The 42,306-nt window shown below is 37.4% G+C and carries 57 protein-coding genes, 1 tRNA gene and 2 pseudogenes; 54 read left to right on the top strand and 6 right to left on the bottom strand.

Annotated features, from left to right (window positions below; translation table 11 throughout):
- Positions 1-161: 161 nt before the first annotated feature.
- The 10 genes from rarD (at position 162) to GHI45_RS10220 (ending at position 9,415) form a co-directional block, all read left to right on the top strand.
- On the top strand, positions 162-1,055 hold the full coding sequence (rarD, locus tag GHI45_RS10265) for an EamA family transporter RarD (RefSeq protein ID WP_147780697.1): 894 nt from the start codon (positions 162-164) through the stop codon (positions 1,053-1,055).
- Between the two features lie 94 nt (positions 1,056-1,149).
- The gene (locus tag GHI45_RS10260; protein WP_147780696.1) at positions 1,150-2,496 is read left to right on the top strand and encodes a DEAD/DEAH box helicase; all 1,347 of its coding nucleotides are present in this window, start codon (positions 1,150-1,152) and stop codon (positions 2,494-2,496) included.
- Positions 2,497-2,499: 3 nt separating this feature from the next.
- On the top strand, positions 2,500-3,129 hold the full coding sequence (locus GHI45_RS10255; RefSeq protein ID WP_147780695.1) for a YdcF family protein: 630 nt from the start codon (positions 2,500-2,502) through the stop codon (positions 3,127-3,129).
- A gap of 46 nt (positions 3,130-3,175) precedes the next feature.
- Entirely contained in the window at positions 3,176-3,943 is a 768-nt protein-coding gene (locus tag GHI45_RS10250; RefSeq protein ID WP_147780694.1) for a MurR/RpiR family transcriptional regulator, read from the top strand.
- A 274-nt stretch (positions 3,944-4,217) separates the two neighbouring features.
- Positions 4,218-4,547: a PTS sugar transporter subunit IIB gene (locus GHI45_RS10245; protein WP_147780693.1), complete on the top strand. Its 330-nt coding sequence runs from the start codon at positions 4,218-4,220 to the stop codon at positions 4,545-4,547.
- Between the two features lie 102 nt (positions 4,548-4,649).
- A complete protein-coding gene (locus tag GHI45_RS10240) occupies positions 4,650-4,976 on the top strand; it encodes a PTS lactose/cellobiose transporter subunit IIA (RefSeq protein WP_147780692.1) in 327 nt (108 codons plus the stop codon).
- 234 nt (positions 4,977-5,210) lie between these two features.
- The gene (locus GHI45_RS10235; protein ID WP_147780691.1) at positions 5,211-5,951 is read left to right on the top strand and encodes a MurR/RpiR family transcriptional regulator; all 741 of its coding nucleotides are present in this window, start codon (positions 5,211-5,213) and stop codon (positions 5,949-5,951) included.
- A 269-nt stretch (positions 5,952-6,220) separates the two neighbouring features.
- Positions 6,221-7,540, top strand: coding sequence for a PTS sugar transporter subunit IIC (locus GHI45_RS10230; RefSeq protein ID WP_147780690.1), 1,320 nt, complete (start codon positions 6,221-6,223; stop codon positions 7,538-7,540).
- 58 nt (positions 7,541-7,598) lie between these two features.
- Positions 7,599-7,862 carry a SemiSWEET transporter gene (locus GHI45_RS10225; protein WP_147780689.1) on the top strand — a complete coding sequence of 88 codons (264 nt, stop codon included), beginning with the start codon at positions 7,599-7,601 and terminating at the stop codon, positions 7,860-7,862.
- A 65-nt stretch (positions 7,863-7,927) separates the two neighbouring features.
- Positions 7,928-9,415 carry a 6-phospho-beta-glucosidase gene (locus GHI45_RS10220; RefSeq protein WP_147780688.1) on the top strand — a complete coding sequence of 496 codons (1,488 nt, stop codon included), beginning with the start codon at positions 7,928-7,930 and terminating at the stop codon, positions 9,413-9,415.
- Positions 9,416-9,682: 267 nt separating this feature from the next.
- Here the strand turns inward: GHI45_RS10220 and GHI45_RS10215 are convergent, their stop codons facing one another.
- From GHI45_RS10215 to GHI45_RS10200, 4 genes are all read right to left on the bottom strand, one after another.
- A complete protein-coding gene (locus GHI45_RS10215) occupies positions 9,683-10,750 on the bottom strand; it encodes a tyrosine-type recombinase/integrase (protein ID WP_147780687.1) in 1,068 nt (355 codons plus the stop codon).
- Positions 10,751-10,871: 121 nt separating this feature from the next.
- The gene (locus GHI45_RS10210) at positions 10,872-11,714 is read right to left on the bottom strand and encodes a hypothetical protein (protein WP_147780686.1); all 843 of its coding nucleotides are present in this window, start codon (positions 11,712-11,714) and stop codon (positions 10,872-10,874) included.
- Positions 11,715-11,764: 50 nt separating this feature from the next.
- Positions 11,765-12,199, bottom strand: a complete 435-nt coding sequence (locus GHI45_RS10205) for a hypothetical protein (RefSeq protein WP_147780685.1) — start codon at positions 12,197-12,199, stop codon at positions 11,765-11,767.
- 22 nt (positions 12,200-12,221) lie between these two features.
- Positions 12,222-12,548 (bottom strand): helix-turn-helix domain-containing protein, encoded by a 327-nt coding sequence (locus GHI45_RS10200; protein WP_147780684.1) that lies wholly within the window; start codon positions 12,546-12,548, stop codon positions 12,222-12,224.
- Positions 12,549-12,966: 418 nt separating this feature from the next.
- Between GHI45_RS10200 and GHI45_RS10195 the strand changes: the two genes are divergently transcribed.
- From GHI45_RS10195 to GHI45_RS10185, 3 genes are all read left to right on the top strand, one after another.
- On the top strand, positions 12,967-13,224 hold the full coding sequence (locus tag GHI45_RS10195) for a hypothetical protein (RefSeq protein WP_147780683.1): 258 nt from the start codon (positions 12,967-12,969) through the stop codon (positions 13,222-13,224).
- 206 nt (positions 13,225-13,430) lie between these two features.
- Positions 13,431-14,219 carry a phage antirepressor gene (locus GHI45_RS10190; protein WP_147780682.1) on the top strand — a complete coding sequence of 263 codons (789 nt, stop codon included), beginning with the start codon at positions 13,431-13,433 and terminating at the stop codon, positions 14,217-14,219.
- 29 nt (positions 14,220-14,248) lie between these two features.
- Positions 14,249-14,557, top strand: coding sequence for a hypothetical protein (locus GHI45_RS10185; RefSeq protein ID WP_147780681.1), 309 nt, complete (start codon positions 14,249-14,251; stop codon positions 14,555-14,557).
- Here GHI45_RS10185 and GHI45_RS10180 read toward each other — a convergent pair.
- Positions 14,554-14,781, bottom strand: coding sequence for a DUF2188 domain-containing protein (locus GHI45_RS10180; RefSeq protein WP_147780680.1), 228 nt, complete (start codon positions 14,779-14,781; stop codon positions 14,554-14,556). The genes GHI45_RS10185 and GHI45_RS10180 overlap by 4 nt on opposite strands.
- Positions 14,782-14,947: 166 nt before the next feature.
- Between GHI45_RS10180 and GHI45_RS10175 the strand changes: the two genes are divergently transcribed.
- The 12 genes from GHI45_RS10175 to GHI45_RS10120 all read left to right on the top strand — a co-directional run bounded on the left by GHI45_RS10175 (position 14,948) and on the right by GHI45_RS10120 (position 23,221).
- Positions 14,948-15,136: a helix-turn-helix transcriptional regulator gene (locus GHI45_RS10175; RefSeq protein WP_147780679.1), complete on the top strand. Its 189-nt coding sequence runs from the start codon at positions 14,948-14,950 to the stop codon at positions 15,134-15,136.
- A gap of 500 nt (positions 15,137-15,636) precedes the next feature.
- Positions 15,637-15,855, top strand: coding sequence for a helix-turn-helix transcriptional regulator (locus tag GHI45_RS10170; RefSeq protein ID WP_147780678.1), 219 nt, complete (start codon positions 15,637-15,639; stop codon positions 15,853-15,855).
- Positions 15,856-16,005: 150 nt separating this feature from the next.
- On the top strand, positions 16,006-16,371 hold the full coding sequence (locus GHI45_RS10165; protein ID WP_147780677.1) for a hypothetical protein: 366 nt from the start codon (positions 16,006-16,008) through the stop codon (positions 16,369-16,371).
- Positions 16,372-16,546: 175 nt separating this feature from the next.
- Positions 16,547-16,915: a VRR-NUC domain-containing protein gene (locus tag GHI45_RS10160; RefSeq protein WP_153497447.1), complete on the top strand. Its 369-nt coding sequence runs from the start codon at positions 16,547-16,549 to the stop codon at positions 16,913-16,915.
- Complete coding sequence (locus GHI45_RS10155) at positions 16,878-18,065, top strand: SNF2-related protein (protein WP_370450766.1); 1,188 nt, start codon at positions 16,878-16,880, stop codon at positions 18,063-18,065. The genes GHI45_RS10160 and GHI45_RS10155 overlap by 38 nt, the downstream gene beginning before the upstream one ends.
- A complete protein-coding gene (locus tag GHI45_RS10150; protein WP_228386065.1) occupies positions 18,062-18,874 on the top strand; it encodes an AAA family ATPase in 813 nt (270 codons plus the stop codon). Before GHI45_RS10155 ends, GHI45_RS10150 begins: the two co-directional genes overlap by 4 nt.
- A gap of 13 nt (positions 18,875-18,887) precedes the next feature.
- A complete protein-coding gene (locus tag GHI45_RS10145) occupies positions 18,888-19,406 on the top strand; it encodes a DUF669 domain-containing protein (RefSeq protein WP_147780675.1) in 519 nt (172 codons plus the stop codon).
- Between the two features lie 20 nt (positions 19,407-19,426).
- A complete protein-coding gene (locus GHI45_RS10140) occupies positions 19,427-20,218 on the top strand; it encodes a bifunctional DNA primase/polymerase (protein ID WP_222705839.1) in 792 nt (263 codons plus the stop codon).
- 42 nt (positions 20,219-20,260) lie between these two features.
- Positions 20,261-21,541, top strand: a complete 1,281-nt coding sequence (locus GHI45_RS10135; protein ID WP_228386064.1) for a virulence-associated E family protein — start codon at positions 20,261-20,263, stop codon at positions 21,539-21,541.
- Positions 21,542-21,890: 349 nt separating this feature from the next.
- Positions 21,891-22,544, top strand: a complete 654-nt coding sequence (locus GHI45_RS10130; protein ID WP_147780672.1) for a DUF1642 domain-containing protein — start codon at positions 21,891-21,893, stop codon at positions 22,542-22,544.
- A gap of 189 nt (positions 22,545-22,733) precedes the next feature.
- Complete coding sequence (locus GHI45_RS10125; RefSeq protein ID WP_147780671.1) at positions 22,734-23,039, top strand: hypothetical protein; 306 nt, start codon at positions 22,734-22,736, stop codon at positions 23,037-23,039.
- A complete protein-coding gene (locus GHI45_RS10120) occupies positions 23,036-23,221 on the top strand; it encodes a hypothetical protein (RefSeq protein ID WP_147780670.1) in 186 nt (61 codons plus the stop codon). The genes GHI45_RS10125 and GHI45_RS10120 overlap by 4 nt, the downstream gene beginning before the upstream one ends.
- An 8-nt stretch (positions 23,222-23,229) precedes the next feature.
- Here GHI45_RS10120 and GHI45_RS10115 read toward each other — a convergent pair whose 3' ends face one another.
- Positions 23,230-23,433, bottom strand: coding sequence for a hypothetical protein (locus tag GHI45_RS10115; RefSeq protein ID WP_147780669.1), 204 nt, complete (start codon positions 23,431-23,433; stop codon positions 23,230-23,232).
- A gap of 213 nt (positions 23,434-23,646) precedes the next feature.
- Here GHI45_RS10115 and GHI45_RS10110 point away from each other — a divergent pair, with 213 nt between their 5' ends.
- The 29 genes and pseudogenes from GHI45_RS10110 (at position 23,647) to GHI45_RS09975 (ending at position 42,210) form a co-directional block, all read left to right on the top strand.
- The gene (locus GHI45_RS10110) at positions 23,647-23,814 is read left to right on the top strand and encodes a DUF1497 domain-containing protein (RefSeq protein ID WP_147780668.1); all 168 of its coding nucleotides are present in this window, start codon (positions 23,647-23,649) and stop codon (positions 23,812-23,814) included.
- Positions 23,811-24,263 carry a hypothetical protein gene (locus GHI45_RS10105; RefSeq protein WP_147780667.1) on the top strand — a complete coding sequence of 151 codons (453 nt, stop codon included), beginning with the start codon at positions 23,811-23,813 and terminating at the stop codon, positions 24,261-24,263. Before GHI45_RS10110 ends, GHI45_RS10105 begins: the two co-directional genes overlap by 4 nt.
- Before the next feature lie 274 nt (positions 24,264-24,537).
- On the top strand, positions 24,538-24,693 hold the full coding sequence (locus tag GHI45_RS10100) for a hypothetical protein (RefSeq protein WP_153497446.1): 156 nt from the start codon (positions 24,538-24,540) through the stop codon (positions 24,691-24,693).
- A 172-nt stretch (positions 24,694-24,865) separates the two neighbouring features.
- Positions 24,866-25,291, top strand: coding sequence for a RinA family protein (locus GHI45_RS10095; protein ID WP_147780666.1), 426 nt, complete (start codon positions 24,866-24,868; stop codon positions 25,289-25,291).
- 128 nt (positions 25,292-25,419) lie between these two features.
- A complete protein-coding gene (locus GHI45_RS10090; protein WP_147780665.1) occupies positions 25,420-25,818 on the top strand; it encodes an HNH endonuclease signature motif containing protein in 399 nt (132 codons plus the stop codon).
- Between the two features lie 146 nt (positions 25,819-25,964).
- Positions 25,965-26,171: pseudogene (locus tag GHI45_RS11440) on the top strand (helix-turn-helix domain-containing protein); the annotation flags it as partial.
- Positions 26,172-26,258: 87 nt separating this feature from the next.
- A pseudogene (locus GHI45_RS11435) lies at positions 26,259-26,396 on the top strand (helix-turn-helix transcriptional regulator); the annotation flags it as partial.
- Positions 26,397-26,526: 130 nt separating this feature from the next.
- Positions 26,527-27,762, top strand: a complete 1,236-nt coding sequence (locus tag GHI45_RS10080) for a hypothetical protein (RefSeq protein WP_187230120.1) — start codon at positions 26,527-26,529, stop codon at positions 27,760-27,762.
- Positions 27,755-29,014, top strand: a complete 1,260-nt coding sequence (locus GHI45_RS11315; protein WP_187230119.1) for a hypothetical protein — start codon at positions 27,755-27,757, stop codon at positions 29,012-29,014. The genes GHI45_RS10080 and GHI45_RS11315 overlap by 8 nt, the downstream gene beginning before the upstream one ends.
- Positions 29,011-29,241, top strand: a complete 231-nt coding sequence (locus tag GHI45_RS10070) for a hypothetical protein (protein ID WP_147780663.1) — start codon at positions 29,011-29,013, stop codon at positions 29,239-29,241. Before GHI45_RS11315 ends, GHI45_RS10070 begins: the two co-directional genes overlap by 4 nt.
- 82 nt (positions 29,242-29,323) lie before the next feature.
- On the top strand, positions 29,324-30,733 hold the full coding sequence (locus GHI45_RS10065; RefSeq protein ID WP_147780662.1) for a DEAD/DEAH box helicase family protein: 1,410 nt from the start codon (positions 29,324-29,326) through the stop codon (positions 30,731-30,733).
- A gap of 75 nt (positions 30,734-30,808) precedes the next feature.
- Positions 30,809-31,291, top strand: coding sequence for a DUF4355 domain-containing protein (locus GHI45_RS10060; protein WP_147780661.1), 483 nt, complete (start codon positions 30,809-30,811; stop codon positions 31,289-31,291).
- Between the two features lie 3 nt (positions 31,292-31,294).
- A complete protein-coding gene (locus tag GHI45_RS10055; protein ID WP_147780660.1) occupies positions 31,295-32,191 on the top strand; it encodes a phage major capsid protein in 897 nt (298 codons plus the stop codon).
- Positions 32,191-32,487 (top strand): hypothetical protein, encoded by a 297-nt coding sequence (locus tag GHI45_RS10050; protein WP_147780659.1) that lies wholly within the window; start codon positions 32,191-32,193, stop codon positions 32,485-32,487. The genes GHI45_RS10055 and GHI45_RS10050 overlap by 1 nt, the downstream gene beginning before the upstream one ends.
- Position 32,488: 1 nt before the next feature.
- On the top strand, positions 32,489-32,887 hold the full coding sequence (locus GHI45_RS10045) for a phage Gp19/Gp15/Gp42 family protein (protein WP_147780658.1): 399 nt from the start codon (positions 32,489-32,491) through the stop codon (positions 32,885-32,887).
- Positions 32,874-33,212 (top strand): hypothetical protein, encoded by a 339-nt coding sequence (locus tag GHI45_RS10040; RefSeq protein ID WP_147780657.1) that lies wholly within the window; start codon positions 32,874-32,876, stop codon positions 33,210-33,212. Before GHI45_RS10045 ends, GHI45_RS10040 begins: the two co-directional genes overlap by 14 nt.
- Complete coding sequence (locus tag GHI45_RS10035; RefSeq protein ID WP_147780656.1) at positions 33,205-33,441, top strand: hypothetical protein; 237 nt, start codon at positions 33,205-33,207, stop codon at positions 33,439-33,441. The genes GHI45_RS10040 and GHI45_RS10035 overlap by 8 nt, the downstream gene beginning before the upstream one ends.
- Positions 33,441-33,776 carry a hypothetical protein gene (locus GHI45_RS10030; RefSeq protein ID WP_147780655.1) on the top strand — a complete coding sequence of 112 codons (336 nt, stop codon included), beginning with the start codon at positions 33,441-33,443 and terminating at the stop codon, positions 33,774-33,776. Before GHI45_RS10035 ends, GHI45_RS10030 begins: the two co-directional genes overlap by 1 nt.
- A gap of 14 nt (positions 33,777-33,790) precedes the next feature.
- The gene (locus GHI45_RS10025) at positions 33,791-34,360 is read left to right on the top strand and encodes a phage tail protein (RefSeq protein ID WP_147780654.1); all 570 of its coding nucleotides are present in this window, start codon (positions 33,791-33,793) and stop codon (positions 34,358-34,360) included.
- Positions 34,360-34,623 (top strand): hypothetical protein, encoded by a 264-nt coding sequence (locus GHI45_RS10020; RefSeq protein ID WP_147780653.1) that lies wholly within the window; start codon positions 34,360-34,362, stop codon positions 34,621-34,623. The genes GHI45_RS10025 and GHI45_RS10020 overlap by 1 nt, the downstream gene beginning before the upstream one ends.
- A gap of 11 nt (positions 34,624-34,634) precedes the next feature.
- Complete coding sequence (locus GHI45_RS10015; RefSeq protein ID WP_147780652.1) at positions 34,635-35,003, top strand: DUF5361 domain-containing protein; 369 nt, start codon at positions 34,635-34,637, stop codon at positions 35,001-35,003.
- A 2-nt stretch (positions 35,004-35,005) separates the two neighbouring features.
- Entirely contained in the window at positions 35,006-37,330 is a 2,325-nt protein-coding gene (locus tag GHI45_RS10010; protein WP_147780651.1) for a phage tail protein, read from the top strand.
- A 14-nt stretch (positions 37,331-37,344) separates the two neighbouring features.
- Positions 37,345-38,244 carry a phage tail domain-containing protein gene (locus tag GHI45_RS10005; RefSeq protein WP_147780650.1) on the top strand — a complete coding sequence of 300 codons (900 nt, stop codon included), beginning with the start codon at positions 37,345-37,347 and terminating at the stop codon, positions 38,242-38,244.
- 2 nt (positions 38,245-38,246) lie between these two features.
- Positions 38,247-39,383 (top strand): siphovirus ReqiPepy6 Gp37-like family protein, encoded by a 1,137-nt coding sequence (locus GHI45_RS10000; protein ID WP_147780649.1) that lies wholly within the window; start codon positions 38,247-38,249, stop codon positions 39,381-39,383.
- 7 nt (positions 39,384-39,390) lie between these two features.
- Complete coding sequence (locus tag GHI45_RS09995; protein WP_147780648.1) at positions 39,391-40,419, top strand: hypothetical protein; 1,029 nt, start codon at positions 39,391-39,393, stop codon at positions 40,417-40,419.
- A 19-nt stretch (positions 40,420-40,438) separates the two neighbouring features.
- Positions 40,439-40,855, top strand: coding sequence for a hypothetical protein (locus GHI45_RS09990; RefSeq protein ID WP_147780647.1), 417 nt, complete (start codon positions 40,439-40,441; stop codon positions 40,853-40,855).
- Positions 40,852-41,094, top strand: a complete 243-nt coding sequence (locus GHI45_RS09985; protein ID WP_147780646.1) for a holin — start codon at positions 40,852-40,854, stop codon at positions 41,092-41,094. The genes GHI45_RS09990 and GHI45_RS09985 overlap by 4 nt, the downstream gene beginning before the upstream one ends.
- Complete coding sequence (locus tag GHI45_RS09980) at positions 41,075-41,791, top strand: peptidoglycan amidohydrolase family protein (RefSeq protein WP_147780645.1); 717 nt, start codon at positions 41,075-41,077, stop codon at positions 41,789-41,791. Before GHI45_RS09985 ends, GHI45_RS09980 begins: the two co-directional genes overlap by 20 nt.
- A 345-nt stretch (positions 41,792-42,136) precedes the next feature.
- A tRNA-Ile gene (locus tag GHI45_RS09975) sits at positions 42,137-42,210 on the top strand.
- Positions 42,211-42,306 lie beyond the last annotated feature (96 nt).

Raw genomic sequence — 42,306 nt, 5'->3', positions numbered from 1 at the left:
CAAAAACTTTGGGAAGTGTGCTATAATCGTTCATATCAGTCATGCCCTTTCTAAACTTAGTTGGTTAAGAATAGAATAGCATGGCTGGTTTTATTTTGCATTAAAATCAACTAGCAATTCGGGTAATAGATTTGAAATTTTTAGAGGCGAGATGAAAAAAGTTGGCTAATCAACGGAATATTGGAATTTTATTAGGTGTTTTTTGTTATGTATTATGGGGTGGACTTGTCTATTATTGGCATTTATTGTCGAACGTCAACTCCATTGAGGTTTTTTCATATCGGATTGTGTTCACAATCTTGAGCATGTTGCTTTATTTTGTCATTACGGGAAAAACGCATAAACTCAACACTGAAATTAAAAGTTTGGTCAAAAATAAAAAAGCCTTGTCTTATGCAGTGGCTGCCAGTCTGTTTCTTGGCGTCAACTGGGTCGTTTTTATCTATGCCGTAACCATCAATCAAGCCACACAAGCCTCGATTGCTGGCTATATTATGCCATTAGTTTCTGTTTTCTTGGCAATTTTCTTTTTGCATGAACGTATCGATCGCTTTATGGTTGTGTCCATGCTTTTGGCCTTTATTGGTGTTGTTGTCATGGTTTCAGGAAGTGGTTCATTTCCTTTGTTGACAATTGTCATGTCGGTTTGTTTTCCCATTTATAGTTTATTGAAAAAATATTATCGCTTGTCGAGCGATGTAGCAATGGTTTTTGAAAGCATGGTGCTGTTGCCATTCATCTTGGTTTTCTTGCTCTTTTTTGCAAAACACGGCCTTTTTTCATATCCGCCAATGACCATTTTTTATCTGATTTTATCAGGGCCAGTAACGGCAATTCCATTGTTACTCTTTGCAGAAAGTATCAAACGTGCCCCTTTGAGCTTGATTGGCTTTATTCAATATCTTAATCCAACCATTTCGCTTGCGATTTCAGTCAGCTTACTTGGCGAAAGTTTAACAAAAGCCGACGCACACAGTTTGATTTTTATTTGTTTGAGCATTATTATCTTTGCAATCGGACAATTTTTACTCTTTAGAAAAAAGCAGATGACTTAATCGGCTTTTTTTTGATATAATAGAGGAAAGTCCCTTCCATGGGAAAACGACTACGAATCTAGAACAGAAAAGTTCAAAAATCAGAAAGAAATTCATGAAATTCACAGACTTTAACTTTAAAACTTACATCAATGAAACATTGGACGCAATCGGCTTTACAGAGCCAACAGAAGTTCAAGAAAAACTCATTCCTATTGTTCTCTCAGGACGTGATTTGGTTGGGGAATCTAAAACAGGTTCAGGAAAAACGCATACTTTCCTCTTGCCTATTTTCGAAAAATTGGACCTTACTAAAGATGAGGTGCAAGCAGTAATCACAGCGCCATCTCGTGAACTTGCCACTCAGATTTATCACGCTGCCCAAGAATTTACAAAATTTAACGCCGACATTCGTGTTTCCAATTTTGTTGGAGGAACGGATAAGGCACGTCAAATCAAAAAATTGGAACAAAACCAACCGCACATCGTTATTGGAACACCAGGACGTATTCATGATTTGATTGGTTCGGGTCACTTGATGGTGCATACTGCCTCAACTTTTGTTGTTGATGAAGCGGACATGACACTTGATATGGGATTCTTGGCTGATGTTGACCGGATTGCGTCAAGTTTTGGGAAACGCGTGCAAATGCTCGTCTTTTCAGCAACAATTCCTCAAAAATTGCAACCTTTCTTGAAGAAATACATGCATAATCCATTGATGGAAAAAATTGCCAACCACGCTGTCATTGCTGACACAATCGAAAACTGGCTCATCTCAACAAAAGGAGTCTCAAGAAATGACTTGCTTTTACGTTTGACAAAAATTATCAATCCTTACATGTGTATGATTTTTGCCAATACAAAAGGGCGTGTTGACGAAATTCATTCATTCTTGACAAGTAATGGACTCAAAGTAGCTAAAATTCATGGAGATGTGCCACCACGTGAACGTAAACGTGTGATGAACAGCATCAAAAATTTGGATTATCAATATGTCGTTGCGACAGATATTGCGGCGCGCGGTATTGATATTGAAGGTGTTAGCCACATCATCAATGACGAAATTCCAAAAGACTTGACTTTCTTTGTTCACCGTGTGGGACGTTCAGGCCGTAACGGATTGATTGGTACAGCCATTACTTTGTATGCGCCTAGCGATGATGCAGCCATTCGTGAAATCGAAAAGATGAATGTCAAATTTGAACCAAAAGCCATCAAAAATGGTGAAATCGTTGACTCTTATGACCGTGACCGTCGTGAAAATCGCTCTAAGAAACAAGATACATTGTCAACAACAACACTTGGTGCACTTGCGAAAGCTAAAAAACGCAAGCACGTTAAACCTGGCTACAAGCGTGCAATTAGATGGCAAGTTGAAGAAGAAAACAAAAAGAAACGTCGTGCTGAAAATACGAAGAATGCGCGTAAACAACGTGAAAACCGTAAACAAAAATTCTAATCAATGACAAAAGCACCTTCAAAATTGTCAGGGCTGACAAAAAAGAGAATATGGAAAGCCGTGATTGGCTTTCTTATCTTTATCTGCCTTTATTTAGCCGTTTGTTTTGGCTTGGTTTTGAGCAAAATTAACGACAGACCAACGAAACTTACGGGCTATCAGACGATTTTAGTTTTGGGCAGTCAAATCGACGGCAAAAATTTGGCCACGTCCTATCCTGCAGAAGTTACAAAAAATCGTCTGGATGCTGCGCTGATGCTGGCAAAGCATAATCCTCAAGCAAAAATAATTGTCAGTGGTTACAAAGGCCCAAACGAGAATGTTACTGAAGCAGCAGGGATGGCAAAATATTTAGAAGAAAATGGGCTTGCTCATAATAGAATTATTAAGGAAGCAAAAGCCAGAAATACAGCGGAAAATATTGCTAACTCAAAGGTTTATTTTCATGGAAAGACAATGCTTGTGACCAGTGATTTTCATTTGGCGCGTGGTTTGATTTTGGCGGACAAACAGCACTTGTCAGAGCTGACAGGATATGCTGCACCAACGACAGATCATTCGCTTGGCCGACTTACAGTCTATTATGTGCATGAGACTTTAGGAATCGCCAGAGCCTTGATTTTAGGACGATGAATTGTTATAATTGATATAGACCAATTCAGGATTGTTTGAAAGGAAAATGATGTTTCAACCCGAACAAATAAGTAAACTCAATGATTTAGAATCTTTAGTTTTTGACTTTATCATCAAAAGCCCAGAGAAGGTTCAACAAATGACCATTCGTGACTTGGCAAGTCAAGTTCATGTTTCGACTTCCACGATTGTTCGCTTGTGTACCAAGCTCGGTTTTGAAGGTTGGGCCGATTTGAAGTTTTATCTCAAAAGTCAATTTCGTGAAAAAACACCAGAAGAGCAGCATTACGATAACATGCTGGAGTTTGACATGTTCTTGCGACGTATGAACACTGATACCTATCAGAAACGGCTAAATGCAGCAGCCAAGTTGATTGCAGAAGCTGACTACACCGTTTTTCTGGGCATTGGAACCTCAGGTTCTTTGAGTGATTATGCCACAAAATATTTTGTCAACACGGGCTTGAGAAGCTTTGTCATCTCTGACCCTTTCCAAGCGGTGCAAGTCAAAGGCATGGGCCATATCGTAGCAATCATCTTGTCAGTTTCTGGCGAAACCAGTCAAGTCATCAATAAAGAACTTGAATTTAAGGCTGACGGAGCAAAAATAATCTCGATTACTAATAACGAAGATTCGACCGTGGCTAAATTAGCTGATTTACAGCTCTCTTATAATTTAGTCAATGAGTGGTCAAAACAATATCCTTTAGGAAATTTGACGACGCAACTCCCAGTTTTAGCGATTTTGGAAATTTTAGCGCATAAGGCGATTGATTTAACACTTGATGACCAAGATGAAAAAATTGCAGAATAAGAAAACGATTCGTTTGAATCGTTTTTTTGTTTTTTATTTGCGAAACAAGTTTCAATATTACGAAAAAAATTACAAAAATAAAAACTTTAAATAATGCAAAAGTATAGGAATATCAAGCATTCAAGAGATAATATAATAAATTAAAGCCATAAATTGTTACAAAAAATGTTACAATTCAGTCTTGTTTACGCTTGCAATTAGAAAATGAAAGCGATATAATAGATTTATAAAAAGGATACAGAAAGTTTCCAAAAACGAAAGAGGAATTATTTATATGGCTGAAAAAGTTATCGCACTTGCATGTGCTGCTGGTATGTCAACTTCATTATTGGTTTCAAAAATGCAGAAAGCTGCTGCTGAAAAAGGAAAAGATTACGAAATCTTTGCAAAATCTACTGCTGATATCGACAATATGCTCGCAGGCGTAGGTTCAGCTAAACCAGACGTTTTGCTTTTAGGCCCACAAGTTGCTTTCATGAAAGGTGAAGTTTCTAAGAAAGCTGCAGCTGCTGGCGTTCCTATGGACGTTATCAAAATGCAAGACTACGGCATGATGCGTGGAGACAAAGTCCTCGTTACTGCTGAAGCATTGATGGGTGAATAATTTAAAATATCGATAAAATGATAGAGGAGCGTAAAAGCTCCTTTGTTATATAAAAAAATATAAAATTTGTTTCAAGATTTGTAACAAATTTAGGAGGAAAAAATGAACGAAGAATATATGATGGTTGTCATGGGGATTATTATGCACGGCGGAAATGCTAAAGGACTTGCTTTCCAAGCAATTCAACAAGCAAAAGCTGGAGATTTTGAAGAAGCAGAAAAATCTTTGCAAGAAGCAAACATGGAACTCAAAGAAGCACATGATACTCAAACAGACATGTTGACTCGTGTTGCACAAGGAGAACAAATCGACATCAACTTGTACATGGTTCATGCGCAAGACCACTTGATGAACGCCATCACATTTAAAGATTTAGCCGTTGAAGTTGTTGGACAAGAAAAACGTATCCAAGCTTTGGAAAATAAATAAGAAGTGAAACTTTAAAAATTAAAAATGCTTGACCTCTAATCAAAAAATGAGGCAGCATTTTTTTCTTGTATCAGAATAAAAATGTCAATTTAATGAACATTAAATAATACTAAATGATATAATAAGGCTAGATAGAAAATAGAAGCAAAAGTAGCCCTACTTTTCTTTGTTATGTCCATAACAAAGACAGCTAATGGCTTTTTTCTCTAAATATCAAAGAAATGGTGAAGGAACATGAGTTATTTTGGCAATGTAGATTTTCAGAGTTTGACTTATACGGAAAAAGGGATTTATAACTATCTCAAAGATAATACCGATAAAATTCCATTTATGCACGTGCGTGATATTGCAACAGAGGCTCATGCGGGATCATCAAGTGTCATGCGATTGATTCACAAAATGGGCTTTGAGTCATTTAAAGATTTTAAAACTTATGTCAAAAAGCAGTCTGCATCTAAAGCCAATGCGCACAATTATTTCCAAGCCCTATCAGAAAACGATTTTCCTGACAGTTTAGAAGACACCATTGATGAAATCGCAAAGCAAATTCTCTTATCAGACAATCTTATTTTTACTGGTGTTGGTGCAAGTGGTTTAATTTGCGATTATGCCTCAAGACGTTTTGCAGGCATCGGCATTAACAGTTTTTCATTTTCAGATGTTACTTATCCCATTGCTTCAAAATTACGTAATACAGCTTATACTTTTGTTGTGGCCTTATCCATATCTGGTGAGACCAATGAAATCATAGAAGTTTTGAGTAGTTTACGTGCCAATAAGGACATTACTATTGCCTCGATTACCCCAAACAGGAAATCAACCATTGCTGACTTGAGTGATTATGTTTTGCCGTACTCTGTCGAAGAAAGACGCGTAGGCTTTCATTTTGACCTGACGAGTCAACTTCCAGCTGTTTTTCTGATCGAGAGCCTGACGGAAGCAGTTTTTCAACAATCAAAAGAAGAGGAAGCTTAATTCCTCTTTTTTATTACTTCTTTTTAATAATTGGTACAAATTGTGCCAAAAAAGGCACAGTACCAAAAAGAGCAAAATGCAATCGTTTTCTCATACTTCTCTTGAAATAGAGAAAATAATAAGATAGAATTAAGAATGTAAAGGTTTACAAAAGCTATGACTTCTTTTCCTGATCAGCTAAGAATTTTCAAATGACGTACGTTTCCTTATGGAATAAAGTTTGATGGCGTAGCGATTTTATTTTTTATTATTTTAAAGGAGCAGTAATAATGAACGATTTCATTCAAAACAAGATTATGCCTCCAATGATGAAATTCTTGGGTACAAGGCCAATGGTCGCTATCAAGAACGGAATGCTTTATCCCATTCCATTTATCATTATTGGTTCGGTTTTCCTCATTTTAGGTCAACTTCCTTGGCAAGCTGGTCAGGATTTCATGAATAAAATTCAACTTGGACCATTGTTCTTGCAAATTAACAATGCCTCATTTGGAATTATGGCTTTACTTGCTGTTTTCGGAATTGCTTATTCTTGGGTTGCTGATGCAGGATACGAAGGTGTGCCAGCTGGTTTAACAGCTATCATTGTTCACATTCTTCTTCAACCAGATACCATCAAACAAGTTACTTCAATCGCAGATCCAACTAAAATTTCAACAGCATATCAAGTTTCTGGTGTTATTGATCGGACTTGGCTTGGTGGTAAAGGAATGGTCCTTTCTATCATCGTTGGTCTTTTAGTCGGTTGGATTTATACGGCATTTATGCGTCGCAACATCACTATCAAAATGCCAGAACAAGTACCCGCTAACGTAGCTGCTTCATTTACAGCACTTGTTCCTGCAGCTGCAATCATCTCTCTTGCTGGTGTGGTTCACGGATTCTTCACAATCGGACTTCACGAAACATTCATCGAATGGGTGTATAAAGTGATTCAATCACCACTGCAACATGCAGTTGACGGCCCTGGCGGTGTTTTCCTTCTTGCATTCTTACCTGTATTTATTTGGTTCTTTGGTGCACATGGTGCAACAATCATCGGCGGAATCATGGGTCCATTGCTTCAAGCCAATGCGGCTGACAATGCTGCTTTGAATAAAGCACATGAATTAACTTTGAGTCATGGTGCCCATATCGTTACACAATCTTTCATGGACCAATTTATTACAGTTACAGGTTCAGGATTGACGATTGGTTTGGTTGTCTTCTTGCTCGTTGGTGCTAAATCAGTACAGATGAAGACTTTGGGTAAAATGGAAATTGGACCTGCCATCTTCAATATCAATGAACCCGTGCTCTTTGGCTTGCCAATCGTATTGAACCCAATCCTTGGTATTCCGTTCTTCCTTGCACCATTGTTCTCTGGTTTTGCAACTTACTATGCCATCTACTTTGGAATTATTCCACCATTCAATGGTGCCGTTATTCCTTGGACAACACCTGCATTGATTTCAGGCTTCCTCGTTGGAGGCTGGCAAGCCATGCTTTGGCAAGCACTCATGCTCGTTTGTACGATTTTCATTTACTGGCCATTCGCTAAGAAATACGACAATGTCTTGCTCGCAGAAGAAGCAGAAGCAGAAGCTTAATTTGAATTGAAAGGATAAGCTCAAGACAACTCTTGAGCTTATTTTATGAGATGATTACATGATTGATACTATCGGGATTATTGCGGCAGTGCTGACGACGAGTGCTTTTCTACCACAAGCAATCAGGACAATCAAAACCAGAGAAACGGAAAGTTTATCACTGACCATGTATTTACTGATGAGCGTTGGCAATCTGCTTTGGCTTGTTTATGGCATTTTGAGTGACAGTATTCCTGTTATTCTAGCCAATGCAATTACGGTTTGTTTTGTCGTCATCATTTTGATTTTTAAAATTATTGATATGGTCAATGAGAAAAAATAAGACTTGATTTAGCTTAATTTAATATAATAAAACAAGTTTTCATAAAAAAAAATAAGGAGAATAAAATGACGTTAAGAAAAGATTTTTTGTGGGGCGGTGCGGTTGCAGCACATCAACTTGAAGGTGGCTGGAACGCTGGCGGGAAAGGCACTTCTGTAGCTGACGTAATGACAGCGGGTGCCAACGGCGTTGAACGTCAAATCACTGACGGTGTCATTGAAGGCTTGAATTATCCAAATCATGAAGCCATTGATTTTTATCACCGTTATAAAGAAGATGTCAAATTATTTGAAGAATTGGGTGTCAACTGCTTCAGAACATCGATTGCTTGGACCCGTATTTTCCCAAATGGAGATGATGAACAGCCTAATGGAGCTGGACTTCAATTTTATGATGACTTGTTTGACGAATGTCTTGCACGCGGGATTGAGCCGGTTATTACCTTGTCGCATTTTGAAATGCCTTATCATCTGGTAACCGAATATGGCGGCTTTAGCAATCGTAAAGTCATTGATTTCTTCGTGAGATTTGCCGAAGTGGTGATGAACCGTTATAAAGATAAAGTTAAATATTGGATGACCTTTAACGAAATCAACAATCAAGCCAACTTCAATCGTGATTTTGCGCCATTTACCAATTCAGGATTGACTTTTACTGAAAATGACAATCGTGAAAAAGTAATGTATCAAGCAGCACATTATGAGTTGGTTGCGTCTGCGAAAGTTGTTGCCTTGGGACATCAAATCAATCCTGATTTTGAAATTGGTTGTATGATTGCCATGTGTCCAATTTATCCTGCGACTTGCAAGCCTGAGGATATGATGGCAGCAACGGTTGCCATGCAACGACGCTACTGGTTTGCAGATGTTCACGTTCGCGGTCATTATCCTGCATATTTGAAAGCTTATTTTGCTCGCCAGCAATTTGATTTGGATATTACAGATGAAGATTTGGAAGTATTAGGCAAAGGTTGCGTGGATTATATCGGCTTTTCATATTACATGAGTTTTGCCATCAAGGATCAAGCAGAGCAAACTGAAAAAGCACAGTTGCATGGTCTTGCTGACGACCATGGTTATGTGCGTGAATTGGGCGCTCCTGCCTTTGATTATCTGGAAGATAATGATTTGGTCAAAAATGACTATGTCAAAGCAAGCGAATGGGGCTGGCAGATTGATCCAATGGGCTTGCGTTGGTCACTTTCTTGGTTCTATGAACGTTATGAAAAACCATTGTTCATCGTTGAAAATGGCTTTGGTGCAGTCGATGAGATTGAAGATGGAAAAATTCATGACCAATATCGCATTGACTATTTAAAAGCACATATTGAGGCGATGAAAGACGCAGTCACTTACGAAGGCGTTGATTTGATGGGCTACACTCCATGGGGCTTCATTGACCTTGTTTCTGCTGGAACAGGCGAGATGAAAAAACGCTATGGCTTCATTTACGTTGACAAAGATAATGAAGGAAATGGAAGCTTGGAACGTAGCAAAAAAGACAGCTTTGACTGGTATCACCAAGTGATTAAGAGTAATGGCGAAATCTTGTAAGCTGTCAGTACTGACAAAAGTTAATTTTCGGATAAGGTTGGATTTAGGAGCAATTAAGTATCGATTGATATACTAAAGTCAATCCAAAATTTTTCATAAATACTTCCTAAAAAATAACGTTCATCATGAGCGTTATTTTTTTGTGATTAAAATAAAAAAACCGCTCAAGAGCGATTTTTACTGTTAAAATGAAGGCGACAGTCGGATTTTTTGATGTACTGTTATCAAGCTTTTAGCGGTATTTTGACCAAAAATTGACCAAAAACATTAAAAATCATTGAATATTTTTTGAACAACTTCATGATTTTTTGTTTCTAGAGCTTCGAGTTGGTGCGCATAAACAGCAAGTGTAATATTCAAATTTTCGTGCCCTAACAAATGAGAAATGGAAATTAAATCTACATCTTTGGAAATTAGGAAAGAAGCATAGGTGTGACGTAAGGAGTGTAAATGAATATTTCGTCCAACTAATTTTTTTAGTGTTTTATTGCATGCTGCGTGAGAGACTCCAAATATAATTCTGTCAAAATCATTATCAACCCAATATTTATCTTTATACTCCATTATAATATCCATTGTTTTTTTAGAAATTGGAACTTTTCTTTTTGATGCCTCACTCTTTGTTTCAGCCCAATCATTGGTTATGGAATAATTCCATGTCTTATTTATATTCAGCAGTCCATTATCCCAATCTACATCGCTCCATGTTAGCCCGAGGGCCTCTGCAAATCTCAAGCCTGTAACTGCTATTAGGTAACATGCGAAGTAACTTTTGTATTTTATATTTTCTTCAGTAATTTTTATCAGTTCTAAATACTCATCTTCTTCAAGAAATTTTTCATCCATAGGACGAGGTGCAACTTGGGATTTAGAAACAACAAATTCAGCAAAGTTCTCGTCTATTATACGTTCATGGACTGCAATCCTCATAGCTGACTTAATATGGAAGTGAAAATTATCCATAGTTTCTTGAGCGTACTTTTTTCCAAATTTATTTAAAACTTCTTGATAATATGTGGGAGTCATATCGGCAACTCGTTTATTTTTCATATATAAATTAATATGACGAAGTGTCTGTTCATATTTTTTCCAAGTTACTTCAGATATATAAGGCTTTTTATGAATGGTTGCCCAGTCTTTGAAGAAATCATACAAAAGAATGGATTTATCAGATAAGGGGGCTTTTGAGATTTTTATTTCCATTTCAGCAGCAACCTTACTTGCCTCTGATTTAGTTTTGAACCCTCCCTTAGATTTAATTTTATTCTTTCCGTTTTCGTCTTTATACGAAATCCTATACTCCCATCCGTTTGGTCTTTTTCTAAATGATGCCATATTTTCCCCCTCATTTCTTTAATTTATGATAAAATGAGTATAGTAAAAGCATAAGCTAATACTAACACTGTCAAACCACCCTCGACCGTCCAAAGTTAGGGTGGTTTTTTTATATTAATTTTTAATAGAACGTAGCTACAACAAGAGGAACCGTTATATTTCCTCCTAAGGTTGATTCATAACTGTATAATCCATATACGAGTCCATAGATTGTAATGATATCATCTTCAAGAAGACGGTGAGTGTCCCATATTGAGCTATCAATAGAGACCATATACACGTCATCATAACCATCAGATGTTGCTACACGAAGCGTTGCACCATCACCTTCTGAATTATCCATAGCTTGTATAACCTTACCTGTAATTTGAATTTTTTCTCCTGCATGATTATTACCATTTCTGGCCATTTCATCATACGCAATTTTAGGATAAGTTGCAGGATTTTTCTCATCTGCTTTTTTCTTTTCCTCAGCGGCTTTTTTTTCTGCTTCAGCTTTCTCTTCAGCAGCTTTTTTTTCTGCTTCAGCTTTAGCGATAGATGCATCAGTTGCTTCTTGTTCAGCTTTAGCCTTTTTTTCAGCCTCCGCTTTTTCTTTTTCTTCAGCTTCTAATTTAACTTTCGCTTCCGCCTCTGCCTTAATTCGAGCTTCTTTATCTTCCTTGGATTCTTTACTAGAAGCAGTTGAAATAGATCCATTACTTGAATTATTCGAGCTTGTAGTACCTATACCATAAGCGCTGAATAAAAAGACAATTATTCCGGCGATTAAAAGAGTGATTGGATTAATTGGTGTTTTTTTCTTAGCTGCATATTTCATAATTATAAAAACGATAGCGACAACAATAATGATCACACTTAACAAGAATCCAAAATAACTCGAAAAGTACGAAATTAAAGCAAGCACGATAGCTGCTAAAATTTTAAACCAGGTCGTTGCCCATAAGCTTTTAAATTTTTCCATAAAATACTTCCTACCTAGCTTTTAACGTGAATCAAGGATTGCACATATTTTTAAGTTAGTTCCATTCTGTGTTCAGCTATTATAAATTTCATCTCCTGCTCTGCAATGTCATAAAATTCTTGAACTGAAAGTCTAAATCTGTTTAAAAAACGTTCTGGAGTAAAATAAGCAACTTGATATTCAATCTCACTTAAATAATCTTCCGCTTTGTTTCTAATCATAAATCTATTTGCCTTAACTTCATTGATTATGTGTAATTGAGGTGAACTAAGTTTTGTGAGCAAAGTTCCTTCAATTACATGGCCACATTCATGAAGTACCACTAATTCAATGTCTTCAGAGCTCTCAAGAAAGCCATCAACAATTATAACCCCATTTTCTCCGAATTCATAGGCACTGGGAATATAAAACCCACCGCCATCTAGATGACAAGGAGAAAATTGTAATTTTACTCCTATTTCATCTAAAATTTCTTTATAATTCATAAATCTCCTGTCATGATTTAAATTATTCCGGCTTAGACTCCATGTAAGCCTTTATCATTGCTTTTATAACTTCTTTATCGTGTTCAGACATTGGTTTACCATCATAAGCCTCTGCTCCCCCAAGCATGCGGTCTACATCTTTTTCATTAAATGGTGAGTCTGTTAACCCAATTAAGTAGTCTGTCGAGGTTCCAAAATAAGTTGCTAATTTTTCAAGTGTAGCACCATTTGGAATGTTTTTCTTCCATCGATAAGTTGTATTTTGAGAAAGACCAAATCTTTCTTCGAATTCGCTAATAGTCATTTTCCTTTTATCTAAAAGAAATTTAACGCGGTCGTAAACAGTCATTTATGTACCTCCAAAAAGATACAAGAAAATATTTAATGTTTTTTAATAATAATCTCTTGACTTTATTAAAAAACATTAGTATAATAAGTCTTGTAGAAATGAGTTAAGATTTTAGTTAACAAAAGCACCCTACGAAAATCTTTAAACAGAGCCGCCAAGCAAGTTTATCAAGTATTTTTTAAGGCTTTTAACTATGCTTTCATTTTAATGTTTTTTAATAAAAATGTCAAGCATAATTACAAAAATAATTAATTTAAAACTTAATTCGTTTCTTAATTAGAAATAATCAGAGAACAAACACAGCATTTGACCGAGTAATTCGTAACGTTTCGGGCTTGTGCAGAGTGTGGGTACGTTGCGTAAACCCCGCGACAAGTATCTGTTGAAATTAATAAGCCTACGGGCAGAAAGGAGAATTATGCCACAATCAAGCATTGCAGGTAAATTAATTCTTGAGTGGTTAGATTTAACAGGAATTAGACAAGAAACGCTTGCGAGCGAATATCAAATGAGTAAAGAGGCTTTTAATCTTATGCTTCACAATTCAAGCCCAGGTCACAAGCATAGCTTAATGATGTCTGTGATTATGAACGACAAAAGAATTACTCGTGATAAGTTAGATGAACTTCGGAAAAGCAAGGAGCAAGCATATGACAAGGAAACGAAACAGCGATGACCTATATCCTTTGAATATGTATCGTAAGGAAGTAGCAGAACTGATTGGAGTTAGTGAGAATTGGTTTAAAGATAACGTAGCATCTATTGCTAGTTTCCCAAAAGTATATGTGGGAAGCGAAGAACGTTATCCAAGAGACCCAGTCATTGAGTGGTGGTCTCATAATTGGGATTTATTCTCAAAAAATAGAAAGTAGGAAAAACAAAATGAACGAATTACAAAACTTTAGTTTTGAACATTTACAAGTGCGAACAGTACTAATTGAAAAAGAGCCTTGGTTTGTTGCAAAAGATGTTGCTGATATTCTTGAGTATTCAGATACGCAAGCAATGACTAGACGATTGGATAAAGAAGATATCATGACCGACAAATTGTCGGGTATGAATATGAAGTCAACTCTAATCAATGAAAGCGGACTTTACGAAGCAATCATTGGAAGTAAGAAAAAGGAAACTAAACCATTTAAACGCTGGATCACTCATGAAGTCCTTCCAACAATCCGCAAGCATGGAGCTTATATGACAAGCGAGGTTATCGAAAAGACACTAACTAGTCCAGACTTCATCATTCAACTTGCTACACAGCTTAAAGACGAGCAACAAGCACGGCTGGAACTTGAAAAAGAAAACAGTCAGCTTAATATCGAACTTGCTGAAGCAACTGAACGCACTCGCTACCTTGATTTGATTTTTGAAAGCAAAGATGATGTGTTGATCACTCAAATTGCTCAAGATTATGGAATGGGCGCACCAACGTTTAACAAGTTACTTTCAAGCCTACGCATTCAACGCAAAGTAAACAGTCAATGGATTTTGTACAGCAAGTACCAAGCTAAAGGATTTATCAAGAGCCGTACTCATTCATTTACTGATAAAAGTGGCCACGTTCGTACTAACATTACTACGACATGGACACAGAAGGGCCGAGAATTCCTTTACCGCAAACTAAAAACAGCTGGCTATTTACCAGTCGTTGAAATCGAAGATGTTGCCTAACCAGCTGGAACTATTTTAAGGAGAGAGAAATGATACATCATTATATCACTAACTATGGATTAGAAAAATATGATGGAACAATCGAAAATATTGTTGAGTCTTGGATTCAAATAAATATTTTCAAATGGTGCTTTTGTATATCAAAAAGACGCATCACACTAGATGCGCCCTGGGTAGATATTGATGGGGTAGAAGAAAAGATAGACTTTTCAAAGTTTAAAGAACTAATTATTGAAACAGAAGAAAAAAATCCTAAAACCATTGCTAAGATCACTGCGGGAACAGTTGAACCAGAACGAGGTTATAGGATTAGGATTAAGCCAAAAAGTAATTGTTAACCTTTTGGAGGGAAGGGGTCGTTGCCATAACTATTTCGTTCACGGATTTGACCATTACGACCATGTATAAACATTTCAGATTGTTGATTTTGAGAAATACTGATTGCTTTATTAATGGCTTCCGCTTGGGTTTTAAAGTTTGAGGTAGCTTTTGAGTTACCAGCCCCTTTAACATTCCATCCGCCATTACCATCTGGGACGACATGTTGATTTTTACCTGGCATAAAACTCTCCTTTCATTAATTTTTGGAAGTCAGGAGGATGTTAGTTGGTATTAACAATTTTAACCTGAATTTCATTAACTATATTATACTGCTAAGAACAGTTTTAGTCAACATAAAATGCTATATATTGTGTTTGAATATATAAAAAATAAGAAAGGAATACTAAATGTTGTGGTCGACGATAAAATCGAAACTTATTGAAAAAAATATGACCGAGTATGAACTTGGGAAAATTACAGGACTTGGTGCTCAACAAATTTATCAAATAAAAAAAAGAAATTCTGAAAACCCACGTTGGCTAACTATGGTCAAAATCGCGGATGCATTAGACATCAGCTTAGATGAATTCAGATAGAAAAGGAAACAAAGTAAAATGATGAACCAATACACGACGACAACTGGAAAAGTCGTCACAGAGTACCCTGATATGAAGCTTTGAATTGTTTCAAATGGTAAAAGAGACCATAAGTTTCTTAGCTTCGTATCATTTATGCGGTACATGACGAAATAAAAAAGACTCGCCACGAAGGCGAGTCCAGGTGTAGGTCTTTGAGAGTCCTATGGTTATTATACCATAAGTCAATAAAAAAAGTCCTGTTGCAACAGGACGATTACTTTAGACGCAAATTCTAAAGAGAATAACTCATTATACCACAACCTGAACGAATTAGAAAGGGGCAACTGAATATGTACAGAATAGTTGACCCCGAGACAGGCGAAATCTACATGGATTTCAAGACGAAGAATAGAAGGGCAGTTCTTAGAATTGCCCACAGGCTACAAGCAGTAGTCAGGTAAAAATGGTTAGTAAAGTTGAAGAAAATTTTACAAAAAAAGAATGAAAAGAGGTAATAGATGTTAAAAAATAACTTTTGGGTCTTAATGGCTGAAAGAAGTACAAAAATATCGGTAGTTTCAAAAGAAACGGGATTATCTAGAACAACTCTAACATCTCTTAAATACAATCGAGCGACTAGAATTGATTTCAATACATTAGAAATTTTATGCAAATATCTAGGAATTACTCCTGGAGAATTCTTTGATTACAAACAGCAGTCTGATGAAAACAAATAAAAAAGCCCTGCGGAAACAGGACTTCAGAAAAATATCTAAGGAGATTATATCATGATTAGTTCTCCATATCAAGCACTTATCAAGAAAATAATGGAGGAAAAGGGGATTGATTGGGACGAAGCAGTTGAATATTTTAACGAGGTGGATTAAATGAACAAAATTGACAAAATGAGAATTTATTTTAAAGAGCATCAGAATGTTAGCCAAAAAGAAGCAGCTAACGAGCTTGAAAAGCAAGGTATCTCAATGGGAACAATTAAAACCTACGCTATGCGAGATGTAAGGTCTGGACGAGCTCAAAAAATTTACCTGAATAATGAAAAGAATGAATGGACTCTGGATTATTCAAAATTTTATGAGGACGCAGATCTACAAGATGAGTTAGAAGAATGGAAAAAAGAAATCCAAATGAAGCTTATCGAACAGTTAGTTCAAGCTAATGAAAAAGAAACTGATAGTGAAAAAATCAGAATGAATGCAAAAACGATTTCTCAATTATTAAAAGAGGTGCGGTAAATGAACGACTTAATTATTAAATTTTGCACTAATACAAACAACGATGCACTCTTTTCTCGAGTGAGAGAAGGAACATTCAAAATGGAACAAAAGAACAACCACATTGACTATTACGGCAACACATATGGAGATGTATTCGTAATGACAGGTCAGTCAAGAAACAACAACCAAGACATTGAAATCATCTACAGTATGGACGGTGATTGCTTGTCAAAATGGTGGGGGTACGATTATAGCAGCCGAGAAAATATTTGAGAACAAAATCAAGAAATATCTTGAAAAAAATGGGTGCTACTTTTTAAAAATTATGGGGGGCGTTCCTGGAGTGCCTAATGGAACACCAGATATACTTGCTTGCATAAACGGATACTTCGTTGGTATTGAAGTAAAAAGACCGGACGGAAAAGGACGCGTTACACAAATCCAACGGTACCAGTTGGGAAGAATTGAGCAAGCAGGAGGAATCGCCTTCATAGCTGATGATTGGGAGGAAACAAAAGGAACGATTGATAGAATTATACAACTTTCAAAAGCAAGCACTTGAACAAGCTTCACCAAGCTATTTCTATGCTATGGACACGGGAACAGGGAAAACACTTACGAGTTTACACCACTACTTGAAATACAGTCGAGGAGAACCACTGCTTATTGTAGCTCCTCCAGCTGTGATTAAAGCAGGAGGCTGGAAAAGAGAAGTTGAACGTGTTGGAGATAACATCGAGTTTGAACAACTTAGTTATGGAAAGCTTTCTAAAGACTTTGAGAAGTATCGGAACTATTTTGTGATATTTGATGAAGCACATTATATTAAAAATCCAACAAGCCAACGTGGGAAAGCAGCTTGCAAACTCGCAAGACAATCAACTCACTTTGTTCTTCTAACTGCCACTCCGATGGCGAACGGTTGGGAAGACTCAATCAATTACTTCATTATGTTCGGAATGGCAAGAAACAAAACACAATTTTTGAACAAATACGCTATCTACGAAGACTTATATCTTGGATCACGAGTAGTCAAAAAAGTGTCTGATTTTAGATTTAAAGAGGAGTTAAATGGAATGTTTAAGAAAATAAGTGTTTCAGTAAGTAAACATGAGGCATTAGACTTACCAGAAATAACTTTTGACAAAGTACACTTTGAAAAAAGTAAAGAGTACAAGACGATTGAGAAAGATTTGGTATTAAATGACATTGCATTCGATAGCCCTCCTAAACTATCTGCAGGTTTAAGATATTTCGCAAACATTGTTGATAAGGCTGAATACATAAAGGAAATGGCCCATAACACGACAGATAACATTATTATTTTCTATCAATACACAAAAGAATTGAACTTCTTGAAATCTGTATTGCAAGGAAAGACAATATTTGAAGTCAATGGAGGTTGCACACACTTACCACCTCGTGATACTTGGGATAACTTGCATAATTCAGTTACGCTTGTTCAATATCAAGCAGGAGGTGCAGGGATTGAGCTTCAGTATGCGAATATCGTTATCTATCACACACCAACTTATTCATATCAAGATTATGCTCAATCTTTAGGGCGAGCATATCGAAACGGACAAAATAGGAAAGTAACGGTTTATCAATTCGAAACGACAGGAACGATTGAAGAACACGTTTGGACGGCCCTAGAAAATAAGAAAGACTTTAGCGACAAAATATACTTAGAAACGAGGTTGAGAGCATGACATGGGCTGAAGATATGGGCTATGATGCTTTTGACGAAGATCTATATTTTGAGAATAAATTCAATAAAACGAAAAAGGAGAAGAAATTGTTTCAACTACCAAAAAATGAACCACAAAAACCAAAAGACACCCCACGTAACTATTTTATTTATGGGGAAACCATGAGTGGTAAGTCGTACCTAGCAAATGAATTTCCTAATCCGATTGTACTCAATACAGATGGAAATGCAGAAGCGAACAGCGTACCAGCTATTCAACTACGGAATATCAAAGACAGAAATGGGAAAATTAGCCATTCGGTTATTGATCAGCTTGCAGAAATTCTACTTGCATTACAAACTTCACAACACACTTATGAAACAGTAATTATTGATGTCATCGATGATGTTATCGAGATGATTAGGATTGCGGTTTGTGGAGAACATGAGGTAAAAAGTTTGAGCGAAATTCCCTTTGGAAAGGGATATGACCAATTTAATCAAGCTCTGATTGAATTAGTCCTCGATTTAAAGGCTTTACCAATGAATGTGATTTACATCTCACGTCAACTTAATGAATATGATGAGAATGGTAATGCATCAAAAGAAAAACCTAGTCTTAAAGACAAGTATGTCAACCTTATTAATGGAAATGCAGACCTCATGATACAAACAAAGAAAGTTGGGAACAACTACATGCGTTTGATTGACCGCAGACGAAAGGCATACAAAGCTGAACAAGTAGATGATAAAAAAATTCTGAACATCTTACTCACCGTTCGAGGTGCATTAGATGGAACAGTTGCTAAACAAGAAAATAAGAAATTTTAAGGAGAAATAAATTATGTCACTTTTAGATATTGCAAACGAAATTAAAAACTCAGGCTTCGACGCACGCAAAGATAGCGCAAATGGAGCAGCTCAAATTCCTGCAGGCTCATACAATGTTATGCTCCGTTCAGCCTCATTCAAAATTGCTCCAAGTGGTTGGGAAATGCTTCGTTATGAGTTCGACATTATCGATGGGGACTTTGCTGGTCGCACTGAATATACACAATTTGGAACACTCGAAGAATGGAATGGTAAAAACTTAAAATGGGCGGTAGAACGTACAACAAAATTCTTCCAAAAAGCGATTGCTTTGGCAGATGACGGATTGTTTGAGAGTGATTTTGCAGATGGTGCAGCACTTGCTCAAGCACTTCAGCGTAAGGCGGTCGGTTCATTCTACACACTTCAGATTGATGACCGCCAAAGCAAAGGCAAGACTTTCCGACAATATGATTTGGAACAAGCTAACGAACTATCAATGCAAGCAAGTCAAGCTCCAGCATTTAATGAAGATGATTTGCCATTTAACTAAAAGGTAAGAAAACTATGCAAATGAAAGACTTTGCGCTGAAGTACTGTAAATTAGGTTTATCAGTTATCCCTATCAGCCCATATAATAAACACCCATTAGTAAAATTTGCCGACCGTCCACCATTCACGATGGAAGAAGTCAGTCGGTTATGGGACGAATATCCAAATGCAAATATTGCCTTAAAAACAGATAAGTTCTTTGTTATTGATATAGATGTTCACGGAATAAATGGATTTGAAAGTCTTAAGAATTGGAAACATCTCGACTTAATCAAACCAACACTACAAGCCAAAACAGCCAGTGGTGGTAAGCATCTCTTTTACTTAAAGCGAGATGATGCAAACATTGGCCAACAAATTGGCTTCTTGCCTGGTGTAGATATTAAGGCCCATGATAATAATTATGTTCTCGTGGCACCAAGTGCGACAGATAAGGGTACTTATGAATGGGATTTAGTGAAATCTCCTGCAAAGGGAACGATGATGACTGCTTCAAAAGATTTAATTCAAGCAATCAATCGAGAAAATAAAACGAGTTCTGGACTGAGAGAACTTTATTATCAAAGTGTTAATCATTCTGGAAAGTCTAAGACGACCCATTTATTTGAAACTATTCTATATGGGTTTGGAGATACAGGGGGGCGTAATGATAAGCTTGCTAAATTTGCAGGAGGGCTACTCGCAAGAGGAGTTGACTCCAATGATGTGTTAAGCCTTTGTTTGCTAGCTAATTCAAATGGTATTGAGCAAATCAATAGTAAAGAACTTGAAAGAACAGTAGAGAGTATGATCAAAAAACATGAAAGGAGGTAATTCCAAACGAATAATGTAGTAAAAATGCCCGCTAAGTTTCAAATGACCAAAGATGACAATATAAAAGTTAACTCTAGTTATAATGTCTTACTTGCGTTAAAGCATGACTATAAATTGAATGGATCACTACGATACAACGAGTTTAATGAAGACTCCGAAATAGTAGAACCATTAACTTTGGGGGATACAAAATATGATGTTGGGGAACTTCCTGCTGATTTTGAAAGTGTATTGTCTGTCTATCTGGAGCAAGAACTTGATGTAGTTTTCACTGGAGTAGCCATTAAAAATGGACTAGAAGTATTTTTCAGTCAGAAAAAATATAACCCAGTCAAAGAGTATATGGAAGAATGTTTTAAGAATTGGGACGGGGAAACTCGAATTAATTCTTTATTCAGAGACTATCTCGGAACAGAAGATACAGAACTCATACAAAATATCACTTCGATATTTTTAGTTGCAGCGGTCAAAAAAGTATATGAGCCTGATTTTAAGTTCGATTATGTGCTTGACCTTGTAGGTGGCCAAGGAATTGGTAAAACTAGTATCTTGCAAAAACTTGGCGGAGCTTGGTACACAGACTCAATCACAGATTTTCAAAACAAAGATAACTTTGAACTGATGATCCGTTCGCTAATTGTTAATGATGACGAGATGGTGGCAAGTAAGAAGTTAGGATTTGCAGAATTAAAAGCTTTCATCACTAAGACTCATTTGAGATTTAGGAAAGCTTACGCAAGACGCTCCCAGGAATATCCGAAGAAGTTCATTCTTGCACGGACAACCAACGAAGTGGCGTATTTGAGAGATAAGACAGGGGAACGCCGGTTCTTACCAGTTATGGCAGGAGTTAACACGCCAATCAAGCACCCCATGGAGATGGAAGATAACTTCATCAAACAAATTTGGGGAGAAGCCATGACATTATACCGTGGCGGATATCCAACCTCATTCAGTAAGGAGGAGGAGAAAGAACTTGAAACATATCGAGAGCAATTTATGTATATAGATGAAATCGAAAATATGCTTGATGAGTATCTTGAAATGAAAGTCCCTGCAGAATGGGAAACAATGGATAGCTTCAAACAAGGTTTATATACGCAGAATTATCTTAATAATAGAGTCAACACGAACAATGGGATTAAATTACAGGACAAAATCGCAACTCGTGACATCTTAGCTAACGTTTTTGATAGCGATGCGAAAAATCAAAAATTATCTAAAAAGGTTAATTATTTGATGACGAATAAATCTAATTGGGAAGCTGGTGTTTTCAAAATAAACAAAAAAGCTACTCGTGGATTTGTAAGAAAAAAGGTGTAACTGGTTACACCTAGAAGGGCAAAATGGTTACAGGAGTTACACGTCAATTTTGCTACGTGTAACCCCCTCAAACCCTTTTAATACATACATTTATAAGCTATTGGTTACTGGTTACACCTTTATTATAAAAAATATGCTCCATAAAATATAAATGGCTTAGTAGAGCCATTTGTGAAAAATGTAAAAATGGTGGAGCAAATGTTTTGAAAATACGTGTAACCATGTAACCAGTCAAAAATTAGGGTGTTGCAGCAAGGAACTTAATACGGTCGGTAGAGTAATGGAGTCCTTAAAAAAGGTATCGCACCGACAGCCCTATTATTGAAATTGAAGAACTAAAGGAGACGGAATGAAAACATTTGAAGAAGAATTGAAAAGACCGGTAGTCCGTGTTGAAAATAGTAGTATTAAACCTTATTTTGGAAAAGCGGTTGAATTTTACTCGGATAAAGTCAAAGAGTACCACAATGCTTTTAGTGAAATGAATAAATATATTGATAGTTTAGAAGAACAATTGGATTACTACAAGAAAGATAAGCGTTTTGAAGTAATGGCTGATGAAATTTTGAAACTAAAATCAAAAAATAAACTACTGCCAGTAGTTCCGCAGTTCGTGGCTGATTGGTTTGAAAATAATAAAGATAACCGGGAATATGAAATTTACAATATTAATGCCGACATTTCTGAAATTTACCGTGGGAAAATTAGTGGTGTTAATAGAAAATTGAATGAAATTCAAAAATGGTTTGATAACCCCAAAAACAAACCAATAGAAACAATTATCAAAATGCAAGATGGTTACACAGTTGAGAAAGAAAAGAAGTTTTGGCTGAAGAATAAAGTTACGGGTGGATATTTATATAAGTTTAATAGCGGAGGTTTTATAGAGACTGATGTAACAACCTATAACAACCGTATTTATAAAAAACAATGCTTATTCACTCAACAAGAAATCGACAACATGGAAACTGGTAGCTATGAGCAGATTGAGGTGGAAGAATGAACGAACTAAACAAAGTTGTCCGAGCGTTCATCAAACAACACGGAGACAGTTCAGTTATTACGATAGACGAGAGGGCTATATATCTCCAGGTTAGAGAGTTAGACGAGATGAGTGATACAGAATTCGCTAAAGTTATGAACGAGCTTACGTTTGATTTCTGTAACGTAGAGAATGGATATGAGGTGTGGTGTGAATGATAAGTTATGCGGTAAATATGAAAAACACAATTTTAAAACGTTACATGCCGATGGAAATCTATTTGTTTCGAGATGTGCCAGATGTGGGCACCTAACAACACTTTTTTACGAAAATAAACAAGATGGTTGGAATGAAAAAAACATTATCATTCATCGTCATGAAACTATCGCAGTTAAAGCTTTAAATGAAATTGTTAATCTAGATGCGATTTTAGATTATGAAAAAATTGAGCAATTCAATAGTGCCTGGAGTATAGCAGATATTGCTTTAAAAAGAATTAAAGAGGTGGACAAATGATTGAACAAACAGAACACTTCTGTATCGTTCGCAATGCTCCTGAGTTCAAACAAGGACTCATACAGCGTGCCGAACAGAAGACAGGTAAAGTTATGAAAGGTTACATCAAACGCTCGCTACTGGCTTTAAATTGGCGAGAATTGTACTACGAGTTGATGGACTGGATAGAGGATAACAAATAAAAAAGAACTCAATCAGAGTTCTCGAATGATATATATTCAATTTCACGTAAATTGATAATGTAGTGGCTTATTCCATCGCTACCATTTGCGCCGATGGCATCCTCATCAAAGAATGAACCACTAATATCATTGATAGCAATGGCAGCTCCACTTTGAAAGTGAACAGTTGCTTGACCATGCATATCTAAAGCCTTTTTTAATATTTCATACATAATTAATACCCCTTTAGAATTATATCAAAAACGTTAAATTATTACAAACATAAAACAATAGAAAGGTAAAACGATTTAGGTAACAACAAATGACACCACTGGTATTCAAATGCGCCCAGTGTGGTGCGATTGTAACGATTGATGAAGAATATGCCACAGCACAGAGACTAGCGCCTGACGTGCGTTTCTGTGAGCTGTGCGAGGAGAGTGAGAATGGCTAACGATAGAAGAAATGAAATGCGAGCGATTGGTAAATTAGCAAGTAGAAACGGCACACCTGAGACTCGCAAGGTGGAGTTTGAAAAAATGCAAGACAGTAAATTTAATCGTGAATTTCAAGCTGATTTCCATAAGAGAATTGCAGAATTGGGGAAGAGATGAAAAGTAAATATGATGAAGATTTAAAAAAAGCTTGCGAAGTCCTGAATAATGCTCAACTTGATGAATTATTGAAAATAGCAGTTGAAGCAATGGACGATGCAGCAATAGATATCGGAATGGAAGCAAACCAAGAGTGGCATGCAAAAATAACTCTAGAATCCGCTTTGATACACATTGCAGAAAAATTACCGAAGTATACACGGCTTACCATCCCGAAAAAGGTTGCGGAGGAGTTAGATGAATTGATTGAAATAGCTCATGCAAGCAATGAAATTCATGTATGGAGCGATAATTTTGACTACTACAAGTTTATCAATAATGCAATTAGCGAAGAAGATGATTTGTATAAGTATATGTACCCAAAAGACCAATTGATAGGCACATTACATCGAAATACTATCATCAGATATTTGATTGATAATGACTTAGTGGAGGTAGTAGATGAGTGAGTTTGAATACTTAAATGTTGATTCATTAAGTAGGAGATGTAGAAACAAAGACCACATAATTAACAGGAGTGAAAATGAAGGATTTTATTGTTCGAGATGTGGTGGTTTAGTTACATCTTTAAAATTTAAAGACGGCTTATCATACGTAAGACGTCCACCTAGACCTAGAAAGAATGAGGTGGTAGATGATTGAATTATTTCTATGGATACTAGCAGGCATTGCACTATTAAGCGCTAGCCTTAGCGTTTACTTTGACAGCAGGGAGGATAAGAAATGAACGTGATGAAATTAGCACTGAGTATCATAGCAGTTGTGATTGCATTCTTGCTTATGTGCTTATTGCTAGCCTTGCCAATATGGCTACAAGGTTTGATTGTAACAATGTTAGTGCTAGGCGTGCTGTTTAAGAATGGAGATGGGAAAGAATGAAAAACAATGACACAAAATATGGCTTGATTGCTTTGGCGATTATTTGCTTCACGATTATTTTATTAGTTGCGATGTTCACAGGAAATTTGTGACAGCAAAAAAAGCCCACAGCAATGGGCTTCTCCTAGTGTTTACTTTAATATAATTATAACAAATTAGGAGAGTTTAGTAAATGGCTGATAAGTTAGATAGAATTATTGGAGATTATGTAAACGGTAGGCTTGAAGCAAAAATTAAGTCAATCGAAAATAGATATCTATATAAACAAAAAGTAGATAACTTGGGCATAAGAACAGCATACTCAGGCGGTTCAGAAGCTGAAAGTAATCTCCTTAATAAAGAAGCACTTGAGAATGATGAAGAATACCTTAGATTAAATGAACAGTTGACAATCCTAGACTTCTGGTTTAAACCACTTATACCAAGTGAAAGGCGAGTGATTGAGCTGAAGTATAGCGGATATGGTGGAATGTATTGGTATCAAGTAGAACAGTTCCTTTATGAAGAAGGTATAGATGACATTGGCATAAAAAAAGCAAAGTCAATCTACTATACTTTTAGAAGTGACATTCTAAATCAAATGCAACACTGTTTATAGGGCATATTTTTAGACAAAAATTAGCATGAAATTGCCTAAAAATAGCACCTCAACCCCTTGTTTTAATGAGATAATAGTAACATGAACAAGTGAGCAGACAAATAATAAATCAAGTGCTAAAAATGTTCATGAGCAGGTCAGGGTTCGACTCCTTGGCTTGCTTTTATTATTTGATAAGGAGGTACACCGTGGCATTAAGAGCAGATAAACAAGGCCCCCACCGTGTCGCCTTTGATAAGAACAAGGCAAGGATATTAAAGACACAATCAGTATGTGGGATATGTGGCAAGCCTGTTGATGTAAGACTGAAAGCACCTAACCCTTTGGCTCCAGCTATTGACCACATTGTGCCAGTGAGTAAAGGTGGACACCCTTCAGCAATGGAGAACTTACAACTTACTCATTCACAATGCAACAGGCAGAAGTCTGATAAGTTATTCAACAACAAACAACAGTCAACCGAGCCGAAAGTAATTGGTAATAGGAACCTTCCTCAAAGTCGAGACTGGGCTTCCTACGTATCTTAAATAATTTATTAATAATTATATTATTTTTATTTTAAAGCGTGTCAGATGAAAGTATATGGGGGTATATCCCCCTCCCCCTCGGGTGTTTCGTACTTCACGCCGTCACTGTACATTTTTTCTCGCGCGACTTCGGAAAGGAGCAAGAAATGAATAAAATAAAAGAACTTAGAAAAGAAAAAAGCCTGACTCTAACGGATTTAGCAAAGATATTTAATGAACAAAATGTTCTAGATAAAGATGGAAATCAAATTAAAATGTCAGATAGCCAACTTTCGACATATGAAAATGGTTCAAGATCACCAAGACATGATGAAATATTGGAGGCACTGTCTGATATTTTAGAAGTACCTATTACTTATCTTTTAGGGTATGAAGATGCGGTAGAAAAATCCGCAGCAACTATCAGTGAACGCATCAAGACTATTCGACTCAATAAAGGGATGACGCTTGAAGAATTTGGAGAGCTATTTAGTACCTCAAAAGGAACAGTTAATAATTGGGAAAAGGGCCGAAATCTTCCTAACAAAGAGAACTTGTTCAAAATAGCTCAACTAGCAAATATGACAGTTGAAGAACTGACTCGGAATTCTGACTTAGTTAGCCTAACGCAGTTTGAATTTAATCGTCTTAAAGAAATCGAACGAAAATACAAGGAAATTAAAAGGTTAGTCGATGGCTAATCTTTTTTAATAGAAAGGAGCTGATAGATTGGCAGAAAAAGGAATGGCTTATCTCCAAAATAAGCTGGCGACATATAAAAACAGAGTTGATATGAGGTATAGCCAGTACGCTATGACGTATACTGACAGAGATGTTGGAATAACTATTCCAGACAGTATCCGAAGACAATATAGGTCTGTTCTTGGTTGGTGTGCAAAAGGTGTCGATAGTCTTGCAGATAGATTGGTATTTCGCAACTTTGCGAATGATCAGTTTGATGTAAATGGCATTTTCGCCATGAATAACCCAGATGTATATTTCGACAGCGCAATTCTTTCTGCTCTAATAGCATCGTGTTCGTTTACTTACATTTCAAAAGATGAAAATGGAAATGTTCGCTTGCAAGTTATTGAAGCAAGTAATGCGACAGGTAATATCAATCCAATCACGGGCCTATTAACTGAAGGGTATGCAGTTCTTGAACGTGATGACAATGGCGTGGCAACACTAGAAGCTCACTTTTTACCAGACCGCACAGATTTTTATTACAATGGTGGTAAATCGAATGACTCAATTCCAAATGATGCGGGTATTCCGCTTCTAGTACCAATTATTCACCGTCCTGATGCAGTTCGTCCGTTTGGCCGTTCACGTATCAGTCGTGCTGGAATGTACTGGCAAAAGAATGCCAAGCGCACACTTGAACGTGCAGATGTTACGGCGGAATTTTATTCATTCCCCCAAAAGTATGTTACAGGGTTAAGCGATGATGCTGAGCCAATGGATACATGGAAAGCAACTGTTTCAAGCATGCTCCAATTCACTAAAGATGAGCAAGGTGATAAACCAACGCTTGGCCAGTTCACAACGCCAAGTATGTCGCCATTTACTGAACAGTTACGCACTGCTGCCGCAGGATTTGCGGGCGAAACAGGTTTGACACTTGATGATTTGGGTTTTGTGTCTGACAATCCATCATCTGTAGAGGCAATCAAGGCTAGCCATGAAAGTTTACGACTAGCTGGAAGAAAAGCACAAAGAAGTTTAGGCTCTGGTTTGTTGAATGTTGCTTATGTTTCTGCTTGTTTGCGAGACGATTTTGCATATGAGCGTTCTGTATTTAATATGACCGTTCCCAAATGGGAGCCGTTATTTGAACCAGATGCAAGCACGTTTGGAATGGTTGGAGACGGTGTTTCTAAATTGAATGCAGCAATGCCTGACTATATCACTAAAGAAATGCTTGATGATATGACAGGGCTAAAAGGAGCAGGTGATGAATGATGATATTGTTCCTGAACTCCTTAAGTCCATAACGAATGATTTTGATGATAAGCTTTTAAAAAGTTCGCTAATTAAATCAAAACAAAAACTTTTGTCTGATGGTAAGGCAACATATATTGATGCAAACGACTATGCGGTAGAGATTGGGGAGATACTCAAAAAGAGTTTCGAACAAAATATATCTCCAGCGACATTGCCTTATGAGCGAATGTACTTTAATATCGCAGAACGATTGTTGAATACTACTTTGAGCGATAATCACAAATTAGTTTCTGATTATGCAACAAAAGTACAAGATCAACTCAATCAACAAGCCGGTGTCAATCTAAAAACACAAATTCCGTCTTTAAATCAAGATAGAATTGATGGCTTAGTTAATCGCATATCCAGTGAAGAAAGTTTTAAAGAAATTCAATGGATATTAGGTGAGCCGATTATTAATTTTACTCAGAATATTATCAATGATTTTGTGAGTGAAAATGCAGGCTTTCAATATAAAACGGGTTTAAAACCAAAGATCACTCGCAAAGTAGTTGGGAAAGCTTGTAAGTGGTGCCAAAGCCTATCTGGTTCATATAATTACCCTGATGTGCCAGATGATATTTACCGAAGGCATGAGCGCTGCAGGTGCATGGTTGACTATAATCCAGGAGATGGAAAAAAGCAAAATGTTTGGTCGAAGGTATGGAAAAACAGTGACGAAAATGATAAAATTGAGCTAAGGAAACAAATCGGCTCAAATGTATTTGCTAACTCAACACCAGCACCTTTTGCACGGGCTGTGGAAATCGCAAAAGCTGGATTAAATAAAGATATTGCATGGCGAGTTACTGCTTATGAACCTGAGCATTATGTTGGTTCAAAGTTACATGTTTCTCAGGGCGGTTCTACAGTGGCTATTTCATCGACTGGAGATATCATCTCTGTTTGTCGTGCAGATAACGATAACGTACGAGGAACAGACTTATTAAAATTAGCGGTTGAAAATGGTGGGACAAAATTGGATAGTTATGCTGGAAATCATTTGTTCTATACTAAGAATGGGTTTGAACCGATAAGTTGGTGTAAATGGGATGGCGAATATGCCCCTGAAGGTTGGAACGGTAAACCTGAAAATATTATTTTCTACAAATATACAGGGAATTCCAAAGCTGAACTTAAACCAGATGATTTTTATAAACGTGTAAGTGCATCTAGTGATTATGATGAAGCCGAAAAAATTAGAAATGAAGCGATAGGAGGAAAAAGTTGAAGCCAACATATCAAGAGTTTATCGATGCGATAAAAGCATTGTTCAAAAAATCGTGGTCATCACTATCAGATGATGAAATTAATCAATTTTTTGAACAGGAAAAAGAATATTTGGAAGTTCAGTATACCCAAAATTGCAAAGAATTTGATACTGGTGAGATTACAGAAGAACAATTTAGAATTGGTGGTGTCTCATCGGTCGCATATTGTTTAGAACTACTATATTAATTAAAAAAGCTTGTTAAATTAACAGGCTTTTTCTTTTGCCCAGCGACAGGGTTATCATGCAGAATGATTGAAGGAGGAAATTATGACTGCTGAAAAAAGATTTGGCAATCAAAATCCTACTCAATCGGTAATTCTTCCATATACTAAGTCTCTATCTCAAGAGGCTATTGACATCTATCACAAATCAAAGCACGAATGCTATGATTGGCAAGTTAATATGCTAGATCCAATCATGGCAGTAGATGCAGACGGACTTTGGGTACATCAAAAGTTTGGATATTCAATTCCTCGTCGTAACGGTAAAACAGAAGTCGTTTATATCCTCGAACTTTGGGCGCTTGAACATGGATTAAGCACCTTGCACACAGCACATAGAATTAGCACATCGCACTCTTCCTACGAAAAACTCAAGAAGTACCTTGAGGACTCAGGATATAAAGAGGGCGATGATTTTAATTCTATTAAAGCGAAGGGACAAGAACGACTCGAACTATATGCAACTGGTGGAGTCATTCAGTTCAGAACGAGAACATCAAGCGGTGGACTCGGTGAAGGCTTTGATTTCTTGGTAATTGATGAAGCTCAAGAGTACACCACAGAGCAAGAGTCAGCGTTGAAATATACAGTTACTGACAGTCAAAATCCAATGACAATTATGTGTGGGACGCCACCTACACCAGTTTCAAGTGGTACAGTTTTTACTAGTTACAGAGAAAAGCTATTGTTTGGCCAAGCAAAATATTCAGGTTGGGCAGAATGGTCAGTTGAAGATGAATGTGATATTCACGACATCGAAGCTTGGTACAATTCTAATCCATCTATGGGATATCACTTGAACGAACGTAAAATCGAAGCCGAGCTTGGTGAAGATAAGCTTGACCATAATGTGCAACGTTTAGGTTACTGGCCTAAATACAATCAAAAATCTGCTATTTCTGAAAAAGAATGGGGAGATTTGAAGGTTAGTAAATTGCCAACATTAAAAGGTCAAATGTTTGTCGGTATCAAGTACGGAAAAGATGGCGCAAACGTTGCTTTGAGTATCGCAGTTAAGACATTATCGGGAAAAATATTTGTTGAAACAGTTGACTGTCAATCAGTCAGAAATGGTAATCAATGGATAATCAATTTCTTAAAAATGTCTGGTGCAGATACGGTTGTGATAGATGGCCAAAGCGGTCAAAGTATTCTTAATAGTGAAATGCATGATTTCAAACTGAAAGCACCAATACTTCCAACAGTAAGGGAAATCGTTAATGCTAACTCACTTTGGGAACAGGGAATTTATCAAAAAACAATCTGCCATGCTGATCAACCGTCATTATCAAAAGTTGTAACTAACTGTGATAAACGGAATATTGGTAATGGCGGTGGATTTGGATATACTTCTCAATTTGATGATATGGATATTAGTTTAATGGATAGTGCGTTGTTGGCGCACTGGGCTTGCAGTAATGTTAAGCCAAAGAAAAAACAACAAGTACGGTACTAATAAACGGCTCAGTAGTCGTTTATTTGTTACCAAAAATTACCGAACGCACGGGAAATGCGGAGAAAGGATTCTACAATGTCGGAATTTAAACCAATTGCAACGCAAGAAGAACTGGATAAAATCATTGAAAGTCGCCTAGCTCGACAAAAAGAAACTATTGAAGCTAAATTTGCGGACTACGATGAAATTAAACAGCGAAATGCAACACTCGAAACAGAAAACACAGCTCAAAAAGCAACTCTTGAAGAAACTGGCTTGTCAATGAAATCATGGGAACAAAAAGAAGCTGATTTTAATGCAAAAATCGCAGGTTATGAGACTGCACAAATGAAACAAAAAATCGCATTACAAGCTGGGATTCCTTTTGACCTTGCAGACCGTCTTAAAGGCGATGATGAAGAAAGCCTAAAAGCTGATGCAGAACGCTTCATGGGATTTAAAGCAAAAACAACCGTCGCACCATTGAAATCAGTGGAACCACATATTCCAGATGATAATACGCTGAAAGCACAGAACCTAACCAATATGGCTAAGGTGATCACTCACAAAGGAGAGTAAAATATGACAACATTAAAAACTGGTAGCCTTTTTCCAACAGAAGTAGTAACTGACATTTTTACAAAAGTAAAAGGTCACTCATCACTCGCTAAACTTGCTTCACAAACACCAATTCCATTTGCAGGAACTGAACAATTCATCTTCAATCTTGATGGTAACGCACAGATTGTAGGTGAAGGTGAACAGAAAAAAGAGGGCATTGCAACAATGACTGGTAAAGTTATTAAGCCAGTTAAAATTGTGTACCAAGCTCGTGTAACAGACGAATTTATGAATTGCTCAGATGAAAAACAACTTCAATACATGACTTCGTTTGTTGATGGATATGCTAAGAAAATTGCAGAAGCATTTGATATCGCTGCAATCCATGGCCTTGAACCTAAATCATTGACAGACGCAACATTTAAAGCAACAAACAGCTTTGATGGCGTAGTTTCTGGCAACGTGGTCACTTATGACGCAGCCATTATTGATGAAAATATTGATGATGCAGTTGCTCAAATCGTTGCAAAAGGTGGTGAAGTAACAGGTCTTGCACTTTCTCCAGCTGCAGGAACTGCCCTTAGTAAAATCAAAGTTAATGGAGTGACTCAATATCCTGAATATCGCTTTGGACAAAATCCAGATGGCTTCTATGGCATGGGTTCTGATATCAATAAAACTTTGGTTGTAGCTGGTGGCACTGCAAAAACAGACCACGTTCTGGCTGGTGACTTTGCAAATGCGTTCAAATGGGGTTATGCAGAAAATATCCCTATGGAAGTTATCGAATATGGAGATCCTGATGGGACTGGTCGTGACTTGAAAGCCTACAATGAAGTTTGTCTCCGTGCAGAGGCTTATATTGGCTGGGGAATTCTTGATGCGGATGCATTTGCTCGTGTGGAAGCAGGTGCGTAATGAAATATATCCATAAGATAACACACGAAATTTTAGATGTTCAAAGTAGATTAGCTGGGGATTGGGTGCCGTTTGATGAGTTAGAAGCATCAGGTTTAAATGATTCAAATCAAACAGATGTCATTGAAATTCCTAAAGAAGATGAAACAGAAGAACCAAAAGGAAATGCTGGCGATGACAGCCTAGCTGACGTGACTATCGCTGAAATCAAGCAAGAACTCGATGCACTTGGCATTGAATACAAACCTACGGCAAAAAAAGCTGATCTCTATGCTCTGATGATGAAAGGAGCTTAATATGGCGAACTTTGCGACGATTGATGATGTCACAGTCCTATGGCGAGAGCTAGAAGTGAAGGAAACTGAGCGAGCTGGGAAGCTTCTTGAAATTGTATCAGATTCTTTGCGTATGGAAGCTGACAAAGTTGGGAAAAACTTGGACAAGATGATTGCGGAAAAACCTAGTTATTTTGCAAATGTTGTTAAATCAGTGACGGTCGATGTTGTTGCGAGAACGCTAATGACTTCAACTGATCAAGAGCCATTGTCACAATCTACGGAAAGTGCCTTGGGCTATTCTTGGTCGGGTTCTTATCTTGTTCCAGGTGGTGGATTGTTCATCAAAGATTCTGAATTGAGTCGTTTGGGACTAAAGAAACAAAGATATGGGGTGATTGACTTTTATGGGGAAGCTTAAAGGTATTACTGTCACACTAATTGAAAAAACGGAAAGCGGAAAAGACCCATTTGGTACACCTCTCTTTGTTGAAAAAAAAGTAGAAGTGGAGAATGTTCTTGTATCACCAACATCTACTGACGATGTGATTAATCAGCTTAGTATAACAGGCAAGAAAGTTGCCTACACGCTGGCTATTCCAAAAGGAGATACTCATAATTGGGTAAATACTCGAGTTAAGTTTTTCGGTGAGACTTGGCAAACGGTAGGTTATCCAATTGAGGGCATTGAGGAACTTATTCCGCTCGATTGGAACAAGAAAGTGATGGTGGAACGGTATGGCTAAAAATCTTTTTAAAGTTAATCGCAGTGGAATTAGAGCTTTACTGAAATCTCCAGAAATGCAGGTGATTTTGGAAGCTAAGGCATCCGCAGTTCGTAAACGTTGTGGCGAAGGCTATGCGCAAGACATTCATGTGGGGAAAAATCGTGCTAACGCTATGGTTTATGCTGAAACATATCAAGCAAAAAAGGAAAATTACAAGAATAACACCATTTTAAAGGCGGTACGGTAATGATTGAAACAGTCATCAAAGACTTTTTAGACGGTCATCTATCTGTACCGTCTTTTTTAGAACATCAAGAAAACATGCCAAAAAGGTATGTTTTTTTTGAAAAGTTAGGGAGTTCAAAAAGCAATCATATCACATCAGCTACATTTGCTTTCCAAAGCTATGCGGAGTCGATGTATGAAACTGCTAAGTTAAATGAAGAACTCAAACGAGTTGTAGAAGACTTGATAACACTAGATGATATTGGTGGAATATCACTAAATAGCGACTACAACTATACAGATACAGAAACAAAGAAATACCGTTATCAAGCGGTATTTGACATTAAATATTTTTAGGAGGAAAAAACGAAATGGCAGTATCAGGAAATGTTACTACGGCAAAACCAAAAATAGGCGGTGCAATCTATTCTGCATCCAAGGGGACAGTTTTGCCGGCAACGGCTGTTGAAGAATTAGACGCTGCATTCAAATCACTTGGTTATATTTCCGAAGATGGAATGACCAACAGTAACTCACCATCATCAGAAAGTATTAAGGCATGGGGGGGAGACACGGTTAATACGTCTCAAACTGAAAAAGAAGACACTTTTAGCTACACACTTATTGAAGCTTTAAATCCGGATGTTCTCAAAGAAATTTATGGAACTGATAATGTTACAGGTGACTTGACTGCTGGAATTACGATCACTGCAAATTCAGTTGAATTGACTGAACATGTGATCATTGCGGATATGGTATTGAAAGACGGAGTTTTAAAACGCATCGTTATTCCAGCAGGAAAGGTGACTGAACTTGGAGACGTTACTTATGGGGATTCAGATGCAGTGGGTTACGAAACAACCCTCACTGCTGTACCCGATGACAAAGGCAACACCCATTATGAATACATCCAAAAGGCGACTACAGGAGGAAATGATTAATGATTAAAGGAACAACAAAGAATGGATTCCATTATGAAATTAAAGAAAATGTCGGTGATGACTATGAGCTGCTAAAACTTTTGAGAAAGCTTGAAGATAATGGACTCCTTATATTTGACGTGGTAGAAAAAATGCTTGGTGCAAAACAAGCAGAGAATTTAGAAAAGTTCTTGCTCAAGCGTGATGGCTATGTTTCTACGGAGAAGATTAGTAAAGAAGTTATGGAAATTTTCACTGGAAATCCATTGCTAAAAAACTCTTAATCCTCGCCCGAATGATAGGATTTGACGAGGAAGCACTGATGTGTGACCTTGCGGAAGTTTATCATATTTTCGATTATAAACAGTTGCCTGCACAAAAGGTAGCTGTTTTTTCTATTGGTTTGCGTGACAATTCAAGAATCAAACTGAAAATGAGCGGCCAGAACATCTCTTTTGAAACAACGCTTTTAGCAGGGATAACTGATAAATTAAGCGTGCTTATTTGGTCCAAAACTAAAGATGCTCAAAAAGGTGCTAATAAACCTAAATTAATTTTGAATGAACTCAATAAAACAAACCAATCAGATGACAAGGAAATGGTATTTAATTCTGGTGAGGAATTTGATAAATACAGAGCACAATTACTGAACGGAGGTGATTAATAGTGGCAACTGAACTAGGTCAAGCCTATGTGCAGATTATGCCATCTGCCAAAGGGATTTCAGGCTCGATACAAAGCCAATTAGACCCAGAAGCTAATAAAGCAGGCGAAAGTGCGGGCTCTAAAATTGGAGGGAAACTCAAAATTGCACTTTTAGCGGCCGCCGCGGCCGCTGGAGTTGCGGCAGGGAAATTGATTTCATCTTCGCTTTCAGAGGGAGCTGCTTTACAACAATCACTTGGTGGTATTGAAACCTTATTTAAAGGAAGTGCCAATCAAGTTAAACAATATGCAGATGTGGCATATAAAACAGCAGGTTTGTCTGCCAATGCCTATATGGAAAACGTGACCAGCTTTTCTGCATCGATGATTAAATCATTAGGCGGAGATACAAAGAAAGCTGCGTCCCTTTCCAATCAGGCAATCATTGATATGTCTGATAATGCGAATAAGTTTGGCTCTAATACTCAGGATATTCAAAACGCATATCAAGGTTTTGCAAAACAAAACTATACCATGTTAGATAACTTGAAACTTGGATATGGTGGTACGAAAGAAGAAATGCAAAAGCTTCTGAAAGACGCCACTAAGCTAACTGGTCAAAAGTATGATGTCTCTAACTTTGCGGACATCACACAAGCTATCCATGCCATTCAAACGCAATTAGATATAACTGGAACGACTTCTAAAGAAGCTGCTTCAACTTTTAGTGGTTCCTTGGCTTCAATGAAGGCAGCTTTGTCTAACGTTCTAGGGAATATGTCACTTGGACGAGATTTAGGGCCATCGCTTAATGCTTTGGTCACAACAGCTTCCACATTCTTGTTTGACAACTTCATTCCAATGGTTGGTAATATCTTTAAGGCATTACCACTAGTATTAGGAACAATAGTCAGTCAGGCTGGAAAAGCACTCATGGCGAATATGGGAAGCTCTTTGGGTGGAAATGCTTCAGGTGCTATTGGTGGAATTCTGAAAGGCTTTGCTCCTTTAGGCACACAACTCAAACAAATTTTTCAAAGTATTGTAACAGCAGGTGGAAGTGCATTTAATGCTTTAAAACCTGTAATCAATACAGTTATCAGCGCATTTAGTCAACTTCCGCAAGTCATTTCCCCAATTCTGACGTTTATTGAGGAACTGGGCTACACTCTGTCTGAGGCTTTTGCAAAAATGGATTTCTCAGGAATTCAGAGCTTTATTGGTGCGCTAATGCCAGCACTTCAAAATTTCGTAACGATTATTATTGCAAATGTTAAGCCTGCTTTAGATAATTTTATCACTGCTTTCGTCAATTTATGGAATGCTTGCCAGCCTCTTGTTTCGATGCTTGCAAGTATTTTAATGCCAGTCTTATCAGTTTTAGGTAACTTCGTTGGTGGCATACTAAAAGGTGCATTTAACGCCTTGGCGGGAACATTTAACATTCTATCTGGCGTAATCACGTTCTTAAACCCTGTATTCCAAGCATTAACAAATGTCTTTAGGGCAGTTGCTCCGGTTTTATCGACTATCGCAAACTGGATTGGTACCTTAATTGGTACGTTTGGCGGTTTTGGTGCTGCAGGAAATATCTTGAAAGCTAGTATGTCAGGTGCATGGAATGGGATAAAGGCAGTTGTATCAACTTCTGTAAATATTGTAAAAGGCTTAATCAATGGAGTAAAAGCTATTTTCACTTCGTTTGGTAGCGCAGGAAGTGCATTAAGAGCTACTATGTCTGCAGTTTGGTCTAATATCACAGGGGCTGTAAGAAGTGCAGGTGATGGGATACGTGGCATTATTGACGCGGTCAAACGAATATTTGAAAGCTTGAAAAATATCGACATTTCTGGTGCAGGGCGTGCAATAATGGACGGATTCACAAAAGGCTTGCGAGAAACATGGGAGGCAGGCAAGAAATTTGTATCTGGAATTGGCTCATGGATTAAGGAACATAAAGGTCCTATCAGTTATGACCGCAAATTACTTATTCCAGCTGGACAAGCCATTATGAGTGGCTTTAATAATAGTTTGAAATCAAATTTTGAGAATGTTAAGAGCACTGTTTCTGGTATGGCTGGAGAAATCCAGTCAATCGTAAGCGATGGAATTGGTAATTCTCTATTATCAGATAGCTCACTTGATGCCACAATTGGTACAACATCGGCGATAGCGAGTGCACAACGCATGGCTAACACCGTCAGTTTTACACCATCAGAGTCAGCTTCAAATGCACCTCAAATAACTGCACCAATGAATGTGTACGTGCAAGCTAATCCATCTGAAAGAGAAATTGCTCGCCAACAAAAATTACAGTTAGAAACATTAACGTACAAGTATAGTTAAGAAAGGAGCGCCTATTGGCTAACTTAGCAACAGTTGAAGTCATCTATCGTAACAATCTAGGAGAAGAAATTGAATTCGACCGCTTTGGTCCACTTTTTCTTCAAAGTTATGAAGGCTTTGGTTCACCTGAGAATGAGATTAGTTCTCAAAAAATATTTGGGAAATCTGGACAGCGTAAAACATCAAGCTCTCTGACTTATAGAGATTTGACGTTAAAAGTTGGAATAAAAGGGGATAGTTTTGATGATTTGAAGGAAAAAGAACATGATATTATGCAGGTTCTAAACCCAGATAAATCAGGAACCTTACTTTTTCGACTAGCCGATAATTTGTATAGTATTGATTGCGAAGTGTTGAAAGGATATGAAGCAAACGAGGGAAGTAGTAGTTCGGCATCATCTACATCAACACTACAATTTAGAGCATTAGATCCCGAATGGAGAGATGAGAATGCTAGAAATAGAGCGATTATTCTATCTTCCAGTGAACGTAAAATGAAATTTCCACTTTCAATACACACAGACTTTGTCTTTGGAACGATTGTTCCAGGACAAATTCTAGCACTACAAAATAAAGGAGATTTTGCGGTAGGCTTTGAGCTTAGTATTCGTTGTATGGCATCAGTTACGAATCCTAAAATTCTAAATGTATTAACACAAGAGTATTTTGAATGGGAGGGGACATTTGATGGAGATACTAATATTTTTCTATCAACTGTACATGGTGCTAAGAAAACTTGGTATCAAAGTGATGATGACTCTCAACAGATTAATGCGATGTCAATGAGAAAGTTGGGATCTACATTTTTTAAACTCGATAACCTCGTAGACAACAATTTAGTCGTTCAAGCAGAGTCAGGAACAGAGCATCTGATTTCAACCATCACCTTCACGCCTCTTTTGATAGGAGTTTGATTATGGATATTGAAGTGTTTAAACGCAAAGGGACAAGTGGATTTGATTACGAATCGGTAGGCATCTTAGATACTTTCTCCAACTTGACGATTAATTGGAGGTACTACACCTACCATGAGTTTAGTTTGAGCCTATTCATGCAAAATTTGTACGCTTCAAATACAGATAAGGATAGACAAGCAGTCATTGAGACGCTTTTACAAGTAGATAGCGTTCTAAATATTGGAAATGTTTATTTTTATATTGATCGAGTGCGCTGCGAGGATTCAACGAGTGGTCAGCTGATTGTCTCTGGTAAATCTTTACGTGCAAAAGCTAAGAAAAGAATTGTTTCTAGAGTGTATCACCAAGTCAAACGCCCCGAATTGATTGTCTATGACCATCTCAATAATGAAGTGGTTAATCCAAGTCAGTCTAATCGAAAACTGGCCTATTTATCTTTGAGTTTACCAGATGTTTTAACATCTGAAACGGTTGACTATCAGAATTCCTATGGTGTTGTACAGGATGAAGTAGACACTTTGTGTTCAACTTATGATTTTGGAGTCAAAGAAACAGCCACTTCATTAAATCGTCCTCAAAATAAGATTGAACTGTTTAAAGGAAGCGATTTATCGGATATTGTGGAATTTAATGTCGAGTTTGACAATTTACTTTCTGAAAGTTTTGAGACATCAAATTTTGATGAGGCAACCATGGCTTGGGTGTTTGGAGAGGGCGAAGGTACAGCACGCTTAAATGTGAAGTTAAATGACACATTAGCTGGACTTGAACGACAAGAAATATATGTGGATGCTCGAGACATTCAAAAAGCAACGCAAGATGGTAATGGGAAAGAGATTACTCTTACAGATGCGCAATATAAAGCTGCTTTAAACAGTAGGGGGAAAACTAAACTCGCTGAACAAGTCGCAACATTAAATCTAAATGGAGACATTGATCTCGATAATGATTTGTTTGAATATGGTGTTGATTATCGAGTAGGGGATAGAGTTCGCTTAACCAGTAAACTATTTAATTTAACAAAAACATCAGTTCTTTCAGGAGTTGATGAAACTTATGATGATGAAGGCCACCACTTATCTCCGATTTGGGATAAAGAAACACCTACATTGTTTGAACTTTTGAAGAGGGGGTAAATTGAACATGGCACAGTATAGTTTTCCATGGAATGATGTTAATGGGGATCGGTTGTATGATGCGACAGATTTTAAAAGATTCTTCACAGCATTTCTAAATACAGGCATTGTTATGTCAAATAACGACGGCTTAAAAGTCCGCTCGGCACAGAATGGAATGAATATCCAAGTGGGAGCAGGTGCAGGAGTCATCAACGGTGGCTCATATGTATCAGATGCTCCAGTGGGCTTTCAAGTCAATGTTGCTTCATCGCTGCAAGATAGAAAAGACTCGATAGTCCTTAAAGAAGATGAAGGAACAAGAGAAACTTACCTTTTTTACAAAAGCAATGATACTACAGTAACGAGGAATGAAACAACATACGAATTACAATTAGCGGTTATCAATGTTCCTAAAAATGCGACACAGATTACAGATGCCGATATCACAGATATGCGTGGAAATTCAAATGTCTGTGGCTGGTGTACTCCGTTTGATAATGTAAATGTCGATGGATTAGTTGATCAGTATAAGTCAATTTTTGAACAAGGAGAGGCAGATTTTATAGCGTGGTTTGATTCAATGAAAAATCAACTTTCCGAAGATGCGGCAGGAAATCTTCAAAATCAGGTTAATGATATAAAAACACAAGTGGACGAAAATAAAGTAAACATGTCTGATTTACTTGCGCTCGTTTACCCAGTTGGGGCCTATTATATGAGCGCTCTGGAAACAGAACCAGCCACATTGTTTGGTTTTGGTACTTGGGAACGCATTAAGGGAAGAACACTAGTTGGTGTTGATGAGTCTGATTCGATGCTTGCGGAAGCTAACAAAGAAGGTGGTTCCACTAATCCATTGACAAAACATAGTCATAGTGCCAGCAATGGAAATTTCACATATGCAGTAAGTGGTAAATCATGGGCATCTGGTACAAGCCCTTCGGCAAGTTATGCTTTACAAACAGGAACAGGAACAGCCTCCTCGGGTTCAAATACAAATCATGCCAACTGGCAACCTTTCAAAACGGCTTATATTTGGCAACGAACAGAATAATTATGGAAAATAGGAGATTATGGAAAGTTTAATTAATGTAATGGGGGAGCTGAAAGAACCAGAGGTGATGAGTTTTGTTCTACTGCTCCTCACTTTTGGAGATACGCTAACGGCTCTGATGTGGCGAAATAAAAAGGATATTGCCATCTTTTCAAAAACGCTGTGGGTGGGATTTGGGTTGAACCTTTTTGGGGCCAGTGTCCCTTACCTTGTTGGGCAAATTTCAATTTTAGATGATACGAGTCTGTTTGTCTCATCCGCAATTGTCCTGTGGACGGTTATCTTCGGCGGAGCGACTGCATTCAGTTTGGCAGCTAATTATAAACTTTATAGCGCTAAAAGCTATGAAATCCTAATGGAAGTTGTGCCCAAAATTCTAAAAGCAGAGGTGGAAAACAAAATCCACAAACATGATAATAAAGGAGAATTAAAATGAAACCATTTTTCAAAGATATGGCAGAACGTGCCATTAAAACATTTGCACAAGGAGCAATCGCAGCACTTGGAGCTGGGGCGACTGGCTTGATTGGTGTTGACTGGATAAATGTCTTGTCAATTGCTGGTTTTGCGACATTAGTCTCTATTTTGACATCATGGGCTAGTTTCAATTTTGGCGATGATACAGCGAGTCTAATCAATACAAAGGAGAAAGTGAATGGCGACACCACAGAATGACAAAGTATTGGCTTGGTTTATTCAAAATATGGGCAAACTGACCTACTCACAGTTCGGCTCACGTAACGGAAAAGACGGCACGGCAGATTGTTCAGGTTCGATGTCGCAAGCCTTAAACGAAGCCTATGGCGGTGCTACACTGTATAGTACCATCTCAATGGCCACTCGCTTAAAGGAACTTGGCTATGAGAAAGTATGGTCAGGTAAAACGACTGATGCACGTCCTCAGAAATACGATGCGATCATGACAACAAGTTCATCTAGCATGGCAGGTAGCGCAGGAGATAGCGGACATATTGGCATGATGATGACCAATGAAACGTATATCTCGTGTACAGCAGTGGACTGGCTAGGTCGTGGTACATTTATCAAAAACAATGCAATACAAACTTGTCCGTGGATGGCTTACAAAGATGTGACACGGCTTCAAAATTACTGTGAAATATGGCGAAAGACCAGTCCAGCAATTAAGACTGGCAACACAAATGAAACCACAAAAGTGGAAGAAGGAGAAGAAATGAGAATTATCAAAATTACTGGCAAAGCAACCTTGTACTTAGTGCGAGTGACTGGCGTAACCTCACTCACTGCACAAGAATGGATTGGTGTCAAACGTGTCTATGGCTTTACAGATAAGTCAATTGACACAGTCAATCAAGCAGAATTCGATGGTATTAAATCAGCACTTAAAAAATAATGCAAGCGAGCTCCGAAAGGAGCTTTTTTTGTTTATTTCAAATTAATAAACCACATTGTAAATTTAAAATAAAAATTATAAAAAATTTCCGAATATTAATTGACAAATTGATAAATATAGTTTATTCTATAAATATAGACGACAATACTCTCGCTCCTGTATAGGCGGATACGTTCCGAGGTGAGAGCTTTTTTTATACATTTTAATTGAACAATAGCGCTATTTAGTTCTGAGTTATATATGCAATGTCGTTAAAATTATAGTATAATAAACTCATAGCCTTTAGCGAGACTATGGTATTTCTCTTAGGTATTACAAAACTGTCCTGGTGAGTGGACAGTTTTCGGTTCTTTAGCTTAGCTGGTTAAAGCTCCCCGCTCATAACGGGGCGACCGTTGGTTCGAGTCCAACAAGAACCATAATAGAAATAATACAGTAAATGTTTGACATGTAACTGAAATAGTGTTATTCTTAAATAGCTGACACTTTATGTGATTTTTCATATCTAGCACTGG

It is taken from the genome of Lactococcus sp. dk101, assembly GCF_009601055.1.
Taxonomy (GTDB): domain Bacteria; phylum Bacillota; class Bacilli; order Lactobacillales; family Streptococcaceae; genus Lactococcus.
The sequence above is the reverse complement of the archived record's forward strand: the minus strand, read 5'-3'. Positions and strand labels throughout refer to the sequence as shown.

Excerpts from the sequence above, each read along its gene's own strand:
- GHI45_RS10260 (WP_147780696.1), top strand. The coding sequence starts at position 1,150 with ATGAAATTCACAGACTTTAACTTTAAAACTTACATCAATGAAACATTG.
- GHI45_RS10255 (WP_147780695.1), top strand. The coding sequence starts at position 2,500 with ATGACAAAAGCACCTTCAAAATTGTCAGGGCTGACAAAAAAGAGAATA.
- GHI45_RS10250 (WP_147780694.1), top strand. The coding sequence starts at position 3,176 with ATGATGTTTCAACCCGAACAAATAAGTAAACTCAATGATTTAGAATCT.
- GHI45_RS10245 (WP_147780693.1), top strand. The coding sequence starts at position 4,218 with ATGGCTGAAAAAGTTATCGCACTTGCATGTGCTGCTGGTATGTCAACT.
- GHI45_RS10240 (WP_147780692.1), top strand. The coding sequence starts at position 4,650 with ATGAACGAAGAATATATGATGGTTGTCATGGGGATTATTATGCACGGC.
- GHI45_RS10235 (WP_147780691.1), top strand. The coding sequence starts at position 5,211 with ATGAGTTATTTTGGCAATGTAGATTTTCAGAGTTTGACTTATACGGAA.
- GHI45_RS10230 (WP_147780690.1), top strand. The coding sequence starts at position 6,221 with ATGAACGATTTCATTCAAAACAAGATTATGCCTCCAATGATGAAATTC.
- GHI45_RS10225 (WP_147780689.1), top strand. The coding sequence starts at position 7,599 with ATGATTGATACTATCGGGATTATTGCGGCAGTGCTGACGACGAGTGCT.
- GHI45_RS10220 (WP_147780688.1), top strand. The coding sequence starts at position 7,928 with ATGACGTTAAGAAAAGATTTTTTGTGGGGCGGTGCGGTTGCAGCACAT.
- GHI45_RS10215 (WP_147780687.1), bottom strand. The coding sequence starts at position 10,750 with ATGGCATCATTTAGAAAAAGACCAAACGGATGGGAGTATAGGATTTCG.
- GHI45_RS10210 (WP_147780686.1), bottom strand. The coding sequence starts at position 11,714 with ATGGAAAAATTTAAAAGCTTATGGGCAACGACCTGGTTTAAAATTTTA.
- GHI45_RS10205 (WP_147780685.1), bottom strand. The coding sequence starts at position 12,199 with ATGAATTATAAAGAAATTTTAGATGAAATAGGAGTAAAATTACAATTT.
- GHI45_RS10200 (WP_147780684.1), bottom strand. The coding sequence starts at position 12,548 with ATGACTGTTTACGACCGCGTTAAATTTCTTTTAGATAAAAGGAAAATG.
- GHI45_RS10195 (WP_147780683.1), top strand. The coding sequence starts at position 12,967 with ATGCCACAATCAAGCATTGCAGGTAAATTAATTCTTGAGTGGTTAGAT.
- GHI45_RS10190 (WP_147780682.1), top strand. The coding sequence starts at position 13,431 with ATGAACGAATTACAAAACTTTAGTTTTGAACATTTACAAGTGCGAACA.
- GHI45_RS10185 (WP_147780681.1), top strand. The coding sequence starts at position 14,249 with ATGATACATCATTATATCACTAACTATGGATTAGAAAAATATGATGGA.
- GHI45_RS10180 (WP_147780680.1), bottom strand. The coding sequence starts at position 14,781 with ATGCCAGGTAAAAATCAACATGTCGTCCCAGATGGTAATGGCGGATGG.
- GHI45_RS10175 (WP_147780679.1), top strand. The coding sequence starts at position 14,948 with ATGTTGTGGTCGACGATAAAATCGAAACTTATTGAAAAAAATATGACC.
- GHI45_RS10170 (WP_147780678.1), top strand. The coding sequence starts at position 15,637 with ATGTTAAAAAATAACTTTTGGGTCTTAATGGCTGAAAGAAGTACAAAA.
- GHI45_RS10165 (WP_147780677.1), top strand. The coding sequence starts at position 16,006 with ATGAACAAAATTGACAAAATGAGAATTTATTTTAAAGAGCATCAGAAT.
- GHI45_RS10150 (WP_228386065.1), top strand. The coding sequence starts at position 18,062 with ATGACATGGGCTGAAGATATGGGCTATGATGCTTTTGACGAAGATCTA.
- GHI45_RS10145 (WP_147780675.1), top strand. The coding sequence starts at position 18,888 with ATGTCACTTTTAGATATTGCAAACGAAATTAAAAACTCAGGCTTCGAC.
- GHI45_RS10140 (WP_222705839.1), top strand. The coding sequence starts at position 19,427 with ATGAAAGACTTTGCGCTGAAGTACTGTAAATTAGGTTTATCAGTTATC.
- GHI45_RS10135 (WP_228386064.1), top strand. The coding sequence starts at position 20,261 with ATGACCAAAGATGACAATATAAAAGTTAACTCTAGTTATAATGTCTTA.
- GHI45_RS10130 (WP_147780672.1), top strand. The coding sequence starts at position 21,891 with ATGAAAACATTTGAAGAAGAATTGAAAAGACCGGTAGTCCGTGTTGAA.
- GHI45_RS10120 (WP_147780670.1), top strand. The coding sequence starts at position 23,036 with ATGATTGAACAAACAGAACACTTCTGTATCGTTCGCAATGCTCCTGAG.
- GHI45_RS10115 (WP_147780669.1), bottom strand. The coding sequence starts at position 23,433 with ATGTATGAAATATTAAAAAAGGCTTTAGATATGCATGGTCAAGCAACT.
- GHI45_RS10110 (WP_147780668.1), top strand. The coding sequence starts at position 23,647 with ATGGCTAACGATAGAAGAAATGAAATGCGAGCGATTGGTAAATTAGCA.
- GHI45_RS10105 (WP_147780667.1), top strand. The coding sequence starts at position 23,811 with ATGAAAAGTAAATATGATGAAGATTTAAAAAAAGCTTGCGAAGTCCTG.
- GHI45_RS10100 (WP_153497446.1), top strand. The coding sequence starts at position 24,538 with ATGAACGTGATGAAATTAGCACTGAGTATCATAGCAGTTGTGATTGCA.
- GHI45_RS10095 (WP_147780666.1), top strand. The coding sequence starts at position 24,866 with ATGGCTGATAAGTTAGATAGAATTATTGGAGATTATGTAAACGGTAGG.
- GHI45_RS10090 (WP_147780665.1), top strand. The coding sequence starts at position 25,420 with ATGAGCAGGTCAGGGTTCGACTCCTTGGCTTGCTTTTATTATTTGATA.
- GHI45_RS11315 (WP_187230119.1), top strand. The coding sequence starts at position 27,755 with ATGAATGATGATATTGTTCCTGAACTCCTTAAGTCCATAACGAATGAT.
- GHI45_RS10065 (WP_147780662.1), top strand. The coding sequence starts at position 29,324 with ATGACTGCTGAAAAAAGATTTGGCAATCAAAATCCTACTCAATCGGTA.
- GHI45_RS10060 (WP_147780661.1), top strand. The coding sequence starts at position 30,809 with ATGTCGGAATTTAAACCAATTGCAACGCAAGAAGAACTGGATAAAATC.
- GHI45_RS10055 (WP_147780660.1), top strand. The coding sequence starts at position 31,295 with ATGACAACATTAAAAACTGGTAGCCTTTTTCCAACAGAAGTAGTAACT.
- GHI45_RS10050 (WP_147780659.1), top strand. The coding sequence starts at position 32,191 with ATGAAATATATCCATAAGATAACACACGAAATTTTAGATGTTCAAAGT.
- GHI45_RS10045 (WP_147780658.1), top strand. The coding sequence starts at position 32,489 with ATGGCGAACTTTGCGACGATTGATGATGTCACAGTCCTATGGCGAGAG.
- GHI45_RS10040 (WP_147780657.1), top strand. The coding sequence starts at position 32,874 with ATGGGGAAGCTTAAAGGTATTACTGTCACACTAATTGAAAAAACGGAA.
- GHI45_RS10035 (WP_147780656.1), top strand. The coding sequence starts at position 33,205 with ATGGCTAAAAATCTTTTTAAAGTTAATCGCAGTGGAATTAGAGCTTTA.
- GHI45_RS10030 (WP_147780655.1), top strand. The coding sequence starts at position 33,441 with ATGATTGAAACAGTCATCAAAGACTTTTTAGACGGTCATCTATCTGTA.
- GHI45_RS10025 (WP_147780654.1), top strand. The coding sequence starts at position 33,791 with ATGGCAGTATCAGGAAATGTTACTACGGCAAAACCAAAAATAGGCGGT.
- GHI45_RS10020 (WP_147780653.1), top strand. The coding sequence starts at position 34,360 with ATGATTAAAGGAACAACAAAGAATGGATTCCATTATGAAATTAAAGAA.
- GHI45_RS10015 (WP_147780652.1), top strand. The coding sequence starts at position 34,635 with ATGATAGGATTTGACGAGGAAGCACTGATGTGTGACCTTGCGGAAGTT.
- GHI45_RS10000 (WP_147780649.1), top strand. The coding sequence starts at position 38,247 with ATGGATATTGAAGTGTTTAAACGCAAAGGGACAAGTGGATTTGATTAC.
- GHI45_RS09995 (WP_147780648.1), top strand. The coding sequence starts at position 39,391 with ATGGCACAGTATAGTTTTCCATGGAATGATGTTAATGGGGATCGGTTG.
- GHI45_RS09990 (WP_147780647.1), top strand. The coding sequence starts at position 40,439 with ATGGAAAGTTTAATTAATGTAATGGGGGAGCTGAAAGAACCAGAGGTG.
- GHI45_RS09985 (WP_147780646.1), top strand. The coding sequence starts at position 40,852 with ATGAAACCATTTTTCAAAGATATGGCAGAACGTGCCATTAAAACATTT.
- GHI45_RS09980 (WP_147780645.1), top strand. The coding sequence starts at position 41,075 with ATGGCGACACCACAGAATGACAAAGTATTGGCTTGGTTTATTCAAAAT.